Origin of the sequence: Streptomyces sp. NPDC024017 (assembly GCF_040638895.1) — a bacterium.
Lineage (GTDB): Bacteria > Actinomycetota > Actinomycetes > Streptomycetales > Streptomycetaceae > Streptomyces.
The window spans coordinates 57,260-114,930 of sequence record NZ_JBEZYZ010000008.1 but is presented as its reverse complement, the minus strand read 5'-3'; the positions used below and the strand labels follow the sequence as shown (position 1 = coordinate 114,930).

The following is a 57,671-nucleotide window of genomic DNA, read 5'->3' as shown; positions in this document are numbered from 1 at the left end:
CTTCCTCGAGTACGCGTACTCGGTCATCTACTCGCGCGCCCTGCCGGACGCACGCGACGGCCTCAAGCCGGTGCACCGACGCATCGTCTACCAGATGAGCGAGATGGGCCTGCGCCCCGAGCGCGGGTACGTCAAGTGCGCCCGAGTCGTCGGCGAGGTGATGGGCAAGCTGCACCCGCACGGCGACGCGTCGATCTACGACGCCCTCGTGCGCATGGCCCAGCCCTTCTCGATGCGGGTCCCCCTCGTCGACGGCCACGGCAACTTCGGCTCGCTGGGCAACGACGACCCGCCGGCCGCCATGCGGTACACCGAGTGCCGGATGGCCGAGGCGACGAGCCTCATGACCGAGTCGATCGACGAGGACACCGTCGACTTCAACCCCAACTACGACGGCCAGGAGCGGGAACCGGTGGCCCTGCCCGCCGCCTTCCCGAACCTCCTGGTCAACGGCGCCTCGGGCATCGCAGTCGGTATGGCCACGAACATGGCGCCGCACAACCTGCGCGAGGTCATCGCCGCCGCCCGCCACCTGATCAGGTACCCGAACGCGGATCTCGACGCCCTGATGAAGCACGTCCCGGGCCCCGACCTGCCCACGGGCGGCCGCATCGTCGGCCTGTCCGGCATCCGTGACGCCTACGAGTCCGGCCGCGGCACGTTCAAGATCCGGGCGACGGTGTCGGTGGAGCCCGTGACGGCCCGCCGCAAGGGCCTCGTCGTCACGGAGCTGCCCTTCACGGTCGGCCCCGAGAAGGTCATCGCCAAGATCAAGGATCTGGTCGGTTCGAAGAAGCTCCAGGGCATCGCCGACGTCAAGGACCTCACCGACCGCGAGCACGGCCTGCGCCTGGTCATCGAGATCAAGAACGGCTTCGTGCCGGAGGCCGTCCTGGAGCAGCTGTACAAGCTGACGCCGATGGAGGAGTCCTTCGGCATCAACAACGTGGCCCTGGTCGACGGCCAGCCGCTCACGCTGGGCCTGAAGGAGCTCCTGGAGGTCTACCTCGACCACCGCTTCACCGTCGTACGGCGGCGCTCGGAGTTCCGCCGCAGCAAGAAGCGTGACCGGCTGCACCTGGTCGAGGGTCTGCTGACGGCCCTGCTGGACATCGACGAGGTCATCCGCCTGATCCGCTCCAGCGAGAACTCCGCGCAGGCCAAGCAGCGCCTGATGGAGCAGTTCTCGCTGAGCGAGATCCAGACGCAGTACATCCTGGACACACCGCTGCGCCGTCTGACCAAGTACGACCGCATCGAGCTGGAGTCGGAGAAGGACCGGCTCAACGCGGAGATCGAGGAGCTGACCCGGATCCTCGACTCGGACACGGAACTGCGCAAGCTGGTCTCCAACGAACTGGCCACGGTCGCCAAGAAGTTCGGCACCGACCGGCGTACGGTCCTGCTGGAGTCGGGCGGCGCCCCGGTCGCGGCCGTGCCGCTGCAGGTGGCCGACGACCCGTGCCGGGTGCTGCTGTCCTCGACGGGTCTGCTGGCCCGTACGGCGAACGGCGAGCCGTTCGCGGAGGACGCCGGCGCCAAGCGCGTGAAGCACGACGTGATCGTCTCGGCGGTGCCCGCCACCGCCCGCGGCGAGGTGGGCGCGGTCACCTCGGCGGGCAGGCTGCTGCGGCTGAACGTGGTCGACCTGCCCCAGCTCCCGGAGTCGCTGTCGGCGCCGAACCTCGCGGGCGGCGCCCCGCTGGCGGAGTTCGTCACCCTGGAGGACGACGAGACGGTGGTCTGTCTGACCACGCTCGACGAGTCGTCGCCGGGCCTGGCGATCGGCACGGCACAGGGCGTCGTCAAGCGCGTGGTGCCGGACTATCCGGCCAACAAGGAAGAGCTCGAGGTGATCACCCTCAAGGAGGGTGACCGGATCGCCGGCGCGGTCGAGCTGCGCACCGGCGACGAGGATCTGGTCTTCGTCACCGACGACGCGCAGCTGCTGCGCTTCCAGGCGTCCCAGGTCCGCCCGCAGGGCCGCCCCGCCGGCGGTGTGGCCGGCATCAAGCTCGCCGAGGGAGCGAAGGTCATCTCGTTCACGGCGGTGGACCCGGCCGTGGACGCCGTCGTCTTCACCGTCGCGGGCTCGCGGGGCACGCTGGACGACTCCGTCCAGACGACGGCCAAGCTGACCCCGTTCGACCAGTACCCGCGCAAGGGCCGCGCGACCGGCGGCGTCCGGTGCCAGCGGTTCCTGAAGGGCGAGGACTGCCTGTCCCTGGCCTGGGCGGGCCCCGTCCCCGCCCTCGCGGCGCAGAAGAACGGCACCCCGGCCGACCTCCCGGACATCGACCCGCGCCGTGACGGCTCGGGTGTGTCCCTGGCGAAGACGGTGGCGGTGGTGGCCGGGCCGGTCTAGGCCGGGTCCGCGGCATCCTCCTCGGGACCGCGTACGTACCGCAGGACGCCCCACATGCCGTGCTCGTCGGCGTGTGGGGCCTCGCTCCTGCACGCCTCCAGCTCCTTGCCGAGAGCGGCGGCGTCGATCCCCGAGCCGATGAGGACCAGCTGGGTGAGGCGCTCACCACCGGCCGGCCAGGGCTCCGGGTAGAAGCGCAGGAACCGCCCGACGGCATGGACGGCGTAACGGTTGCGGACGTCGTACGGCCCGAAGTCGACGTAGCCCTTGATCCGGTACAGCCCCTCGGGCCTGCTGTCGAGGAAGGTCATCAGCCGGCGCGGGTCGAGGGGTTCCAGGGAGACGAACGACAGGCTGTCGTACGCGGCGTGCAGGTGGCCGGCGTGGTCGTCCACGCCGTGCCGGTGCGGGCCGGCGTGGGGGGCGTTCTGGTGGGGATCGTCTCCATGAAGGTCGTCTTCGCCCAGGTCGCCTTCGCGCAGGTCGTCTTCGTGGAGGTCGTCGAAGGACAGCTGGCCGATGCGTTCCTCGCTCGGCCGGCAGTCGAAGAGGAACTCGGGGTCGATCCGGCCGTAGGAGGCCGGGACGACGGCGGCGCCGTCGACGAGGGACCGGACCAGCCCGAGGACCCGCTCGCCGTCCGCAGCCCGGTCGAGCTTGTTGACCACGACGAGGTCGGCCAGCGCGAGATGCCGGTCGATCTCGGGGTGCCTGGCCCGGGTGTCGTCGAACTCCGCGGCGTCGACGACCTCGACGAGCCCGCCGTACACGACCCCCGGATGCTCGCTGGCCAGCAGCATCCGCACGAGTTCCTGCGGCTCGGCGAGACCGCTGGCCTCGATGACGATGACGTCGATGCCGAGGGAGGGCTCCGCGAGCCGCTCCAGATACTGGTCCAGTTCGCTCGCGTCGACGGCGCAGCACAGACAGCCGTTGCCGAGGGAGACCGTCGAGTCGCCCAGTGCTCCCGCCACGGCCATCGCGTCGATCTCGATCGCCCCGAAGTCGTTGACGATGGCGCCGATACGGCTGCCACCGCTGCGGTGCAGGAGGTGATTGAGCAGGGTGGTCTTCCCCGAGCCGAGGAATCCGGCGAGGACGACGACCGGGATCTGCTGCGGTTTCGGACTCGGCTGGCTCACCGTGCGACCTCTCTCGCGCCGACGCGTGCACCGGCTCGCGTTCCCGGCACACATGGGAAATGGGGATGCCGCCCCAGGATACGAGCCGTGAGATCCACGCCGAAGTGAACGATTGTTAGCAGCACTCGCGGGGCAGACGTTGGGCATGGCGCCGGTTTGTGCGACCCTCGCTTCCCTCCGTGCGCCTCCTCTCCGCCTCCCCGCCGATCAGAGCCGCTCGGCACTCTGGGAGACGGCAAGCGCCGCCCACCGCTCGCCGGTCCCCTCCAGTCGACCCGCACCCCGACGACCGGCGGACGGCCGCCTGAACCGGGGGTTGACATGACCACACAGAAATTTGGGTTTCGAGGACTGAGGGCCACCGCCTCGGCAGGGATGGGCCTGGCGGCGGGTGCCGCCGTCGCCCTGGCCCTGCAGTGGCCCGCGTTCCACGCGTTGCGCGCCCGGATCGAGCACTTGGAGGAGGCCGCGCAGTCGCAGCGCCGAACCAACTTCGCGCACCAGCAGCGCCTGCACTGGGAGTTGCTGAGCAAGGCGATGGACGATCCGGAACTGGCCGAGGTGCTCGACGCCTACGACGGAACCGTCTCCCCGAGGAAGCAGCGCCAGTTCCTCTTCGCCAACGCCCTCTACACCAACGCCCTGTGCTACTACCGCATGGGCAACGTGACCAGAGAGGAGTTCTTCGGCTTCGCCCGGAGCATGTTGCAGAACCCCCTCTTCCGGGAGTACTGGTACGCCACCCGCCCGCACCGGGCGACCCTCGTCGACGCCTCCGACGAGGCCGGGCTGGGCCGCATGGTCGACGATCTGCTCGTGCAGCTGGAGGAGGCGGACATCGACGAGTGGTGGGTGGTCGGGGATCCGCCGGGCGAGTAGTTCCACGCCCCGGCCGTAAGCACCGCACCTCGCGGATCACTCTCCGGAACGGATCACACGGCTGGGCGGTAACGAACCCATAAACCGGCGCGTTTCCCCAGGTGCCAACAAGGTTGACTACTGCGCATCCCGCGAACCGGGTCGACCACCGCCGAACCGCCGCTCCACGCCGCCCGGTTGTCGAGGCCGCGGCCCCACAGGGCCGCATCGCACCGCAGGCGCAGTGCGCACCACGCCTCGAGATCAAAAGGAACGCAAGAACAGTGAGCCACATCATCCGTCGGATTGGCACCCCTCCCAGCGCCCGGGGCAGCACGACTGGTGCCAATTGCCCCGATATCTTCGAGCTGTCCGACGGCAGGTTCGCTGTGATCGGCACGGACCTCACCGAAGAACTGGACGGGAAGCTTCCCGCCGACGCTTCCAGGGCGGACTACGAGCGCATCGTCGTGGTCTCCCGCAGAACTCTCATCGACGCCAAGGTCGACATTCCCGACGTCTGATCCCGTCGGTCACTCATCGGCCGGACACCAGGGGCCCGGCACCTTCCGGTGCCGGGCCCCTTCAGCCCCCGTGGCGCCTTGGCTCAGGCGGGCACAGGCGCCGGCGCCTCCGGCCCCACATACCGCGCCACCGGCCTGATGATCTTCGTGTCCTCCGCCTGCTCCAGGATGTTGGCACTCCAGCCCACCGCCCGCGCGGCGGCGAAGGTCGGGGTGAACATCTCGCGGGGCAGGCCGCAGAGTTCCATGACCACGCCCGCGTAGTACTCGACGTTGGTGTGGAGTTCCCGGCCGGGCTTCAGCTCGGCCAGGATCGCCTCGATGTGACGCTCCACCTCGACGGCGAACTCCACCCGCGACCCGCCGAACCCCTGGGCGACCTCGCGCAGCATCCGGGACCGAGGGTCCTCCGTGCGGTAGATCGCGTGCCCGAACCCCATGATGCGCTCACCGGCGAGCACCCGCTGACGCACCCAGGAGTCGATACGGTCCGGGGTGCCGATCGCGTCCAGGGTGTCCAGTGCACGGCTGGGCGCACCGCCGTGCAACGGGCCCGACAGCGCCGCCACCGCCCCGGCGAGGCACGCCGCCACGTCCGCGCCCGTGGACGCGATGACCCGGGCCGTGAAGGTTGACGCATTGAACCCGTGATCAATGGTTGAGATCAGGTATTGCTCGATCGCCCGCGCGTGGGGCTCTGTGGGCACCGAACCGGTCAACATGTACAGGTAGTTCGCCGCATAGGACAGGTCCTCGCGCGGCTCCACCGGTTCGAGCCCCTCGCCCAGGCGGTGCAGAGCGGTGAGCAGCGTGGGTACGGCCGCGGCCGCCTCGATCGTGTCCTGTCGGCGGCGGTCGGCGTCGATGTCGTACACGGGGCGGAACCCCTTCGCCGCCCCGAGCAGCGAGAGGGCCGTACGCATCCCGGCGAGCGGACCGGAGCGCCCACCGGCGGCCGCGATGGCCGGCAACGCCGCTCGCACCTCGTCCGGCAGGCGCCGCAGCGCGGCGGTCTCGGCCGCGAAGGCCGCGCCCCGAGAGGCGTCCGGCAGTTCGCCGTGCACGAGGAGGTGCCAGACGTCCTCGAAGCCCCGGGTCCGTGCGAGGTCGACGGCCGAGTACTGCCGGTAGTGGTAGAAGCCCTCCAGACCGCGGACGTCACCGACCTGGGTGTCGGTGACGACGACACCGGCGAGCCCCCGGGGCGCTTCGACAAGAGTGGCTGCTGACCTGTTGACCGACATGACTTCCTCCCTGGGATTGATTTGACTGTCCATGATTGACTCAAGGCGTGTCAATATTGATTGAATCAATACATCAGTCAATGGTCAGCTGGACGGATACGGTGACCCCCATGCGCGATCAAGAACCCGCCCCCCTGGACGCGGAACGGCGGCTGAGCACCAAGGAGGCCGCCGAGCTGCTCGGCGTGAAGCCGGAGACCGTGTACGCGTACGTGAGCCGCGGCCAGCTCAGCAGCCGACGGGTGAGCGGTGGCCGCGGCAGCACCTTCGACGCCCGTGAGGTCGAGGCCCTCGCCCGGCGCAACAGGAGGGAGAGCACGGGCGGCTCCGGCTCCGGCGGCGAGCTGTCCGTCCGCACCCGCATCACGCTCATCGAGAGCGACCGCTACTTCTTCCGCGGTGTCGACGCGGTCGACCTGGCCGCACGGCACACCTACGAGGAGGTCGCCGAGTGGCTGTGGACGGGCCGGATGCTCCCGGGCATCATGTTCACCGCGCCCGCCGCCTCCGTCGCGGTCGCCCGCCGTGCCGTCGACGCACTGCCCGAGCATGCCGCCCCCACCGATCTGTTGCGGGTGGCGACGATCGCCGCAGCGACCGCCGACCCCCTGCGGTTCGACCTGTCCGAGGAGGCCGTGCTCGGCACCGCGCGCACCCTCATCCCCACGCTCGTCGCCGCGCTGCCCCCGGCGGGGCACCACCGCCGTGACGAGGGCCCCATGGCCCACCGCCTGTGGACCCGGCTGTCGGTGCGCAAGGACCCCGACGAGGCGTCCCTGCGCGCCCTGGACGCCGCCCTCGCCCTCCTCGTCGACCACGACCTGGCCGCCTCCACCCTCGCGGTGCGCGTCGCCGCGTCCGCCCGTGCCCACCCATACGCGGCGGTCTCCGCCGGGCTGGGCGTGATCGAGGGCCCGCTGCACGGCGCGGCCAGCGGGCACGCCCACCGGCTGCTGCAGGACGTGCTCGACCAGGGCGACGCGGGACCGGTGATCGCGGACGAACTGCGCGCAGGCCGCCGTGTCCCGGGCCTCGGACACCGGCTCTACCCCGGCGAGGACCCACGCGCGCGTGCCCTGTTCGCCCTCCTGGAGCAGATCCCGCGCGCGGAGCCCGCTCTCCTCGCGGCCCGCGACATCGTCGAGACCACCGCCCGTCACGCCCCCCTGCACGCCAACGTGGACCTGGCGCTCGCGGTGCTCACCGCGTCCTGCGGCATGGCCCCCACCGCGGGCGAGACGATCTTCGCCGTGGCCCGGACGGCGGGCTGGATCGCCCACGCACTGGAGGAGTACGGCGAACGCCCGCTGCGGATGCGTCCGAGCGGTCTCTACGCAGGTCCGAAGCCTCCGCAGCCGCTGCCGGAGTAGAGCGGGGCGGGGCCGAAAGTCGCCGCGGCCGAAGTCAGGTTAGGCTCACCTCTGTGAGTACGTGCTCAAGCGTCTCCCGGGACTTCGACGAGCCCGTTTCGGGAACCGCGGCCACAGCGAGGACCTGGCTGTTGCTGGAACAGCCCGGTCCGTGGGGTGCCAAGGCGCTCACTTCGAGCCACCTGGACCCCGTCCTGGGGCGTGCCCTGGAGGCGGCCTCGAAGGACACGGGTGTACGGATCGCGCTCATCCGCCGCCCCGGGCGCCACGCGGACCGCCGCATGCCCGCCACGCGCCGGGTGTACGCCGCGCACGTCGTCCCGGGAAACGTGTGGCTGCACAGCGCCTCCACCTCGGACCCCGGGCAGTTGCTCGGTCTCGACTTCGCCTCGCTCGGCCGGGGCGACCACCACATGTTCGACGCGCTGCTCGGCGGCCGGCCCCATGACGGTGACCCGCTCGCCCTCGTCTGCACCAACGGCAAGCGCGACCGCTGCTGCGCCCTCCTGGGCCGGCCTCTCGCGGCCGAGCTGGCGACGTCCGGGTTCGAGGGCGTGTGGGAGGTCACCCATCTGGGTGGTCACCGCTTCTCCCCCACGGTGCTCGTGCTGCCGTACGGATACGCGTACGGCAGGGCCGAGGCTCATTCCCTCAAGGAGGTCCTGCACGGCGCCCGGGAGGGGCGGATCGTCGTGGAGGGGTGCCGGGGCAGCTCGGCCTGGGAACGGCCCGGTCAGGCTGCCGAGCTCGCCGTGCGCACCAGGACGGGCGAAGACGCCGCCCAGGCGCTGAGCGTCGTCCGGACGGCCGGAGCGGCCCCGCGATGGGAGGTGACCGTCGCCCACACCGACGGGCGCCGCTGGCAGGTCGACGTGGCCCAGGGCGCGGCCCTGCCGCCCCGCCCGGAGAGCTGCGGGGCGTCTGTCCTCGGTTCCCCCGCGCGGATGGACGTGGTGGCGGTGCGCGAGGTGAGGATGGCGACGGCTCTGGCCGGCTGACAGGCTCGCCTCCGAGCTGCGCCGGACCCGTCCAGCATTGATGCCTCGGATCAAGCATGGATGCCGCCCACCGAGCATGGATGCGGCCGCATCATTCATTGATGCCGCCTCTGTACACATTGATCTGGAGATCCACGCCACACCCGCCTGGGGCAGGTAGCCGGCCACACGTACCGTCTTCGGTATGAGCTCCACTCCCTCCGCCCGCCGCCTGCGCCTCGGCCTGCCCCGGCGGGTGTTCTCGCAGGTGCTGCTGATGCAGGTGTCGATCGCCGCGGGAGTCGCGGTGCTCGCGACCGGGCTGTTCCTCGCACCCCTGAGCAACCAGCTGGACGACCAGGCGATGCGCCGCGCGCTCGCGATCGCGCAGACGACCGCGCAGCAGCCTGAGCTCGTGCGGGACCTGCGGGACACGCCGCCCTCGCCCGACGGCCCGGTGCAGCGGGAGGCGGAGCGGATCCGGAAGGCCACCAAGGCCGAGTACATCGTGGTGATGGACTGGCGGGGCGTTCGCTGGTCGCACACGGACCCGAAGCAGATCGGCGGCATCGTCTCCACCGACCCCGGCCAGGCCCTGGCCGGCAAGGAGGTCATGGAGATCGACAGCGGCACTCTGGGCCGTTCCGCCCGGGGCAAGGTGCCGCTGCGCGACAGCGACGGCAGCGTCGTCGGCGCGGTCTCGGTCGGCATCGCCTACGACAGCGTCCGGGCCCGCCTCATCCATGCGATCCCGGGGCTGTTCGCGTACGCCGGCGGCGCCCTGGCCGTCGGCGCGCTGGCCGCGTGGCTCATCTCCCGGCGGGTCCACCGGCAGACCAGGGACCTGGCCTTCTCGGACATCGCGGCGCTCCTGTCCGAACGTGAGGCGATGCTGCACGGCATCCGGGAGGGCGTCGTCGCCCTAGACCGCACCGGCCGCATCCGCCTCGTGAACGACGAGGCACAGCGCCTGCTGGGCATCGGGGAGACGGTCGTGGGCCGTTCCCCCGACGAGGCACTGGGCGCGGGCCGTACGGCCGATGTGCTGGCCGGACGGGTCACCGGCACGGATCTGCTCACCGTGCGCGGCCAGCGTGTGCTGGTCGCCAACCGCATGCCCACCGACGACGGCGGCGCCGTGGCCACCCTGCGCGACCGCACCGAGCTGGAGCAGCTGGGCCGCGAACTGGATTCCACGCGCGGACTGATCGACGCCCTGCGCGCCCAGGACCACGAGCACGCCAACCGCATGCACACGCTTCTGGGCCTGCTCGAACTGGAGATGTACGACGACGCCGTCGAGTTCGTCGGCGAGGTGGTCGGTGACCACCGGGCCACCGCGGAACAGGTCACCGAGCGGATCGAGGACCCGCTGCTCGCCGCCCTGCTGGTCGGCAAGGCGACCGTCGCGGCCGAGCGGGGCGTCGCCCTGTGGGTGTCGGACCGGACCCGGCTGCCCGACCGGCTGGTGGACCCGCAGGGGCTCGTCACCGTCGTGGGGAACCTGGTGGACAACGCCCTCGACGCCGTCGCCGGCGAGCCGCACGCGCGCGTGGAGGTCGAACTGCGCGCCGAGGGGCGTACGGCGATCCTCAGGGTGCGCGACACGGGGCCGGGGATCCCGCCGGAGCACCGGCAGTTGATCTTCACCACGGGATGGTCTACGAAGAAGCCACCGGCTCACCGTGAGCGGGGTATCGGACTCTCCCTGGTGCGCAGGCTGGCGGAGCGGCAGGGTGGCAGCGCGACCGTCGGCGAGGCGCACGGCGGGGGCGCGGAGTTCACCGTCGTCCTGCCCGAGGCGCTGGCGGAGCCGGGCCCGGAACCGGCCGTGCTGACCGTGCCGTCAGCTCCGCACACCGCCGAGGAGGAGTCGGGATGATCGAGGTCCTGGTCGTGGACGACGACATGAGAGTCGCGCGGGTCAACGCCGCCTACGTCGAGAAGGTGCCGGGCTTCCATGTCGCGGGGGTGGCCCACAGCGCCGCGGAAGCGCTGCATCAGCTGGAGACGCTGCCCCTGCTGGACCTGGTGCTCCTGGACCACTACCTGCCGGACGCGACCGGGCTGGCGGTCGTCCAGGAGATGCGGCGGCGCGGCGACCAGACCGACGTGATCATGGTGACGGCGGCCCGGGACGTCTCCACCGTGCAGGCGGCGATGCGGCACGGCGCACTGCAGTACCTGGTCAAGCCGTTCGCCTTCGCCGGCCTGCGCTCCAAGCTGGAGGCCTACGCCGAGCTGCGCCGCACCCTCGACGGCGGTGGAGAGGCGGAACAGGCCGAGGTGGACCGCATCTTCGGGGCCCTGTCGGCGTCGTCGGAGCCCGACCTGCCCAAAGGCCACTCCCCCACCACAGCGGAACTGGTCCGCCAGTCCTTGATGAACGCGGACGGGCCCCTGTCCGCCCAGGAGATCGCCGAGCGGACCGGGGTGAGCCGCCAGACCGCCCAGCGCTATCTGAAGCTTCTGGAACGCACGGGACGGGCCAGACTGACCCTCAAGTACGGCGACGCGGGCCGCCCGGAACACCGTTACGTGTGGGCGACCCGCGGCTAGGGCGACAGCCTGACGGCTCCTTCACGAGCTCGGTGCTGGTCACCGCCCTGGTCGTGGCACCGAGGCGCCGCCCCTACGCCGCTCCCGCACCCGTCAGCGACCGCACCTCGGTCTCCGCGTGTTTGGCCTCGTCCGGGACCTCCGTCGAGGTCACGGTGCCCAGCCAGCCCGCGAGGAAGCCGAGGGGGATCGAGACCAGGCCCGGGTTCTGCAGCGGGAAGTACTGGAGGTCGATGCCCGGGAACAGCGAGTCGGGGCTGCCCGAGACCACCGGGGACAGCACCACGAGCACCACGGCCGGAACCAGACCGCCGTAGACGGCCCACACGGCGCCTCGTGTCGTGAAGCCGCGCCAGAACAGGGAGTAGAGCAGCACCGGAAGGTTCGCCGACGCGGCGACGGCGAAGGCCAGGCCCACCAGGAACGCCACATTCAGATCCCGCGCCAGCAGACCGAGCGCGATCGCCACCACGCCGACGCCGACGGCCGCGACTCGGGCCACCGCCACCTCACTGCGCGGCTTCCCGCCCCGGCGCCGCAGGGACGCGTACAGGTCGTGGGCCACGGACGCCGAGGACGCGAGCGTGATGCCGGCGACCACGGCGAGGATCGTGGCGAAGGCGACCGCGGCGACGATCGCGAAGAGAACCGTCCCCCCGGTGGATCCCGCACCACCGCCCAGATCGAGCGCCAGCAGCGGAACGGCCGTGTTCCCGGACGCGTTCGACCCGCGTACCGCGTCCGGTCCCAGGATGGCGGCCGCGCCGAACCCGAGCACGATCGTCATGAGGTAGAAGCCGCCGATGAGCCCGACGGCCCAGACGACCGAGCGGCGGGCGGCGCGCGCGGTGGGCACGGTGTAGAAGCGGGACAGGATGTGCGGCAGCCCCGCCGTACCCAGCACCAGAGCCAGCCCCAGACTGATGAAGTCGAAGCGGGCCGTCCAGTCCCCGCCGTACTTCAGCCCCGGCGCCAGAAACGCCTCGCCGTGCCCGCTGCGCTCGGCCGCCGTGAGCAGCAGCCGGTCCACGTCACCGTGGAAGCGCAGCAGGACGAGCACCGTCAGCGCGATGGTGCCGCCGAGCAGCAGAACGGCCTTGACGATCTGGATCCACGTGGTCGCCCGCATCCCTCCCAACGACACGTAGATCACCATGAGCGCGCCCACACCGATGACGGTCCAGGCCCGCGCCGCGTCGCTCGTACCCCCGAGCAGCAGTGCCACCAGGCTGCCCGCGCCGACCATCTGCGCCACCAGATACAGAACGGACACCGTGACCGAGGAGGTTCCCGCCGCGATCCGCACCGGCCGCTCCCTCATCCGGGCCGCCACGACGTCGGCGAGCGTGAACCGGCCGCAGTTGCGGACCAGTTCGGCTACCAGGAACAGCACCACCAGCCACGCCACGAGGAACCCGACGACATACAGCAGCCCGTCGTAACCGAACAGCGCGATGAGCCCGGTGACCCCCAGGAAGGAGGCGGCCGACATGTAGTCGCCGGCGATGGCAAAACCATTCTCCATGGGTGAGAAGAGCCGTCCGCCCGCGTAGAACTCCTCCGCCGAGCCACGCCGGTTGCGGCTGACCCACGTGGTGATCCCCAGCGTGACCGCGACGAACGCGCTGAAGAGCAGCAGCGCCAGCGTCTGGTGTTCCCCCGTCACGACAGACCGCCGTTCACGCCCCGCGTCAGTTCCTGTGTGTCCCAGCGCAGTTCGAGCGCGGCCCGGTCCCTGCGCAACCGCGCGTGCCGTGCGTACGCCCAGGTGAGCAGGAACGTGGACAGGAACTGCCCGAGCCCCGCCGCCATCGCCACGTTCACCGCTCCCGCCACGGGCCGCGCCATCAGCTCCGGCGCGGTCGTGGCAGCCACGACGTAGCCCACGTACCAGGCGAAGAAGGCCACGAACGCCGGCACCACGAACCTCCGGTACCGCCGCCGCACCTCTTGAAAGGCCGCACTGCGCTGCACTTCCAGGTACACATCGGCCGCCGCGGCCCCCGTCTCGCCCTCCGTCCGCGCCGAGGGAACTCCCGCATGATGCGCCCCGTCACCGGCCGACTCACCCCAGCCGGAGGCGAGGGCGTCGTACCAGGGATCGTCGTACCTGAGCTGTCCGGCCTCCTCGGCCGGCTCCGGCTCATGACCGTCGAGAGGCTCGACCCAACTCTCCTGACCGGCCTCGCCACCGCGGGGACGGCCCTTGCTTGGCTGCATGCCCAAGGATGGACAGAACGGGAAGATCCCAGACTCTTCTTCGCCTCGCTCTTCACCCCATCAGGTGACTAACCCGCTGGTGGCCGCACGAGTCCCTTCCCGTAGGCGTAACGCACCGCCTGCGCACGATCCTTGAGCCCGGTCTTGGTGAAGAGGCTGTTGATGTGGGTTTTCACGGTTGCGATGGACACATGCAGTCTCCGGGCGATCTCCGGGTTGCTGAGCCCCTCGGCGATGAGAAACAGCACCTCCGTCTCCCGGGCGGTGAGTCCGTCCGGCGGCTCAGGGGGCGCGGGCGGTCCGGGCTCGGTCTCCGCCAGGGGCTCCAGCAGACGCCGCTGAATGCCCGGTGAGAGGCCCGCGTCTCCCGACAGCACGCTGTGCACGGCCCGCACGATCTGGTCGCCGTCCGCGTCCTTGGTGAGATAGCCGCGCGCCCGCAGCCAGCGCCGGGAACAACGGGTGGATCTCCGGCCGAGGCGCCTCTCCACCCGGGGGTGGACAGACGCCTCGGCACGGCCGGAACGGTACCCAGGAGCCTCACGTATGCCGGGCCCTTGCGGGCACCGACCGGGCCGCCGGGTCGGCAAACCACCGGCCGTACCCGGCAACAGCCCGGTGCAGCGGCTACGCGTCGATCCGCGACCGGTCCAGCGTCGCCGCCGAGTTGGAGATGAACTCCTTGCGCGGCGCCACGTCGTTGCCCATGAGGAGGTCGAAGACCTGCTCGGCGGCCTCCAGGTCGGAGAGGTTGATCCGGCGCAGGGTGCGGTGGCGCGGGTCCATCGTCGTCTCCGCCAGCTGATCCGCGTCCATCTCACCGAGACCCTTGTAGCGCTGGATCGAGTCCTTGTAGCGGATGCCCTTGCTCTGGAACTCCATGAGCGTGTCGCGCAGTTCGCGGTCCGAGTACGTGTACACGTACTTGTCCTGGCCCTTCTTCGGCTGGACGATCTCGATGCGGTGCAGAGGCGGCACCGCCGCGAAGACCCGGCCGGCCTCGACCATGGGGCGCATGTAACGGTGGAACAGGGTCAGCAGCAAGGTGCGGATGTGCGAGCCGTCGACGTCGGCGTCGGTCATCATGATGATCTTGCCGTAGCGGGCGGTGTCGATGTCGAAGGTCCGGCCCGAGCCGGCTCCTATGACCTGGATGATCGCGCCGCACTCGGCGTTCTTCAGCATGTCCGTGACGGACGACTTCTGGACGTTGAGGATCTTGCCTCGGATCGGCAGGAGCGCCTGGAACTCGGAGTTCCGGGCGAGCTTCGCCGTGCCGAGCGCGGAGTCGCCCTCGACGATGAACAGCTCACTGCGGTCGACGTCGTCGCTGCGGCAGTCGGCCAGCTTGGCGGGCAGCGAGGAGGATTCCAGGGCCGTCTTGCGGCGCTGCGCGTCCTTGTGCTGCCGGGCGGCGATGCGCGTACGGGCCGCGGCGACGGCCTTCTCCATGACGACACGGGCCTGCTGGGCGGCGTCGCGCTTCGTGGACGTCAGGAACGCCTTGAGTTCCTTCGTGACCACGTTGTTCACGATGCGGCGGGCCGCCGAGGTTCCGAGGACCTCCTTGGTCTGGCCTTCGAACTGCGGCTCGGCCAGGCGCACGGTGACGACCGCGGTCAGGCCCTCCAGGGCGTCGTCCTTGACGATGTCGTCCTCGGCGACGCGCAGGAGCTTCTTGGTGCGCAGCACCTCGTTCATCGTCTTGGCGACGGCCTGCTCGAAGCCCGCGACGTGGGTGCCGCCCTTGGGCGTGGCGATGATGTTGACGAACGACCGAAGCGTCGTGTCGTAGCCCGTCCCCCAGCGCAGTGCGACGTCGACACCGAGCTCGCGGGTGACCTCGGTGGGCGTCATCTGGCCGTGGTCGTCCAGGACGGGGACGGTCTCCTTGAAGCTGCCCTGTCCGGAGAAGCGGAGGACGTCGCAGACCGGCTTGTCGTTCGCCAGGTACTCGCAGAACTCGCTGATTCCGCCGTCGAAGCGGAAGGACTCCTCGCCCTTGCTGCCGCCCTCGCCGAGCCCGTACTCGTCGCGCACGACGATGGTCAGGCCGGGCACCAGGAACGCGGTCTGGCGGGCGCGCTGGTGCAGCGTCTCCAGGTTGAGCTTGGCGTCCTTGAGGAAGATCTGGCGATCGGCCCAGTACCGCACACGCGTGCCGGTACGGCTCTTGGGGATCTTCTTGGCCTTGCGCAGGCCGCTCTTGGCCTCGAACTTGGCCTCGGCGCCGTTCCCCGCGAAGGCGCCGGGGACGCCGCGCCGGAAGCTGATCGCGTGGGTGTGCCCACCGCGGTCCACCTCGACGTCCAGTCGGGCGGACAGGGCGTTCACCACGGAGGCGCCGACGCCGTGCAGACCGCCGGAGGCGGCGTAGGAGCCGCCGCCGAACTTGCCGCCGGCGTGCAGCTTGGTCATGACGACCTCGACACCGGAGAGGCCGGTCTTGGGCTCGACATCGATCGGGATGCCCCGGCCGTTGTCCCGGACCTCGACCGAGCCGTCGTCCTGGAGGATCACTTCGATGTGGTCGCAGTACCCGCCCAGGGCCTCGTCGACGGAGTTGTCGATGATCTCCCAGACGCAGTGCATCAGACCACGGCTGTCGGTCGACCCGATGTACATACCCGGGCGCTTGCGCACGGCCTCGAGCCCCTCGAGGACGAGCAGGTGCCGCGCGGTGTAGTTGGAACCGTCCCGGTCGGCTCCTGCCAGCAGAGCTGTGGACGGCACGGACGTCTCGGCGGTCACGCGGTTCGCTCCTCGCTGAATTTCAGATGGGGCCCTCGTGGGTAAGGGCGCGGCTTCAGTCACCGGTGAGAGGGTACCGAGCCCTGGTAGAGCCGTTGTAACGCCACCCTCGTCGGAAACTCAGCCTAGTCCAGACTCGTATGCATGTTCGATCCCTCGATGGAGTGAAGCACACATCACGTTCCCTTCCAGGCATGAACCATTTAGGCTCCGGGCACGTCCTCATGAACAACCGGCAACCCAGCCGGGAGGACCGACCACCGATACGACGCGAAGCCCCGTAAGACACATAGACACGCAATACGGCACATTCGCCGCCAACCGGCAGCAGACAGCCGCCTCGGAAAGATTCTTTCGAGGAAAAGCCACGAGCGGGAACGTTTTGGGGCTGGTTGGATGTTGACCCTGGTACGACAGCTCGTCGAGCTAGAGAAGAGGCGACGTGACTACTGTTCTGACCCCCGCGAGCCCGCTGACGGCCGCTGATCGCTGCGACCGCTGCGGCGCCCAGGCGTACCTGCGCGTCGTACTGCTCAGCGGCGGCGAACTGCTCTTCTGCGCCCACCATGGCCGCAAGTTCGAGCCGGAACTCAAGAAGATCGCCGCTGAGATACAGGACGAGACGGAGCGGCTCACGTCCGCTCCCGCGAACGTCGCCGAAGAAGAGCGCTGACACCTCGCGTCCGACGACGAGCCAGCCCGGCACAGGCCGGTGGACGGGCGGCTGTCTCTGGTCACCAGAGACAGCCGCCCGTCCTCGTCTCCCGAGCCGGTTCAGGCTCCGCCGGACGCCTCACACACCTTCCGAGGCACGGGTCCAGCCGAGGGTCCGCATGATGTCGGACACTCGCATGTACACCCCGGGGCTGCCGGCCCGGCCACAGCCGATCCCCCAGGACACGAGTCCGATCAAGCGCCCCTGGGCCACCAGCGGCCCCCCGCTGTCGCCCTGGCAGGCGTCCCGGCCCCCCTCGGCCTCCCCGGCGCACAGCATGCTCCTGGCGTCGTAGGTGCCGTCGGCACCTCCCGGATACGCCTCCTCGCAGAGTGCATCGGGGAGCACCCGCACATGCGCCGCCCGCAGACTGTCCGGGTACTCGCCGGCGCCCGACATGTCGCCCCATCCGTACACCGTCGCGGTGCCACCCGCCGCGTACGCGGGGTCACCGTCGGCCGCCATGGTGATGATCGAGGCACCCTGGAGCGGTTCGGCGAGAGTGAGCACGGCGAAGTCCCCGGCATTGCTGACACCGTCGTAGGCCGGATTCACCCATGTACGGCGCACGGCGATCTCCTGGCCATCGCGGCCCGAGAGCAGGTCCGTGCGTCCGGCTATGACCTTGAGGTCCCGTACGCGCTCCGGCGGCCCGCCCAGGACGTCCTCGTCCAGGCAGTGGGCCGCGGTGAGCACGGTCGTGCCGCCGACCACCACGCCCCCGCAGAACTGCCCCGCGCGCATACCTCCGAACCGGTCACGACTGGACAGGGCGACCGTCCACGGGCTCTGAGAGGCCTCGACGGGAAATCCACCTATGACCAGACTGTCGGCGGCCACAGGGGCGCTGGAGCCCATTGACAGGGCAGGTACTGCGGCTGCCAGGGCCAGCGGCAGGACCAGAGCTCGTGCCAGACGGCGACGCATACACACTCCTCACTCCGTGGTGTCCGTGGGAGACCCAGAGTGATCCACGCCGTGGAACCCCGCACCCGCGGCGAGGCGGCACGGCGAAGGCCCGGTCCCCCTCGGGGAACCGGGCCTTCCGCGTCGTACGACCTCGCTCAGTCGAGGTAGTCGCGCAGCACCTGCGAACGGGACGGGTGACGCAGCTTCGACATGGTCTTGGACTCGATCTGGCGGATCCGCTCACGCGTGACGCCGTAGACCTTGCCGATCTCGTCGAGGGTCTTCGGCTGACCGTCGGTGAGGCCGAAGCGCATCGAGACGACGCCCGCCTCGCGCTCGGACAGGGTGTCCAGGACGGAGTGCAGCTGCTCCTGCAGGAGCGTGAAGCTGACCGCGTCGGCCGGGACGACCGCCTCGGAGTCCTCGATGAGGTCACCGAACTCGCTGTCGCCGTCCTCGCCCAGCGGGGTGTGCAGCGAGATGGGCTCGCGGCCGTACTTCTGGACCTCGATGACCTTCTCGGGGGTCATGTCGAGTTCCTTGGCCAGCTCCTCCGGGGTGGGCTCGCGGCCCAGGTCCTGGAGCATCTGACGCTGCACGCGCGCGAGCTTGTTGATGACCTCGACCATGTGCACCGGGATACGGATGGTGCGGGCCTGGTCGGCCATGGCGCGGGTGATCGCCTGGCGGATCCACCAGGTGGCGTACGTGGAGAACTTGTAGCCCTTGGTGTAGTCGAACTTCTCGACCGCGCGGATCAGACCGAGGTTGCCCTCCTGGATGAGGTCCAGGAACAGCATGCCGCGGCCGGTGTAGCGCTTGGCCAGGGAGACCACCAGACGGAGGTTGGCCTCCAGGAGGTGGTTCTTGGCGCGGCGGCCGTCCTCGGCGATGATCTCCAGCTCGCGCTTGAGCTTCGGGGCCAGCTTGTCGGCGTTGGCCAGCTTGTCCTCGGCGAACAGACCCGCCTCGATGCGCTTGGCGAGCTCGACCTCCTGCTCGGCGTTGAGCAGGGGGACCTTGCCGATCTGCTTGAGGTAGTCCTTGACCGGGTCGGCGGTGGCACCGGCAGCGGCGACCTGCTGGGCGGGGGCGTCGTCCTCGTCCTCGTCGGACAGCACGAAGCCCGCGTTCTCGGGGGTGCCCTCGGGTTCCTCGCCGGCCTTGCCGGGAGCTGCTTCCTCGAGCACCTCCTCCTCGAGGATCTCGGCGTCGTCCTTCTTGGCGCCGGTCTTCTTGGCCGCCGTCTTCTTGGCGACAGTCTTCTTCGCGGCCGCCTTCTTGGCGGTCGTCTTCTTGGCAGCCGCCTTCTTGGCGGGCGCCTCCTCCTCCTCGACGGCGGGCTCGGCGGCGGGCGCCGCCGGTGTGGCCGTGGCAGTGGTCTTCCGGGTGGTCACCGCCTTGGCCGCGACCGTCTTGGTGGCGGTGCGCTTGGCGGGACTCTTCGCTGCGACGCTCTTTCGGGTGCGCTTGGGCTCTGCGGCACTGACCATCAGCGTCACACCCTCTTCCTCGAGGATCTGGTTGAGGCTGCGCAGTACGTTCTTCCACTGAGTGGCCGGAATCTGGTCAGCTTCGAAGGCCCGACGCACGTCATCGCCGGCGATCTGCCCCTCAGCCTTTCCCCGCTCAATGAGCGCCATGACAGAGACGGACTCGGCGATCTCCGGCGGGAGCGTACGGGATGTGCTGGCCGACACGAACAACCTCTCGGAACGTTGGAAAACGGCTTCCGGCCCCGTCCACAGTGGACAGGAGCCGACCGCCGGCTTGGGGGTGGGCCGACGGCGCGGGCGGGGCCGGGAAGATTCACAGCGCCGTGAACGGCGTCCGTATTCCCTCCGCGGCTGTCACCTCTTAGGTCATCGCGTTCTTCCCGCGAGCGTTACGCCCAATCCGCGTGGCCCGAGTCACACCCCGTAAGCGAACAAAAACGGTCAGACGCATCCAGAAGGGGTCACATACGGCACCGACCCGGCCGCCCTGCCGGGCCCTGGCCCCTTCGCGCCGTCGGACCCCGCAGGATCACAAGGATCCCACGGGGTCCGACGGGAGGCGGATCACCGATCAGGCACTGCCACAGGAGGGGGGTGGCACACCCGGCCGCGCCGCCCGCGGAACGCGGTCAGTGCTCGCGCGGGGCGGGCACGACCCGTTCCACCTCGGGGTGGACCGTGAGAAGTTGACGCATGGCCGTCTCGGCCGCCGCTCCGTCGCCGGCGGCGAGGGCGTCACAGATGCGGCCGTGGTGCGCCAGGGACGCCTCGTTCGGCCGGTCACAGCCCGCGATCGGGCCACCCGAGACCTGAAGGGCCGCGGACACGATCCCGGAGAGGTGCTCGAGCATGCGGTTGCCCGCGACCTGGATGAGCAGCGAGTGGAACTCCGAGTCGGCACGGGAGAAGGTGAGCGCATCACCCTGGGCCATCGCATGCCCCATGATCTCGACCATGTCCGCAAGGCGCTGCTGGACGTCCTCGCGCCCGTGCCCGGCGGCGAGGCGGGCGGCGAGCGGCTCGATCGTCCACCGCAGCTCGCTCAGCTCGCGGCGCTGGTCGTCGCGCTGCGGCCCGAAGGCCCGCCACTCGATGATGTCCGGGTCGAGGAGGTTCCAGTCGCTGACGGGGCGCACGCGCGTGCCGACGTTCGGACGGGCGCTCACCAGGCCCTTGGCCTCCAGGACGCGGAGCGACTCGCGGACGACGGTGCGGGAGACCTCGAACCGCTGACCGATCTCCTCGGGCACCAGCGGGCGGTCGGCGCCCAGGTCGCCGGAGACGATCATCTGACCCAGCTGCTGAACGAGTTGGCCGTGCAGCCCGCGTCCGCGGTTACCCGCGGCGCGCCGGCCCACACGGCCCAGCTCGGGGTCCCCGCCGTCCCAGGCAGGGATCCCGACGCGGTCGACGGCGGGCGCCTCGGCGTACGGGTAGCGGTCGAGTTCGCCCGGGCTCGCGAGGCCGGAGTCAGCGGAGCGGGCGGCGGTCATCATGGTGTGCGCAAGGGTACTCACGCATCCTTTGTCGGCGCCGTCTCCAACTCCCTTGAGGTCTTTGGTGAAAAGCACACGAAAGGGTGATCGCTCACCCCGTCGCAATTGACGCCTTATCGGAAAGAAATGGGCGTTCTGCGGGGAGTTGTGCGCATGGCCGGACTAAGGGTTACGGACAGTCGTCATCGGAGCCTGCTGCGCAGGGTGGTGAGCAGATACGCGCAGAGCAGCGCGGTCAGCGACAACGTCAGTGCCCCGCCGACGGGTTGGGAGATCACGTTGAAAGCGGCCTCCAGGTAGCGCTCTCCCCCGAAGGGCCACCGCGGCAGGAGGGCCTCTCGCAGCCGCATGGGGAGTCCGGCCGCGGTTCGCACGGACGGTCCGTTCACGAGCTTGTGCACGACGGGTACGACGAGGAGGGGGACGGCGGCCACCGCGGCGAGCCCGGCCGTGGTGGACCGGAAGACGCCCGCGGCGAGGACACCGGCCCAGGCACAGCCGACCACGAGCCCGATCCAACTCGCACTCAGCGGGAACCAGTCGGCGGGAACCTGGGCGAGCTCCCGTCCGTAGACGAGATAGAGCACTTCGGCGTCGCAGCCGATGGTGAGGACGGCCAGCACCAGCGCGGTGACGGAAGAGACGAGGAGTTTGGCGGCCAGCAGCCCCAGCCGGCGGGGCACGGTGCCGCGGTCCGCCGCCAGGGCGGGGTGGCGGAACTCGTCGCCGAAGGCCAGCGCGCCGAGCAGCCCCGCGCCCAGCGCCGCGGGCGGCAGGGGCAGCTCCTGCGGCCACGCGGCCAGCAGGCGCGGCTGCGGGGTGTGCCCGATGCGTGCGAGCACGACGGCGGTCACGGCGGACACGGCGAGCACGACGGCCGCGGTCAGGAACCCGGTGCCGATCCCTGCGGCACGGCGGATCTCGTAGCGGAGGGGACGGAGGGGGCTGGGAGCGGGGCGGACGGAGATGGGGGGCGGCAGAGGGGACAGTGCGTCGAGGGTGCGAGCTGTGCGGGCGCCGGTGAGGCGTGGCCCCCGGGGCGGGGACGGCGCGGTCGCCGCCGGAGGACCGTTGCTCGAGTGGCTGGCTGGGGAGCCGTCCGAGAGCTCCTGCGGCTCGGCGTCGGGCAGCTGCGGTTGCCCGAAGGAGAGCGACGGCTCGTCCGCGACCGGCTCCAGTGCTTCCGGACGGGATCGCGGCTCAGGTGTGGGCAGCGGTTCGGTCGCGACGGCCTCGGCGTCTCCGGAGGAAGGCGACGACTCGTTCGTGACCGGCTCCGGTACGTCCGATGGGGATCGCGGCTCGAGCGTGGGCCGCGGTTCGGACGTGTCGGCCTTCGAGTCTGTTACGAACGGCCTCGACGGGTCGATCGACGGTGCCGGTACTCCGGGCCGGGGCCCAAAGGCCGTCCCGTGCGTGTCGGTGACGCGCCCTGCCTCGACGAGGCTTCGGTCACGCGGCCCGCTTGCCTGAGCGAGGCCCGCACCGGGCCCCATGTCTCCGATCTCGTCCGCGAGTTGGTGAACAACGATGCCGTGACGGAACGCGATCTCGCCGATGTCCGCGCACGTACCGCCGTACACCGAAAGGCGGTTGCCGCCCTCTCGGACGACTTCTACGGAGCGCTGCGCGGTGCGGGCCTGCTTGGCCAGGAGAACCGCCAGGCGGGCCGCGTGCGGGCTTCGCACGGCGACACGGGGGCGGAGGCGGGTGCGCGAGAACTCCGCGGCCTCCTGGTCGGCCACGAGCCTGCCCTGCTCAAGGGTGACGACGCGGTCGGCGGTGCGCGCGGCCCCCTTGGGGTCGGCCGTGGTGAACAGGACCGTGCCGCCCTGAGCGGCATGAGCACGCAACATTCCGTGCAGCCAGGCGCTCTCACGGGCGGAGAGCCCGTCGGCCGGGTCGTCGAGGACGAGGGTGTGCGGGTCGGCCAGGAGGACGCAGGCCAGGCCGAGGCGGCGGTCCATGCCGCGGGAGAGGGTGCCGAGACGTTCGTCGCGCAGGCTCACGAGCCCGACCGCTTCGAGGACTTCGTCGGCACGCCTGACCGGGACACCCGCGGCGGCGCACAGCATGCGCAGATGGCCTCGGACCGTACGGGCGGGATGCCCGGGCACGTCGCCCAGCAGCACACCGACTTCGCGCGAGGGATGGGCGATGCGGTGCAGCGGACGGCCCCGGAAGTGGGTGATGCCACGACCCTGTTGGAGTTCGAGCATGAGTCTGAGAACCGTCGTCTTGCCGGCGCCCGGCGCTCCGAGCAGCGCGGTGATGCGGCCCGCCCGCGCCTCGAAGGAGACGTCGTCGGCTGCGGGCGGGAGCTCTTTGCGGGGGTTGCTGGTCAGTCCGAAGGCCTGGATCACTCACAGCAAGATAGCGCGCTATGTCCGGTTTTTCGGGCACCCAAAGGCCTGCCTCGGGCAGGACCATCACCCATGACCGGGCTGCGGACGGGTCGAGTTCCGGGCCCGGCGAGGCTCGCGCCCGACCCGACGGTCACACCTCCGGGCGCAGCATCGGGGGGTTGAGCAGCGTCGCGCCACCGGCGCGGAAGAGCTGGGCCGGGCGTCCGCCCTGGCGTGTGGTCGTCCCACCGGTGGGAACGAGGAAGCCGGGTGTTCCCGTGACCTTGCGGTGGAAGTTGCGCGGGTCGAGCGCCACGCCCCACACCGCCTCGTAGACACGGCGCAGTTCCCCGACGGTGAACTCGGGCGGGCAGAAGGCGGTGGCCAGCGATGAGTACTCAATCTTGGAGCGGGCTCGCTCCACTCCGTCCGCGAGGATCTGCGCGTGGTCGAAGGCGAGCGGCGCGACCGGCTCGGCGTCCCGCCCGTAACCGCCCTGCTGCAACAGTTCCTCGACGGGGGCCCAGCGCGCGTTGCTGGCGTCGCCGCCTGCTCTGGGCGCGGGCAGGTCGGGGGCGAGAGCGAGATGGGCGACGCTCACGACCCGCATCCTGGGGTCCCGCTTGGGATCTCCGTAGGTGGCGAGCTGCTCCAGATGTGCGCCGTTGTCCTGGGGCGGGACGGAAGGGTCGTGCACGCGCAGTCCGGTCTCCTCCGCCAGCTCGCGTGCCGCCGCCTGCGCCAGGTCTTCGTCGGCCCGTACGAAGCCACCGGGCAGCGCCCAACGTCCCTGGAACGGCGGCTCGCCCCTGCGTACCGCCAGCGCGCACAGGGCATGGCGGCGCACGGTCAGCACGACCAGGTCCACGGTGACGGCGAAGGGCGGAAACGCTGACGGGTCGTAGGGCATGCGGCGATCATAGTCGTCTGCCTGACGATAAACACGCCCTTCGCCGGTCCCTTCGCTTACTGATCCACTTCGGTCCGGTATGGACTCGACTGCCTCTCCCCCGGTCCTGAAATGGCACGTCGCCGCATGTCACACCCCCAGTTGCAGTCCGTCGGCCGCCTCCTCGACCATGGCGAGGCCCAGCCGGCTGACCCGCACCGAGAACGGGGCGCCCGCGACGCGCAGTCCCGTGAAGCCGATCTCTCCGAGGGGCGCGCTGCGCATGGGGCTCAGGGTGACCGTCCCGGCCGGGGCGTCGGGGCGGATGCCGGCGAGGGTGGTCAGCAGCAGGACTCCGGCGGCCGCCGCTGTGGCCGCGGGGCGGCAGGCTGCCGGGTGCGGGAGGGGAGCGCTCCCTTCCGTGCGCTGCTCCCCGGCGTACATCTCGGGCAGCCGGTGGGCGAAGGTCTCGGCGGCCGCCAGTACGCCGCGCAGCAGCGAACTCGACTCCTTCTCGTAGCCGGCGGCGGCCAGCCCCGCGACGGCGAGTGCCGTCTCCTGGACCCGTACGGCTCCTGCGCGGTGGCCGAACGGATTGAATCCCCGTTCTTTCGCGCCCAGTCCACGCAGGCCCCAGCCCGAGTCCATGACCGGGCTGCCGAGCAGCCGGGCAAGGTTCTCGGTTTGGACCTTGTCGAGCAGGCCGGGCGCCAGCTCGCCCCCGCCCAGCAGGCCCGTGTCGAGGAGGTGCACGGTGGCCGCGCCCAGGTGAGGCACCGGGCTGCCGTCCGGCGTACGGGCTGCCGCGGGCCGGCCGCCCCCGCGGTCCTCGACCCAGAAGTCCTTCCGGAATGCGGTCCGTAAGGCCTGAGCCCACTGCCGGAGTGCCGCTCCCCCCGTCCGGCCGCAGGCGTCGAGCAGGTCGGCGCCGAGCAGGGCGGCACGGTGGGCGTGAGCCTGTGTCTCACAGCGGACGGGCCCGCCCGGGTTCGGGTCGCGCAGGTACGTGTCGTCGTCCGCGGTGGCTCGCAGCCAGGCCAGGCAGCGTTCTGCGGCGGGCAGCAGCTCTTCCGTCTCCTGGTCGGGGAGGCCCCAGCGGCGGGCCTCGGCGAGCAGGGCGGGGAAGAGCAGCGTGGCCTCTGTACCGGTGCACTGCGGCGGAAGGTGCGGCCCGGCGTCCCGTCTGGGGCCGGGGATCATTCCGGACTGCGTTCCGGGGCCGGTGAGTTGGGTCCGGGCGAGGATCCGCAGCGTTCCCGCGGCGAGGCCGGTGCCGAGTGGCAGCGCCATCCGGGCGGCGACGAGCGCGTCGGCGGGAGCCAGACCGCAGCGCCAGGGTGCCCCGGCCGCGACGTGGGTGTCGGCGGGATGCGCGGAGTCACGCAGGAGGAGGGCCTGGAGGTCCTCGATACTCGTCCGCAGGAGGGCGGGGACTCTGAGGTCGTCACCCTCGGCACGCGCGGCGGCCAGAGGGCTGGTCGCCGCCCGTCCCACGGCTCGGAGGGGCCCGGCGCCGTCCGGTCGCACCCGCAGTTCCACGGTTCTGCTGCCGCCGGGTGGCAGATCGAGCTCCCACCGCAGCAGCCCGGCCGAGGCCAGGGCGTCCGAGGGAGGCGGTTCGGCCGTGACGGACGCGTTGCCGGTGGCACAGGACCAGCGCAGGCCGGAGCCGTGGACGCTGGCGGGGAGTTCGGGGCCGGCGCTGCCGGAGGCGATCGCCCCGAGGTCGGCCAGGTCCGTGCCCAGGACGATCTCGACCGGCAGCCGCAGCGGGCGGGGAGCCGCACTGTGCAGGGTGATCCGCTCCGTGCCGTCCGCGAAGCGGTTGCGTTCCACGATCACGTCGGGGTCCGGGCCCGCCTGCGGTGACGTGCGGAGTGTGCCCACGAACCTGGCGCGGTCGGCCGAGGCCATCCGGGCCTGGACCGCGAGGGGTACTCGTCCGGCGACGCGGATCTCGCACCGGGAGAGCACGCGTCGGCCGGCACGGTAGAACCCCTCCAGTCCACGGCCGCTCAGCTGTCCCTCCTCGGTCGAGATGGCCAGGCCGGGAAGGGCGACACAGATCATCGCGGTGTGGGCGGGTGGCAGGTCGGCGGACCAGCGCAGTCCGGGGATCGTGGCGCCCCGGGGCGGTGGCGAGGAAGAGTGCCCCATGGGTGACGAAGTCCGTCCCGGGGCGAAGGGCGATGAAGCTGAGCCGTACCCCGATCCCGCGCCAGGGCGACGACTCTGGCCCGCCCATCGGGGCGACGATCGGCCGGGGCCCGGCGAAGACAGCGGGCGCGAGTCGGGGCCGGTGGGGGCAGAGGGGGATGACGTGCTGCCGGGGAACCTCGGCCCGTAACCGTCGACACGTGCCGCTGGTCGCGGAGGGCCAACCTGATCCCCCGCCCGCGGCACCCCGGCCCCGGGCGGGACGACACCCGATCCGAGGGATGGTGAGGACCCGCCCTGGGGGCGGTGGTCGTCGGCGGCGGAGGGCGGAGTCGGCTGTTGCATGGGAAGGCTTCCTCTGCGCTCGGTGCGCCTCGATCGGGGTCGGCGCCGGTGCCAAAGGGCTCCGACGGAGCAGGGGCGGTACGGCGTCACGGCCCGTTCAGCCGTTCCGCCACTCAGGTGAACGGTGGGAGCGTCCTCCGAGTCACGCCCGTGGCCCGGCCCTCCCTGTCCCTCAAGGCCGCCCGGGCGGAGGCTCACTCCTCGCCGTCCGTGCCGCGGCCGGGCTGTGCGCCTTCCTGGCCCGTGTCCCGGCAGGGCATGGCTGCCTTCTTCTGCGTACGCGCACACGTGCCGTTCGTTCGCACGCTGCCGGACCGCGCGGGACCCGAGGTAATCGCACGGCCCAGTCGAGAGCCGGTTTCGGTAGCACCGGCAGGGTGTGTGGTGCCCGCCGGCGTGCGCCGCCGGGGAGTCCGGGCTCCCATGTCACGGTCTTCCGCGCCGGTACGGCCGACGGCTGCGCCGGTGGTGCCGACGGGACGGGAGCGGCGGCGACGGCGTGACGGCACGGCTGCCGGTGAGGGCTTGTCGGATGGCCCGAACTCGGGCGTCGCCCCTGCCGGTGAGGGCTTGCCGACTGGCTCGGAGTCCGACGGCGCCGCTGCCGGTGAGGGCCTGTCGTGTGGCTCGCTCTCGGTCGCCGCGGGTGTCTCGCGTCCAGCAGACTCCTCATCGTCCGCCCGCCTTTCGACGAGGTCGGCCACCGCACTCCCGCGACCTTCGCGCTCCGCTCGCAGGCAGCGGCGGATCGACTCCGGGTCGAGGCCTTCGTTGCAGGCCTGGTGCAGGAGGCGGGCGAAGAGGTAGTCGGGATCGGCACCCAGAGCCATGGCGAGGGCTTCGCGGGCCTCCAGTTCGTCGCCGGTGGACCAGGCGACCCAGCCGGCGAGAGTGAGCGGCGCAGCGGCATGTTCGCCGTAGGGCCCGACGCAGCGGCGAGCCAGCGTCCGCCAGAGGCGAAGGGCGACTGCGGCGGCGTCGCCCTCCATCCACTCGGCCGCCCGGTCGCGGGTCGCTCGATCCTGGAGGCCGAGGATCAGCCGGGCGGCGTCCTCGTGCCCGAGCAGTTCGTCGTCGCGGAGATCTGCCAGGAGCATGCCGGAGACGGGCTGCGCCTCGGCGAAGCGGGCCAGGGTCCTCCCGGCCAGCTCCAGCGTTTCGTCGGCCACGGCGGCACGGTCCGATTCGTCCAGGATCTTCGGCACCAGCGCCATGCTGGCGGCGTCCAGGGCGGCCTCCTGCTCGAGGGCCGCGGCGTTCTCCCAGGGCAGCAGCCGGGCCCGGAGCTCTCGCAACGTGCCGCGCACCTGGAGACCGGCGTAAGTGGCCGCCGCGGCCAGTACGGAGGTGCCGGGCAGGCCCATGGGGGCTCCCTCGGGGGAGCAGCATGCCGCGTTGTCACAGCAGTACGACCAGTAGCGGCCCTCCGAGATGCACAGCGCCTCGACCACCACCACGTCGAGGGAACCGCACTCGACGCGCAGCCTCTGTGCCAGAGGCCTGAGCCGCTCCATCACCTGCCGGCCGGTCTGGCCCTGCTGCGGTTCCTGGCACAGGAAGGCGACCATCGACTCGGGCCGGGCTCCTCGGCGCTCGCTGCCCGTCACGAGGCCATGGGACAGTTGCCGGGCTGCGGACGGCCAGTCGTCCGCGCTCGCGGGGATACCGAGCCGGGCCCGGCCTCCGAACCGCCCGCGTCCGTCCCTGTCGTGCAGGGCGACGAGGACGATGCTGTCCTCGGGGCGGTATCCGAGCAGGTACGGCAGGGCGTCTGCCAGTTCGGCCGGAGTGCGCAGGGTGACCTGGTGTTCGCCGCCGTGACTGTCGTACGCAGGGCCGGGAGCGTGCAGCCCGGACGCGTCGCTCCGCTTCTTCTCCTGTTCACCGTTCTGGTGCCCGCTCTGCGCATCGGGCCCGGTGATGTCACCGTTCTCAGGGGATCCGGTCGTTTCGCCGTGGTTCGTCATGCGAAGACGATCTCGCGGAACGCAAACCTCCGCTTGGCCCTGTGGATAAGTCCGATCAGGGACACGTCACCCACGGCCTGCGCGTCCCCAGCTCTCCGTGCTCGGCTCCGGATGTCGGTGCCGTCCTGTTGTATGGAACGCATGGAGCACACGAGCAACGCGGAACTCCGGGCGGCGGCCGACGCGGTCCTCGCCCGTCTCGTCGGGGACGTCTCGGGAAAGGCCCGGCTGCGCGAGGACCAGTGGCGGGCGATCGAGGCGCTGGTCGCCGACAGACGCCGTGCCCTGGTCGTGCAGCGCACGGGCTGGGGCAAGTCCGCGGTGTACTTCGTGGCGACCTCGCTATTGCGGGCGCAGGGCAGCGGTCCGACCGTGATCGTGTCGCCGCTGCTCGCGCTCATGCGAAACCAGGTCGAGGCGGCGGCTCGGGCCGGTATCCACGCCCGGACCATCAACTCCTCCAACACCGAGGAGTGGGATGCCGTCCAGGACGAGATCACCGCGGGCGAGGTGGACGTCCTGTTGGTGAGTCCTGAACGGCTCAACAACCCGGACTTCCGGGACCAGGTGCTGCCCCGGCTCGCGGCCGCCACCGGACTCCTGGTCGTGGACGAGGCCCACTGCATCTCCGACTGGGGCCATGACTTCCGGCCGGACTACCGCCGGCTGCGCACGATGCTCGCCGATCTCCCGCCCGGTGTGCCGGTGCTCGCGACCACCGCCACGGCCAACGCGCGCGTGACGGCCGACGTCGCGGAACAGCTCGGCACCGGCGGCAGCTCGGACGCCCTCGTGCTGCGGGGTCCGCTGGACCGGGACAGCCTGAGCCTGAGCGTGCTGAGGCTGCCGGACGCCGCGCACCGGATGGCCTGGCTCGCGGAGCACCTCGACGAACTGCCGGGATCCGGAATCATCTACACCCTCACCGTGGCCGCCGCCGAGGAGGTCACCGCCTTCCTCCGGCAGCGCGGGCACACGGTCGCGGCGTACACGGGCAAGACGGAGAACGCCGAGCGTCAGCAGGCCGAGGAGGATCTGCTCGGCAACAAGGTGAAGGCCCTGGTCGCCACCTCAGCGCTCGGCATGGGCTTCGACAAGCCCGACCTGGGTTTCGTGGTGCACCTGGGCTCGCCCTCCTCCCCCATCGCCTACTACCAGCAGGTGGGCCGCGCGGGACGCGGTGTGGAGCATGCCGAGGTGCTCCTGCTCCCGGGCAAGGAGGACGAGGCGATCTGGAAGTACTTCGCGTCGCTCGCCTTCCCTTCGGAAGACCTGGTGCACCGCACACTCGACATCCTGGGGCGTACGGACAAGCCCCTGTCGCTGCCCGCCCTGGAACCCCTGGTGGAGCTGCGCCGCTCCCGACTGGAAACCATGCTCAAGGTCCTCGACGTGGACGGGGCGGTCAAACGGGTCAAGGGCGGCTGGATCGCGACCGGACAGCCGTGGACGTACGACGCCGAGCGGTACGCGTGGGTGGCACGTCAGCGCGAGGCCGAGCAGCAGGCCATGCGCGCGTACGCGTCGACGACCGACTGCCGTATGGAGTTCCTGCAGCGCCAGCTGGACGACGAGGCCGCCAAGCCGTGCGGTCGCTGCGACAACTGCGCCGCTCCCCGCTTCGCCGCCGACACGTCCGAGGAGGCGCTCGACGCCGCTCGCGTGGACCTGGGCCGGGCAGGTGTCGAGGTGGAGCCCCGCCGAATGTGGCCCACCGGGCTGCCGGCGATCGGAGTGGACCTCAAGGGACGTATCCCGGCCGGCGAACAGGCCGCGTCGGGACGCGCGCTGGGACGGCTGTCGGACATCGGGTGGGGCAACCGGCTGCGGCCCATGCTCGCGCCCCAGGCCCCTGACGGTCCCGTGCCCGACGACGTGGCGAAGGCAGTGGTGGGCGTGCTGGCCGACTGGGCCAGGGGTCCTGGCGGCTGGGCCCCTGGTGCGCCGGACGGCAGGCCGCGTCCGGCCGGCGTCGTCACCGTCGCCTCGCGCACGCGACCGCAGCTGATCAACTCCCTGGGGGCGCGCATCGCCGAGATCGGCCGCCTGCCGCTGCTGGGCGCCGTCGAGTACGTCGGCGACGCCCTCCCGGGCTCCCGGAGCAACAGCGCCCAGCGACTGAAGGCACTCGACGGCGCTCTGGCCGTGCCGCCCGCCCTCGCGTCCGCTCTCGCCGAGGCCCAGGGCCCCGTCCTCCTGGTGGACGACTACACAGAGACCGGCTGGACCCTCGCGGTCGCGGCCCGCATCCTCCGACGCTCCGGCGCGCAAGGGGTGTTGCCGCTGGTGCTGGCCGTGCAGGGCTGACGGCGCCCCGGGGGCGGGGGCGGCTGCCCCGGCGCACACCTCTGGACGGCGCACACCCCCATGACGTACGAACGTGTCGTGCTCGAACGCCCCATGGGTGGTCCGGTGACACACACGGTGGGGATATTAGCCGCGTATCATCTGATAACGGTCGGCTGCCTCAATTGCTCGTTGCCGCATTCAAGTTCGACAGGAAGAATTGAGGTCTGCTCCCGCACGGCTCGCCGGCCGCTCCGGTAGGGCTTCGCTGCGGTGCGCGCTCCCAGGAATCCGACCCCGCCCGCAGTGTGGGCGCGTAGCCGAAGGGAGGACCGTGACCTTCGGATTCGCTCCGGCCTCGGCAGCGGCGTCGACGTCCGCTGCTTCCGCCAACCGCTTGCTCGAACCCGCGGAATGGGCCACCGCCGGGATCCCACTCCTGCGCAATCCCCGTGAGATCGTCAGCGGCCTGCACGCCCGTCACCACCCGCAGCCGGCGACCGCCGTCGTCGCCGTGCTCGACCCGGACGAACGGCTGCGGGCGAGCGCCTCGTTCGTGCGCCGTTCAGCCCCGGCCGACGGCTGGATGTTCCGCAACACACTGCTCTCGCAGCTGCGCCGGGTCATCCCGCACGATCTGCGCCGCCGCACGCCGGTACGCACCGCCGTGCTGCTCTACTGCCGTGAGGGCGACGCGCGTTGGACGGAGGAGGACGGCGCGTGGATGTGGGGGCTGCGCGACGCGTGCACCCTCCACGGATTGCGCTGCGGGGCGTACATCACGCTGACCCGTGACGGCTGGCAGGTCCTCGGCGAGGGCCGCGGCGGGCGCCGCCCTCACTCCGCGTCGGCACCGGAGCCGTTCGCCACGTCGGAAGCACCGCCACCCATACCGCGCACCGGCGGCGCCTCCGAAGTGCTGCGCCGCGCAGCGGCTGCACGCTGAGGCCCGGACAGACCGTTCCGAACGGTTCCGGGCCCGCGCCAGGTCGCACGGCACACCACGATTCCTACGACGGGCAGTTGGAACGAGCACCTCGAACCCTGCCCTGGCCGAGCCGCAAGCAGGCGGTCCGTCCCGGCCACAGAGGCATTCACCGGACCGGGCGAGGTCACCACGCAGGCACGGTCCCCCGCGCCCTGCGGGCATGGTGAACCGACCGCCGCGCGACGCCGCCACAGCGGCGCCCGAAGTCACCCCGGCGCACTACCGGGCGCTACGGCACCGCTCAGACACCCGCGCCCAGCACCGAGTTGATCCGCTGCGGGTCGCCGCAGACGATCAGCAGGGCGCCCGCCCGGGAGTGGGCCAGCGACAGGGCGCTCACGGCCGCGGCCTCGGGACCACCGTTGACGGCGACCACGACCACAGGACGCGACGCGGCGCGGGCCGCGATGGCGGTGTCCGTGTAGAAGACGTCGTCGCCGGCGTCGTGCTGGGCCCAGTAGGAGGTTTCACCGAAGGACAGCTCGTGGGCGGCCCACGGGTGCTGCTCCCCGGTCGTGATCACCAGGACGTCGCCGGGGGCACGACCGGAGTCCAGCAGCAGGTCCACGGCCTCCTCGGCGGCGTCGAGCGCCCCCTCCACGGAAGCCGGGATCAGCTGGATCTGCGGGGTGACCGGAGCGGCGGCACCGGCGGCGGGACCCGACGGAGCGGGCTTGGCGGCCACGTCGCGCGGCGCACGTTGCACCGGCGGCGCCGGCCGGAGTGGGCCGGGGCGGCCGGGACGCGACGAAGCCGCGGGACGGGGGCCGGGTACGGGACGGGGGGTCGGCGCGGTGCGGCCGCTGGCCGGAGTGGCGCGGGGACCCTGGGCACTCTCGTGAATCTGAGGCTCCTCGGGAATGAGAGGCATGAGTTGATATCTATCAAACGTTGGTACGGCCCGCGGCGGCGGGTGGCGCATGCGTGCGAACGAAACCGTCAGAAATCGAAGCCGAGCTGACCCTCGATTTCCGGAACACTTCCGTCCGCCCAGCTGCGGACCTTCTTGAGGTGCCGCCACTGGGGCAGCGCATCAAGATACGCCCACGACAACCGGTGGTAGGGGGTGGGGCCCCGCTCCGCCAGTGCGGCCTTGTGCACGGGTGATGGATACCCGGCGTTGTCCGCAAAACCGAAGTCTGCATGGTCGATACCCAGTTCGGCCATCATTTTGTCGCGCTGGACCTTGGCGATCACCGAGGCCGCGGCCACTGCCACGCAGGACTGGTCGCCCTTGATCACTGTGCGGACCCGCCAGGGCGCACCGAGGTAGTCGTGCTTGCCGTCGAGGATGACCGCGTCGGGACGGACCGGCAGTGCGTCCAGCGCACGTCCGGCAGCGATCCTCAGCGCGGCCGTCATCCCCAGAGCGTCTATCTCCTCCGGGGAGGCATGCCCCAGCGCGTACGACGTCACCCAGGTCCGCAGTTCCTCGGCCAGGGCGGTGCGTCGTTTGATGGTGAGCAGCTTCGAGTCCGTGAGCCCGTCGGGCGGACGGCGCAGTCCGGTGATCGCCGCGCAGACGGTGACGGGACCGGCCCACGCGCCGCGCCCCACCTCGTCGACACCTGCAACGATCTTCGCTCCGGTCGTGGCTCGAAGGGAGCGCTCGACGGTGTGAGTAGGCGGTTCGTACGGCATGGCGCCCCTAGATTACGCCGCCCGGAACCGCCCGCGACACCCCGGTCCGCACCGGCGGCGTCGCCGCCCTCACGAGCCCCCGTCGAGCACCGGCCGGCAGCAGCGTCGGGCACCGTTCGGCGGCGGCATCAGCCCCCCTTCGCCGCAGCGTCAGGAACCGTGCGGCCGCAGCAGCGGAACCATCAACTGGTCGATCATCTCCTCGACTTCACGATCCTGCCATTCACAGCCGCACATCTTGGAGCGGTACATCATCATCGCCGGCATGGCGTCGAAGACATAGCCGTTCGCAGCCTCGGGGCGCACCTCGCCTCGCTCGATCCCGCGGTCGACGACCTCCCGCAACATCCTCATGGTGGGCTCCACGACCCCCGCGAAGATCACGCCATGAAAGCGTTCGACCTGAGCCGTGTCGCATTCGTGAATCACCGAGCGAAGCGCGAAACCCGGGCGGGAGAACATCGCGTCACGGGCTCGCAGACACAGCGCCAAGAGGTCTTCGCGCACGCTGCCTTCGTCCGGGGCGGCGTCGAACTGCGGCAGCCCGGCGCGCAGGGCATCGGCGACAAGATCCTCCTTGGACGGCCAGCGCCGGTAGACCGCGGCCTTGCCGGTCTGGGCGCCGGCGGCGACGCCCTCCATGGTCAGGCCGTTCCAGCCGACCGTGCTGAGTTGATCCAGCGCGGCGTCGAGGATCGCGCGTTCGAGTACCGCGCCGCGGCGGCGGGCGGCTGTCTGAGCGGGGGCATCCGCCCAGCTGGGGGTAACCATCGGACTCTCTCCAACGAGCAGAGGAAGCGGGCATTCCGGGGATGGGGGGACGCGCCGGACGGCCACACGGGGGGACGAACCGAACGACGACGTCATAAGTGAACGCTTGCGTTCACTGTCGGGGACTCACTACCGTTGACGCGGCAGTGAACGCAAGCGTTCACTAACGCACTCGTGGGGGACCCATAGTGACAACCTCTCCATTGCTCCAAGATCAGAAGCCAGGTGCGGCACGCCGGGAGGGACGCCCCGGCATCGCGCTCACCGTCATCGCGGCCTGCCAACTCATGGTGGTACTCGACGCGACGATTGTGAACATCGCGCTCCCGCACATTCAAGACGCGCTCGAGTTCAGCACCACCGACCTCACCTGGGTCGTCAGTTCCTACACACTCACCTTCGGCGGCCTGCTGCTCCTCGGCGGTCGCGCCGGTGACATCCTCGGACGGCGCCGGGTCTTCATGACCGGCATTCTGCTGTTCACCTTCGCCTCGCTGCTCGGCGGGCTGGCCCAGGAGCCCTGGCAGTTGCTGGCCGCTCGGGTCCTGCAGGGCGTCGGAGGAGCGATCGCCTCGCCCACCTCGCTGGCGCTCATCACCACCACGTTCCCCGAGGGGCCGGAGCGCAACCGGGCTTTCGGCGTCTTCGCCGCGGTCTCCGCCGGCGGCGGTGCCATCGGTCTGCTCGCGGGCGGCATGCTCACCGAATGGCTCGACTGGCGCTGGGTGCTCTTCGTGAACGTGCCGATCGGCGTGCTGATAGCCGTGCTCACTCCGCTCTACATCAGTGAGTCCGAACGGCACAGCGGCCGCTTCGACATCGCGGGCGCGGTGACCTCGACCGCGGGCATGGCATCCCTCGTCTACGGCTTCATCCGCGCTGCGGACGAGGGATGGCGGGACAGTCTCACCATCGGGTCCTTCGCTGCCGCTGTGGTGCTGCTGCTGGCCTTCGGCATCATCGAGTCCCGGGCCAAGGAGCCGATCACCCCGCTGCGGATGTTCGCCGACCGCAACCGCTCGGGCACGTACGTGATCATGCTGAGCCTGGCCGCGGCGATGTTCGGCATGTTCTTCTACATCGTGCTGTTCGTGCAGAACGTGCTCGGGTACAGCCCGATCCAGGCAGGGCTCGCCTTCCTTCCCGTGACGGTCGTGATCGCGCTCGGCGCGGGTCTGTCGCAGCGGTTCCTGCCGGTGCTGGGCCCCAAGCCCTTCATGCTCGTGGGCTCCGCGCTCGCGATGATCGGACTGGCCTGGCAAGCGCTCATCAGCTCCGACAGTTCGTACGTCGGTGGAGTCCTCGGCCCGATGCTGGTGTTCGGCTTCGGCATGGGGCTGAACTTCGTGACGCTGACGCTCACCGCCGTCTCCGGGGTCGCCCCGCACGAGGCGGGCGCGGCGTCCGGGCTGCTCAACACGACACAGCAGGTGGGCGGATCGCTGGGTCTGTCCATCCTGACGACGGTCTTCGGCACGGCGACCAGGGACGAGGCGGAGAAGCAGCTTCCGCAGTTCATGGCCGACGGGACCGCGGAGCAGAAGGCGGAGTTCGCCAGGACGCATCAGCTGCCCGCGCCGTGGGGGCACGAGGTGCTGGCCCAGGGCATCTCGACGGCCTTCATCCCGGCCGCGGCGATGGCCGTCCTCGCCCTGGCCACGGCCTGGCTGGTGATCCGCGTCCGCAAGAGCGACCTGGAGGCACTCTCCGGCTCGGCCGGACCGGGACTCGGCTGACGCAAGCGCACCGCGAACCGGCGCCGGCGGCTCGCCGGCGGGTACGACACAGGCCCGCCGACGGTTGCCGAGCCGGTTCGCGACCGGCTGCGGATGGCCGGGGCGGGCCTGGGGGACGGACGGCGAGGGCAGCGGCCCGGCCACCACCCGTGCGCGCCCCACGCGGCGCGTGACAGCGCCCCACCAGGGGATCAGAACAGCGAGCAGAACCTCCATGACCACCTCCCTCAGCGCCACCCGCGCGGACGTCCGGAGTGCGCGCGCCCTCGACGACTCGCACAGCGGATGTCAGGACAACGGGCGGCCGGTCACGGAGAGTTCCCAATGCGTACGGAGAGTTCTCGAAGGGCCGAGGGCTCCGGCCGTCAGGCCGACGTGGGCACCCAGTCCGGAAGCGGCTCCGTCCGCTCGACCCACTCGGCGGGCGGCGTCCCCGCCTTCCCAGCGGCGATCACGCCTCCGACGATGGCGCACGTGGTGTCGACGTCCCCGCCCACCTGGGCGGTCGTCCAGAAGGCCTGCTCGTAGTCGCCGAGGCTTCTCGCGGCCGACCAGAGGGCGAAGGGCACGGTGTCGTGGGCAGTCGTACGCCGCCCGCATCCCAGTACGGCCGCGACCGTGGCCGGATCGCCGTAGTCGAGCATGTCCCGGGCCCGACGGAGTCCCGCACCCACGGCACTCTTCGGCACCAGGTCGATAACCCCGTCGAGGAGGGCTTCGGCGCCGGGCGGTCCGTCGGGGGCGGCGGCGAACGCGGCTGCCGCGGCGACGGCCATGGCCCCGACGACGCCCTCGCGGTGCTGATGGGTGGTGTACGCCGAGATCTCCGCCTGGTGGGTCGCCTGCTCCGGATCGTCCGCGTACCAGGCGCCCAGCGGGGCGATCCGCATCGCCGCGCCGTTGCCCCAGGACCCTTGCCCCTTGAAGAGCGCGGCGGCGAGTTCCCGCCAGTCGCCGCCCTCTCGGACGAGGCGCAGCAGGCGGTTGACCGCGGGGCCGTACCCCCGGTCGAAGTCGTGGTGCTCGGCGAAGGAGCGGGCCAGGGCGTCCTGGTCGATGCGGTGGTGGGCGGCCAGGACGGCGACGACCGAGCCGGCCATCTCCGTGTCGTCCGTCCACTGCCACGGCCCCGACGGCACCTCGCGGCGCTTCAGCAGCGGGTAGTTCACCGGCACGAAGTACTGGGAGCCCAGGGCGTCCCCGACGGACAGTCCGCGCAGGCAGGCCAGGGCGCGGTCCAGGCGCACGTCGGAGGAGGAATCAGCGGTCATCGCCCTGCCACTCTATCCGGTGATCCCGTAGGGCTCGGGATCTCGCCAGCGGTCGAACGGCCGGTCAAGCGTGTACTTGCCGTCGTCCCCCAGAACGAGCATCCGCACCTCGCCGTTCCCCGGGTTCGACAGCGACTCGAACTCCGCGACCGTCCAGTGGAACCACCGCATGCAGAACAGCCGCATGGCCAGGCCATGGGTGACGATGAGCACGTTCGGCGGGTGGTCGGGGTCCTCGAAGCTGCGGAACAGGCTCTCCAGGAAGCCGCCGACCCGGTCATAGACGTCGGCACCGGACTCGCCCTGGACGAAACGGTAGAAGAAGTGGCCGTACGCGTCCCGGTAGGCCTTCTGGAGGCGGACCTCGTCCCGGTCCTGCCAGTTGCCCCAGTCCTGCTCGCGCAGCCGGGGTTCCTCGCGCACCCGTATGAGTCCGGAGTCGAGGTGGAACGCGCGCAAAGTCTCGTGCGTTCGGCGGTACGGGGAGACGTACACGCTGACGCGCTCGTCGCCGAAGAGCTCGCGCAGCTGCTCGCCCGTCGCCTCCGCCTGCCGGCGACCGCGCTCGGTCAGTGCCAGGGCATGGTCGGGTTCACGCTCGTAGACGGAGTCATCAACATTGCCCGTTGACTCGCCGTGCCGGACAAGGACGATGCGCCGTGGTCGTGCCATGCCAAGACCCTAGATCGGGTGAGGGCTCCTGGAGCACCCACACCGCACCCATACGGCGTAGGTCACACGATTCCTGCACCACAGGTCACTTCGGTCGCACGCTTGTCCGGCACCGGAACCGCTCCGTCCGGTCCCACCGGAAGTCAAATCAGCCCGCGCGCAGCATCCGGAGCACCCATCGACGCCACGCGGAATCAGACAGTCCAGCTCGACTCCATGTCCACGACGTCCCCGGTGAGTGCCGCCACGTCCGCCTCTGTCTGGGCCCTCAGGGCGAGCCGCTCCACGCGTTCGGTGCGGTACTTGCCGTGCTCGGCGGCCGAGCGCCACATCGACAGCACCAGGAACTCGCTCCCGGGTGCCTCGCCGAACAACCCGCGCACCATGCCGGGCGAGCCCGCCATCGCCGGGTTCCAGACCTTCTCCTGCATCAGCACGAAGTGCTCGGCCCGCTCCTCGTGGATGCGGCAGAGCGCCACCCGGAGCAGGTCGGCGTCCGTGAAGCGCGGCTCGAAGCCGGTCTTCACGTCGAAGCGGTAGTCGAAGAGTCTGACCTGGGCGTCCTTGAACGTGCCGGCCTGGGCCGACGCGAGCCGGTCGTGGGACCGTGCCATGAAGGAGTCGTAGAAGGCGCGGCTCTCCCAGAACGCGAAGATGTGCGCCACGCCCGGCCGCCCCCGGCTCCAGCCACCCCCCTGCCCGCGAAACCCCGGCTCCCCCAGAAGCCCCGCCCACTTCCGCTGCCCCCGCTCGAAACCGCGGCGGTCCACCACGGTGCAGCGAATCCACTTGACCAGCACCGCGCCATGGTAAGGCCACGGAGCGTGGCGTCGGTCACTCTCGGCTGGACCGCTCCCCCACGCACGCACCCGCGCGCGTGGCAGGATGGACAAACAGTCATGAGCGCCCGGCAGTTGGGGCCAGCGGACGGGTCGGCACGGGGAAGGGGACTCTGGTGGACGGGCTCAACAAGGGGCTTCGCAAGGTCGAGATCGCGGTGCGGTGGGATCCCAGTCCGGCGGGGCAGCCGACCACGGATCTGGACCTGGTCGCGGCGACCTATCTGGCGGACGATCCGCACGGCGACCCCGCGTACGTCGTGCACTTCGACAGCCGCTCCCCCGACGGCACGATCACTCTCAACCGGGACAGCAAGGACGGCCAGGGCTTCGGCTACGACGAAGTCATGACGCTGGAACTCGACCGGCTCGACGTCCGGTACGCGCGCGTGGTGGTCGGTGTCGTCATCCAGCAGCGCCCGGCGGAGCGCACCTTCGTCAGTGTCGGCAACCCCGGACTGCGTATCCGCGAGGGGTACACCGTCCTGACGGAGGACGACTTCGGCGGTGTCCTGGGTGCGACGGCGGCGACGGTTGCGGAGTTCGCCCGGGACGGCTCCGGCCCGTGGGGCTTCCGCTCCGGACTCCGTGGTTTCGAGGGCGACCCCGTCGACTTCACCAGGACGATGGGTGCGGCCCACCGGCCATGAACCTCATCCACAGGCCGCCGGCCGCGGCCTGTGACGACAGGAGGGGCACCGCCCGCGGGCGGTGCCCCTCCGTCATCGGCTCAGGCGTTCGTCGTACTGGCGCAGAGCACTTGTTCCTGGTGTGCGCTATTCCTCGGCCCTGGCCGGTCGATCCCGACCGGCCAGGTACCTGCGCCGTCGCTCCCGCCGTGCCAGCCCTCTTGCAAGAAAGGTCACCCGCGACGGCACTCCGGCCTATTGAATGGCAGGCCAGACCTTCATGAGGTGACGGAGGATCCATGAGCGAGACCGAGAACATGCGACTGATGCAGCGCATCTTCGCCGGGCTGGCGGAAGGGGACGGTCGGCCTCTCGCCGAGAGTCTCGCCGACGACTTCCGCTGGACGATCATCGGTACGACGAGCTGGTCTGGGACCTACGAGGGTAAACAGACCGTCCTCAGCGAGCTGTTTCGGCCGCTGCTCGCCCAGTTCGCGGACACATACACGAACACCCCACAGCGTTTCATCGCCGCCGGCGATTGCGTCGTCGTGGAGTGCAGAGGTCGCGCCACAACCACGGACGGGAAGCCCTATCACAACACTTACTGCTGGGTTTGCCAGATCGAAGACGGAAAACTGCAAGCACTGACCGAGTACTGCGATACCGACCTCATAGCAAGAACACTTGGGGCACCGGGCGACACGAAGCGTTGATAGCCACGACAGCCGAGTGGGAAGCCGACATTTCGCCGACTCCCCATCTCTGGCCGTCACTTCACGCCTGAAAGGCGCTCACATTCAGCTGCAGCCGCTGGTCGAGCCGCAGCCCTCGCAGATGTAGCAGGAACCGGCACGCTGCATCTTCGTACCGCAGGAGAAGCACAGCGGGGCGTCGGCCTGGATGCCCAACTGCATCTCCACCAGTTCGGCACTGGTGTGGGCCTGCTGCGGGGCGGGCTTGGCCGCCTCCTCGGCCTGCGGAGCGGAAATGGCCTTCAGCTCCTGGGCGCGCGGCGCCGACTGGGCCAGGCCCTCGACGTCGACCTCGTCCTCGTTCGGCTCGTACGAACCGGTCTCGAGGTGACGCTGACGCTCCTCGGCGGAGTGGATGCCGAGCGCGGAGCGCGTCTCGAAGGGCAGGAAGTCCAGCGCCAGGCGGCGGAAGATGTAGTCGACGATCGACTGCGCCATCCGCACGTCCGGGTCGTCCGTCATACCGGCCGGCTCGAAGCGCATGTTCGTGAACTTCGAGACGTACGTCTCCAGCGGCACTCCGTACTGGAGGCCGACGGACACGGCGATCGAGAAGGCGTCCATCATGCCCGCGAGGGTCGAGCCCTGCTTGGACATCTTCAGGAAGACCTCACCGAGACCGTCGTCCGGGTAGGAGTTGGCCGTCATGTAGCCCTCGGCGCCGCCGACGGTGAAGGACGTGGTGATGCCGGGACGTCCCTTCGGCAGGCGCTTGCGGACCGGGCGGTACTCGACGACCTTCTCGACCGCGGTACGGATGGTCTCTTCGACCTTCTCGGTGATCTCCGCCTTCTCCTTCTCCTTGGTCTTGGCGGAGAGCGGCTGGCCGACCTTGCAGTTGTCGCGGTAGATCGCGAGGGCCTTGACGCCGAGCTTCCAGGCCTCGAAGTAGATCTCCTCGACCTCCTCGACGGTCGCCGTCTCCGGCATGTTGACCGTCTTGGAGATGGCGCCGGAGATCCACGGCTGGATCGCGGCCATCATGCGGACGTGGCCCATCGGGGAGATGGCCCGCTCGCCCATGGCGCAGTCGAACACCTCGTAGTGCTCGGGCTTGAGGCCGGGGGCGTCGATCACATTGCCGTTCTCGGCGATGTGGGCGACGATCGCCTCGATCTGCTCTTCCAGGTAGCCGAGGCGACGCAGGGCCTGCGGGACGGTGCCGTTGACGATCTGCATCGAGCCGCCGCCGACCAGCTTCTTGAACTTCACCAGCGCGAGGTCGGGCTCGACACCGGTGGTGTCGCAGGACATCGCCAGGCCGATGGTGCCGGTCGGGGCGAGCACGGACGCCTGGGAGTTACGGAAACCGTTCTTCTCACCGAGGCGCAGCACGTCCTGCCACGACTCGCTGGCGGCGGCCCACACCGGGGTGTCCAGGTCGTCCATCCGGACGGCCCTGTCGTTGGCGTCGGAGTGCTGCTTCATGACGCGCTTGTGGGCGTCGGCGTTGCGGGCGTAGCCGTCGTACGGGCCGACCACCGAGGCGAGTTCGGCGGAGCGGCGGTAGGCCGTGCCGGTCATCAGGGAGGTGATGGCGCCGGCGAGGGAGCGGCCGCCGTCCGAGTCGTAGGCGTGGCCGGTGGCCATCAGCAGGGCGCCGAGGTTGGCGTAGCCGATGCCGAGCTGGCGGAACGCGCGCGTGTTCTCGCCGATCTTCTGGGTCGGGAAGTCCGCGAAGCAGATCGAGATGTCCATCGCGGTGATGACCAGCTCGACGACCTTCTGGAAGCGCTCGGCCTCGAAGGACTGGTTGCCCTTGCCGTCGTCCTTCAGGAACTTCATCAGGTTCAGCGAGGCCAGGTTGCAGGACGTGTTGTCCAGGTGCATGTACTCGCTGCACGGGTTCGACGCGGTGATCCGGCCGGACTCGGGGCAGGTGTGCCAGGTGTTGATGGTGTCGTCGTACTGGATGCCGGGGTCGGCGCAGGCCCAGGCGGCCTCGGCGATCTTGCGGAAGAGTGCCTTGGCGTCGACCTCCTCGATGACCTCGCCGGTCATCCGGCCGCGCAGCCCGAACTGGCCGCCCTGGTCGACCGCCTTCATGAACTCGTCGTTGACACGGACCGAGTTGTTGGCGTTCTGGTACTGGACGGACGTGATGTCGTCGCCGCCCAGGTCCATGTCGTAGCCCGCGTCGCGCAGGACGCGGATCTTCTCTTCTTCCTTGACCTTGGTCTCGATGAAGTCCTCGATGTCCGGGTGGTCCACATCGAGGACGACCATCTTGGCGGCGCGGCGGGTGGCGCCACCGGACTTGATCGTTCCTGCGGAGGCGTCGGCGCCACGCATGAAGGAGACCGGGCCGGAGGCGTTGCCGCCGGAGGACAGCAGCTCCTTGGAGGAGCGGATCCGGGAGAGGTTCAGGCCGGCGCCGGAGCCGCCCTTGAAGATCATGCCCTCTTCCTTGTACCAGTCGAGGATCGACTCCATGGAGTCGTCGACGGACAGGATGAAGCAGGCGGAGACCTGCTGGGGCTGCTTGGTGCCGACGTTGAACCAGACAGGGCTGTTGAAGCTGAAGATCTGGTGCAGGAGGGCGTACGCCAGCTCGTGCTCGAAGATCTCGGCGTCGGCGGGCGAGGCGAAGTACTTGTGGTCCTCCCCGGCCTGCCGGTACGTCTTCACGATGCGGTCGATCAGCTGCTTGAGGCTGGTCTCGCGCTGCGGAGTGCCCACGGCACCGCGGAAGTACTTGCTGGTGACGATGTTGACCGCGTTCACCGACCAGAAGTCGGGGAACTCCACGCCGCGCTGCTCGAAGTTGACCGAGCCGTCGCGCCAGTTGGTCATGACGACGTCACGGCGCTCCCAGGCCACCTCGTCATAGGGGTGGACCCCAGGGGTGGTGTGGATGCGCTCGATACGCAGGCCCTTGCTCGCCTTGGCGCTCTTAGCGCGGGAACTCCGTGCCGGACCGCTCGCCGTCTCTGTCATGCCGCCTCCCTGTACGGGCGAAAACGCCCTGAAGTGCCCCGTTGTTCCCGTGGCACAGTGTTCTGTCTGGTGTTGCGGGCACCCACTCACATCGCCCGCAACAGGTCTTCTTCGCCGCCGCCCGGCCGGGCCCGGACCTGCCTTCCGGGTCCGGCCCGCCGGTCAGTCGGCGGCGCCTGCGGGCTCGGGGACGTGTTGTTCCGTCCCTCCGGGCCCGCGGTGGTCTTCCTGGCTCCCCGCAGCCGCGTCCTCGCGGTCTCCGTCGTCCGCGTCGGGGTGTCCCGTCTGCGCCCTGAGCTCCTCGATGGCCGCCTCGAAGTCGTCGAGCGAGTCGAACGCCCGGTAGACGGAGGCGAATCGCAGGTAGGCGACGAGGTCGAGTTCCTGCAACGGGCCGAGTATGGCCAGCCCCACGTCGTGGGTGGTCAGCTCGGCGCTTCCGGTGGCCCGCACCGCCTCCTCGACCCGCTGGCCGAGCTGGGCGAGCGCGTCCTCGGTGACGGGCCGTCCCTGGCACGCCTTGCGCACTCCATTGATGATCTTCGTACGGCTGAAGGGCTCGGTGACTCCGGACCGCTTCACCACCATGAGCGAGCACGTCTCCACGGTCGTGAAACGACGGGAGCAGTCAGGGCACTGGCGGCGCCTGCGGATCGATGTGCCGTCGTCGGTCGTACGACTGTCGACGACACGACTGTCGGGGTGCCTGCAGAAGGGGCAGTGCATGAACTCCCAACCCTCCTCACAGCAGACTCAATAGCCTCGCCGGGCCTCTTGCGCCCCACGAAGCAGCCCCAAGCATAGGCGATGACCATGGGCCTCGAGACCCGGGGGACCACAACTTCTGGGCTGCTGCCGCAATCCAACCACTAGATGTGGGGATTGGCTCATACATCGACACCGTTACCGCGTGTCGCGCGCGGAGGCGCAGGTGACGTGCGACAGGCCGAACCACACCAGCCCCGCACACCCCCGGAGGCACCCCGTCCGACGGCTTCGCCCGGACACGGCCGCATCCGTTCCTGCACAGCCGTATCGCCGCGGCACATGCGGAGATACCGTGGGCGCCGCGAGGAGGGGACGTGGGACTCCCGCACAGATGAGGGCTGGTCCCGGGGCAGGGGAATGCCGGATGGCAGACTGGGGCACCAGTCCACGAGGTGATCACCCCGGCGGTGAAGAGTACAGCAATGGACCCTTTTGCCCGCCAGGTGGCGCGGCCGCCAATACACCCGGACACATGATCGCGTCCGGTGATTCGCGATTTTTCACTCGAACGTGTGTTTGGCGCAACCTTTCGAAAGCAACTACCGTTGTCCAGCAGGGAGACCATCGAGAGGGGCCGACGTGACCACCACCGCAGACAGTGCCGCCATCGCTGCCCAGGACCACTCCCAGGGCCGACTGGAGCCGGTGCATGCGATGAACGAAGCCACGAACCCTGAGGGGCACAAGCGCTCCCTGCCGGGCCGACCTCCCGGCATCCGGGCGGACAGCTCCGGACTCACCGATCGCCAGCGCCGCGTGATCGAGGTCATCAGGGACTCCGTGCAGCGGCGGGGCTACCCACCGTCGATGCGGGAGATCGGTCAGGCCGTCGGCCTCTCCAGCACCTCTTCCGTGGCACACCAGCTGATGGCACTGGAGCGCAAGGGCTTCCTGCGCCGCGACCCGCACCGCCCGCGCGCCTACGAGGTACGCGGTTCCGACCAGGCCGCCTCGGTGCAGCCCACGGACACCGCGGGCAAGCCGGCCGCGTCGTACGTGCCACTGGTCGGCCGGATCGCCGCCGGTGGCCCGATCCTCGCCGAGGAGTCCGTCGAGGACGTCTTTCCTCTTCCCCGCCAGCTCGTCGGCGACGGTGAGCTGTTCGTCCTGAAGGTCGTCGGTGACTCGATGATCGAGGCCGCGATCTGCGACGGCGACTGGGTGACGGTGCGCCGTCAGCCGGTCGCGGAGAACGGCGACATCGTGGCCGCGATGCTCGACGGCGAAGCCACCGTCAAGCGCTTCAAGCGCGAGGACGGCCATGTCTGGCTGCTGCCTCACAACGCCGCCTACGAGCCGATCCCCGGCGACGACGCGACCATCCTCGGCAAGGTGGTGGCCGTACTGCGGCGCGTCTGACAGCGCGCACCGCGTCAGGTGGGCCCAGCGGGCCCGCCCTCTGACCGGGCCCCGGGACCCCTGCGCCGGTTCCGGGGCCCTGCGCTGTCCGGGGGCGATGGTCGGGCCTGTCGGGGGCTCAACAGCTCGTGCGGGTGGGGTTGGCCTGCGGTGGCTCAGCCGCCGCAGGCCAACCCCCCGCAGCTCATCCGTCTTCCGTCTGCTGGGCCAACGCGTCGATCGCCGCGAGCGACTTCCGCACCTGGTTACGGTCCGTCGTGAACCAGAAATCGGGCAGTGACGCCTTCAGGTAGCCCCCGTACCGGGCCGTCGCCAGCCGCTGGTCGAGGACGGCGACCACACCGCGGTCACCCGATGCCCGTACGAGACGGCCCGCGCCCTGGGCCATGAGGAGCGCGGCGTGAGTGGCGGCGACCGCCATGAAGCCGTTGCCGCCCGCATCCTCGACGGCCTTCTGGCGAGCGCTCATCAGCGGGTCGTCCGGGCGCGGGAACGGGATCTTGTCCATGACGACCAGCTGACAGCTCGGTCCCGGGACGTCCACGCCCTGCCAGAGCGACAGAGTGCCGAAGAGGCAGGTCTTCGGGTCGGCCGCGAAGTTCTTGATGAGCTCGCCGAGCGTCTCCTCGCCCTGGAGGAGGATCGGGAACTCGGGGATCCGGGACCGCAGCTCCTCGGCGGCCAGCTGGGCCCCGCGCATCGAGGAGAACAGGCCCAGGGTGCGGCCGCCCGCCGCCTGGATCAGCTCCGTGAGCTCGTCGAGCATGTCCGCGCGGTCACCGTCCCGGGCGGGGCGTGCCAGGTGCTTGGCGACGTACAGGATGCCCTGCTTGCGGTAGTCGAAGGGCGAGCCGACGTCGATGCCCTTCCACTTCGGGACGTCGTCGCCCTCGGTGCCCTCGGGGGCTAGGCCCAGGGAGGCGCCCACGCCGTTGAAGTCGCCGCCCAGCTTCAGCGTCGCGGACGTCAGGACCACGGAGCGGTCCGCGAAGAGCTTTTCGCGCAGCAGTCCGGAGACGGACATGGGGGCGACACGCAGGGAAGCACCGAAGCGGTCGTGGCGCTCGTACCAGACCACGTCCCACTCGGAGCCGTTCGTGATGCGCTCCGCCACGTCGTGCACGTTCTCCACGGAGGCGAGGGCCTGCTTGCGGACGGCGTCCTCGTCCTGGACGGACTTGTCGCGGGTCGTGCCGATCGCGGAGATGACCGTGCGGCACGCGTCGCGCAGCGCCATGAGGGCATACCCGAGGTCTTCGGGAATCTCCTCGAGACGACCCGGAAGCGCCAGCTCCATCAGCCGTTCGAAACCCTCGGCGGCGGTCTGCAGCTGGTCCGCGGCCTTCTCGTTGACGAGCTTCGCGGCGCGGCGCACCGCGCGGTTGACCTGTCCGGGGGTGAGCTCGCCTGTCGCGACTCCGGTGACCCGGGAGACCAGTTCGTGCGCCTCGTCGACGATCAGCACCTCGTGCTGCGGGAGAACCGGAGCACCTTCGATGGCGTCGATCGCGAGCAGCGCGTGGTTGGTGACGACGACCTCGGCGAGCTTGGCCCGCTCGCGGGCCATCTCGGCGAAGCACTCGGCCCCGTACGCGCACTTCGAGGCGCCCAGGCACTCCCTCGACGACACCGACACCTGGGCCCAGGCACGGTCCGAGATACCGGGCGTGAGGTCGTCACGGTCGCCGGTCTCGGTCTCGTCGGACCAGTCGCGCACCCGCAGCAGGTCCTGGCCCAGCTTGCTCGTGGGTGCGGCGGCCTCGAACTGGTCGAAGAGGCCCTCTTCCTCGTCCTGCGGGACCCCCTCGTGCAGTCGGTGCAGGCACAGGTAGTTCGACCGGCCCTTGAGCATCGCGAACTCCGGGCGGCGGCGCAGCAGGGGGTGCAGCGACTCGACCGTTCTCGGCAGGTCGCGCTCCACCAGCTGGCGCTGGAGGGCCAGGGTGGCGGTCGCGACGACCACCCGTTCCCCGTGCGCGAGCGCGGGCACCAGGTAGCCCAGCGACTTGCCGGTGCCGGTGCCGGCCTGGACCAGCAGGTGGGAGCCGTCGTCGATCGCTTCCTCGACGGCTTCGGCCATGGCCACCTGACCGGGGCGCTCCGTACCGCCGACGGCAGTGACGGCAGCATGCAGGAGTTCGGGGAGTGAGGGCTTCGTCATAGCGCGACCACCCTACGACCCTGCACTGACAAACGGGTGATCAAGGCGGGGGCGGGGGGTGGGATCAAGACCGTGGGCTCCTCGGGGGTGGGGCGGTGGGTGGGCCGGCCGGCTGCCTGAGTGAGGTCGTGGCGGAACTGCTCGAAACTCGCGCGGCAGGCGGGAACTGCTGCGGCACGGGCCGCGTTCAATGAGTGACGGCGCGGTGACACAGTGCTACGCCAGGTGCCGGACGGCCCGGTCTCGGACCATGAGGGCGGCCCGCTTGGCGGGCAGGTCGACCTCGGCGGAGAACCGGAAGCCGGCGGTCAGGAATGCGGCGATGGAGGGGGTGTTGCGAATGTCGGGTTCCGCGATGACGCGTGCGCAGGAGGGCCGCTGCGCGAGAACGAGATCGGCCACGGCCCGGAGCAGCAGACCCCCGAGGCCATGCCCCCGGTCGGCGACTCCACCTACCAGGAGGTGGATCCCCGTGTCATGAGGCCGGGCGGGGTAGTGACGGGCCAGCGGGTCCAGATCCGCCCGGTAGATCTCCCAGTAGCTCATCGGCGCTCCGTCCAGCACGCCGATGCACGGCACGCTGCGCCCGTCACCGGCGAGCTGAGCGCGCAGGTGGCCCTCCGTCACGTCCTGCGGTCCGGAAAGCTCCCAGAAGGCCGCGGCGGCGGGGTCGTTCATCCAGCGGCTGATGAGCGGCAGGTCGCGTTCGAGGCGTACGGGGACAAGGCGGAAGACGCCTGCGGGCGTGTCGGCCGGGCCCCATTCGGCGACGCGGTCGAGGAGGTCGTCATGGCGGGGGACGACGAAGGGTCGGGACGGCTCTACTGTCGCGGCGACGGAGACGGAGGACTGCGTAGTGTCCTCGTCCCGCCTCCGGGCTCCGTGACCGTCGAGTGCGTCAGCCGTGGCGAGGGCGATGAGCCCGTCCGGGAGCCGCAGGTCCAGGGTGTCCTCGCTGTGCCCGCCCGCTCGGGGGCGCTCGCCGGACATCGCGCCGGGATGCGCCTCTGTTCCGGGTAGGGAGCCGACGCCGCCGAAGGTGTCGGCTCCGGTGCGGTCGCCGGTGTGGGCATCGGTCTCACCGCCGGCGAAGCCTCCCCCGCAGAAGCCCGAATCGGCACCGGCGAAGGGGCCCGACTCACTACCGACGAAGTCACCGGCGCAGACGCCCGGCTCGGCACCGGGGCGGGCACCGGACCCCTCGTCGGAGTCGACACCCGGCCGGGCACCGGAGTCGGCTCGGGACCCGGCGCCAATGGCCACGTCGGCCATGACAGGGAGGGCGATGCCGGTCTCGGCGATCGGGTCGGCGGGAGGCACCGAACGCTCCTCTCAGAAAAGGGGATGGGGCATGTCCTCAGGGATGAAGGAGGTAGGCCAGCGGTGGACGGGGTCGATTCGGGGTGGTCAGGAATGGAGGGGGTTGGCGATGGTGACGTAGACGGACTGCGTGTCGACCGGGCCGACGAGTTCGTCGAGGCCGTGCAGCCGGGTCAGCAGGTTGGCCTTGCAGCGCAGGACGGGTGAGTCGAGCAGCCGCGCGGGCAGCGAGGTGCGCAGCCGGGCCGGACCGGAGGCGACGTCCTTGAGGAAGCGGCGGAAGGCGGCGAGCAGCAGCCGCTCGTCGGCCAGCCCCTGGGAGCCGAACGCGCCGACGAGGCCGAGCACGTTGTTGATCACCAGGTAGTAGAGGAGCCGCTCGTCGGTGACCTCGTCGCAGACGAACGTGTCGCTCCCTTCTCCGATGCCGGGCAACCGGGCGTCGAGGTCCGGGCGCCGGGACTCGCGGAAGTAGTAGCCCTGGTTGTCGCGGTAGCGGCCGCCCGTGGGCCAGCCGTCGGAGTCCAGTAGCAGCAGGGTGTTCTGCTGGTGCGCTTCCAGGGCGATACCGGCCTCACCGTCCAGCCAGAGGACGGGACGCACCACGTGCGCGAGGTAGCGCAGGAACCACTCGGCGGCTACCGCTCCGCGGGGTCGGCCGGTGCGGCGGGCGAGACGGGTGACGAGCTCGGCCAGCCGGGACCGCAGGGCCGGGCCGTGCTTCTCCGCGCACCCGGGAACGCCTTCCAGCGGGGTCGGGAAGCACGGGCGCGGCGAGAGGAGGCCGGCGACACAGGAGACATCGTCCGAGGGGCTGAACGGATTGTGGCGGATCACCACGTCCAGTCCGGGCAACGGGGCACCGTCGGAGGTGTCGACGGCGAGCCAGGCGGGGTCCCGGACGATGTCGAAGCTTGGATGCGCAGCCTGCCACTGCTGTGCGAGGCCGCTGCGGAGCAGTCGGTGGACCTCGACGCCACGGTGGAGTTCCTTGCGGAGGTTCTCGCGGCGGGAGTTGGTGATGCGCAGGCCCAGCGAGAGCTTGAGCATCGCCGGGGCATGGGTGCGGTAGACGGTTCGCAGGGAGGAGGTGGGGTGCCAAGGAGGGCCGTGGGTGCCGAGGTCACGGAGCAGTCCGGTGTCCAGCAGGGCGGCGGTCTCCGGACGGTGACGGACCTGGTGTGCCTGCCAGGGGTGCAGGGGCAGGAGGGCGTACCCGTCCGGCATCGCCGGTGCGCTCCCGGCCAGGCGGGCCGTGAGCCGGGGTGCGGCGACAGGGCGGCCGCGTTCGGTCCAGGAGGAGTCGGTGGCGAGGACGGAGGGGGCGACTGCCATCCAGTGCAGAGGGAAGGAGCCGCGCAACTCGGGCGAGTACAGCAGCGCTTCGGTCTCGGAAAGACTCTCGCGGCTCTTCGGGGTGGGGTGCAGGGGGTGTCCGAGGACGAGTGCCTGTTCCGCGGACAGGAAGAGGTCGGAGTCGTCGGCCGGGCGTTCCCTGCGGGCGGTGAGGAATCCGGCGACGCGTCGGAGGGAGTCGGCAACTCCCGCGACGAGCGCGACGCCGTCGCTGAAACCAGCGCCGACGGTGCTGGGGATGCCGGTGGGGAAGGAGTCGTGGGCCCTGCTGATGCCGGAGCCGTTTGCGGAGGTCTCCCGGGTGAGCAGGGCGGCGATCGTGACGGCGTCGGCCGGTGCGGCGTATTCGGGTGCACCTGCGAGACGAGGAGGGCCGAAGCGGTGCCAGCCCGTCGGGGACCAGTAGCGGACCGGGGCGAGGAGGGCCGTGCCGCTGGCGGGCAGGGGGATGCGCAGGACGCCGTCGGCCGGGGCGGGCTGGTTGGTCTCGCGCGCCCAGCAGCGGAGCAGGTTCTCCACCGCGGCGGCCTGGGCGACGGCGTGCGGGTCGGGATGCTCCAGAGGATCAGTGCCATGGCTCTCGCTGAGGCCCTGGGCGGGGTTCGCGGCCGGCCGCTGATGCGGGACCCGCGGGTTCGGCGACGTCCCCGGCGGCCGGGCGCCGGCGGAGCCTTGTCCCGGCGTCGGTGCGTGGTCGTCGGGGTGGGGGGTGGCGTTCACGGCAGATACCTCATGGGGTGGTTCCGGATCATGCGGGTGGGGGCTGCGGGTCGAGAAGCTTCACTCGGCCCGGCTGTGGGGCGCGAAGTCCGCGGCGTGCGGGTGTGGCGGCGTGCGGGCCCATGGCGGCCGGACACCTGGCGGCCGGGCACCTGGCAGGCAGCGGCCTGGCCGGCAGCCCGGCAGGCAGGCGGCCTGGAGCGGGGGCACGGCGCGGGCTCCCGCGCCGTAGAGGCTCACCACGTTCAGGGTGCGGCTGCCGTGCCACCCCCACGGCACCGAGCCGCTGCCCGGACCGCGTCGGCCAAGCGGTCGAGTACGGCGGCCGCTTGTTCATCGGTGATGGTCAGGGGCGGAAGCAGTTGCACGACGCTTCCGTGACGGCCGCCGAGTCCGACGATGAGGCCGCGCCGCAGGCACTCCCGCTGGACGGCGGCAGCCAGTTCGGGGGCGGCGGGGAGGGGTCGGCGTCCGCTGCCCGGCATCACCGACGCTTCCACGCCGCCCTCCGCAGCCCCGGAAGTACCCGAGCAACCGGGCTCGCCCTCCCCCGCCGGATCCACCAGCTCGACCCCGATCATCAGCCCCCTCCCGCGCACATCTCCCACGCAGGCGAATTCAGAGGCCAGCGGCTGGAGCCGGCCCATCAGGCGTGCCCCCAGGGTCGCCGCGCGCTCGGCGAGGGCGTTCTCGCGAACGTGGGCGAGGGTCGCCGTGCCGGCGGCCATGGCGAGCTGGTTGCCGGGGAAGGTGTCGGTGGGGGTGCCGGGTTCCCAGGTGTCGAGGTCGTCGCGGTAGACCACGACGGCCAGCGGCAGGCTGCCGCCGATGGCCTTGGAGAGGACCATCACGTCGGGGGTCACGCCACTGTGCTCCACTGCCCAGAAGGCGCCGGTCCGGCCCACGCCCGTCTCGATCTCGTCGGCGATCAGCGGAATGGACCGGTCGGCGGTGAGTTGTCGCATGCGCCGCAGCCAGGTGTCCGGTGCCGGCATCACCTCGCCCTCGCCCTGGACGGGCTCGACGATCACCCCGGCGGGCAGGGGCACCCCGGAGCCGGGGTCGTCGAGGAGCGACTCGGTCCAGCGGGCGGCGAGGACGGCACCGTGCTCGCCCCCGATACCGAAGGGGAAGCGGTGGTCCTGCGGGTAGGGCGGGCGGGCGACCCGCGTGTCATGGGCTTCCGCGGACGTGTCGTAGAGGGCCCTGTCGGCACTTCCGTGACCCGTGCCGGTGAACGGACCGCCGCCGGTGAACGCCAGGAGACCGCTCCGTCCGGTCGCCGCGCGTACCAGCGCGTGGGCGGTCTCGACGGCTTCGCTGGCGGCCGGGCCGCAGAAGCGCACCCGCGCCCGCTCGGCGAGGCCCGGCGGCAGGGTGCGGAACAGCTCGGTGAGGAAGGCGTCCTTGACCGGTGTCGCCAGGTCGAGGGCGTTCAGTGGTGCCCCGGAGTCCAGGACCTTGCGGATGGCCTCCAGGACGACGGGGTGGTTGTGGCCGAGGGCGAGTGTGCCGGCGCCGGAGAGGCAGTCCAGGTAGCGGCGGCCGTCCGCGCCCTCGATGGTCAGTCCCCGGGCCCGCACCGGCACGATCGGCAGGGCACGGGCGTAGGTCCGGGCGGCGGATTCGCGTGCGGCTTGGCGGCGCAGGATTCCCTCGTGCGCCGAGCGCGGGGCGGGGGCGGTGTCGTCGACGGCCCCGCCGGGGAGGGATGTCACCTGCGTACGCCCCACAGCGGCCTCCTCCGACGCACAACCCCCATGGGTGGATTCCGCCACGGCTTCCCTGACCTCCCACTGGGCACGGGCACAGAGGACCGCGCACAGACAGCAGGCCCCCCACCGCTACCAACCCCGGACCACTCACCGGGTTACGGGTTGCCTCAAGATCCTTTCCGTGACGGAACTGTTGCGGACCCGTCGGATCGCCCCCACAGCCACCGCATAGTGTGTGGTGCCGTTCCCGGACACCGTGAGGTCGCCCCGAACTCCCCGCGAGGCAGCGGGAATCGGGCCGAATCGCCGGTTCGTCCACGTTCGTTCCGCATCAGGGGGATTCAGATCATGCGATCCACACGCCCGTCGTCCCGTTCCGGCCGAGGAGGGAGGGCGCGCCGCAGGAACTCCCCCGTGCTGGCCGCCATGGCCCTCGCCTCGGCGCTCGCGCTGACCGCCACCGCCTGCGAGTCGGGCGACGCCACGGCGGACGGTGAGGCCTCCGCGTCGGCCACCGCCTCCGACGACGGCAAGCTCAGGATCCCGGACGACATCAGGGACCGCCTCCGCGAGCACGGGATCGACATCGACAAGTGGAAGAACGGCGCCTGGAAGAACTGGGACCGGGACGACTGGCTGCGCGAGGCCAACGAGTACGTCAACCCGATCATCGAGGGGCTCTGGAACCCGGACCGCATGAGGGAGGCCGAGGAGCCCGACCAGGGCGTCGACGACAGCGACCTCTCCGGTGACCAGGGTGTGACGGACCCGACGCCCGAGCCGGTCCAGGCACAGGCCGTGCCGCCGTCGTACCACGCCAACGCCCCGACGGCCGGGAAGGTGTTCTTCGACTCCCCCGAGGGGTCGGCCGTCTGCTCGGCGACCGTGGTGAAGGACCCGGCGCACCCGGGCAAGTCCAACCTGGTGTGGACGGCGGGCCACTGCGTGCACGCGGGCAAGAACGGCGGCTGGTACCGCAACATCGCGTTCGTGCCGTCGTACAACGACGACGGCAAGCCGGTGGCGGAGTTGGAGAACGCCACCCGCGAGGATGTCGCTCCCTACGGTGTCTGGTGGGGCGACTGGGCGCAGACCTCGGACCAGTGGATCGAGCAGGGCGGTTCGACGGGTGGCGACGGCGCGCCGTACGACTTCGCTGTCATCCATGTGACGCCGGAGAAGGGCAGCGGCGGCAAGTCGCTGGAGGAGATGGTCGGTTCGGCGCTGCCGGTCGACTTCAAGGCGCCCGCGGTGCCGCAGGTGAAGAGCGTCACGGCGATCGGCTACCCGGCCGCACCGCCCTACGACGGGCAGAAGCTGTACCGGTGCCAGGACCGGCCCGGGCGGCTGTCGGTCACCGCGTCGGATCCCACGATGTACCGCATCGGCTGCACCATGACCGGCGGTTCGTCCGGCGGCGGCTGGGTGGCCACCAGTGCGGACGGCAAGCCGGCGCTGGTGTCCAACACCTCGATCGGCCCGGTGACGTCGGGCTGGCTGGCCGGACCGCGCCTGGGTGATGTGGCCAAGGGCGTGTACGACTCGGTCAGCAAGAAGTTCGCCGGTCGGTGACGGCCGGCTGAACCGCGCCGTCGGCGGGGCGGCGCACCCGGGGCACTCCGGGCACCCGGGGTGCCCGGAGAACCCCGAGCGCCCTGCGCACAAGAGCCCCCGGGACTCATGAGATCCGGCCTGGGGGCTCTCGGAAACCTTCACCGCCCCACCCCGGTACGCCCCCAACTCCCCGGGCATAGTGGGGTGTCGCGCGGGGACAACACCGCGCCCATGACATGCGCACGCAACACCAGCACCACATTCATGAGCACCAACGGGGGTCATCGCACCATGCGTTCCACACGTACGCCCGCACCCAGGCGCGGGCGGCACACCGTCCTCGCCGCAGCCGGGCTCGTCGCCGCCCTGGCGCTCACCGCGACCGCCTGTGACGGTTCGGCGGACTCGGCGAGCGACAAGCCCGACGCCACCAGCTCCCAGGCCGCCGCGAACGGTGACGGCAAGGTCAAGATCCCGGCCGATCTCGCGGGCAAGCTCAAGGAGCACGGGATCGACGTCGACCGCTGGAAGGACGGCGGCTGGAAGGACTGGGACAAGGACAAGTGGCTCAGTGACGCCAAGGACTTCGTCAACCCGGTGATCGAGGGCCTCTGGAAGCCGGAGCGGATGCAGTCCGCCGAGGAGGCCGACAAGACGGTCACGACGAAGGACGCGTCGGCCGGCCAGGGCGTCAGCGACCCGGATCCGGCACCCGTCCGGGCCCAGGCCGAGAAGACGCCGTACCACCGCAACGCGGCGCCGGTCGGCAAGGTCTTCTTCGACTCCCCCGACGGCCCGGCCGTCTGCTCGGGCACGGTCGTCAAGGACGTCAACCACCCGGGCAAGTCCAACCTGGTGTGGACGGCGGGCCACTGCGTGCACGCCGGCGGCAACGGCGGCTGGTACCGCAACATCGTCTTCGTCCCCGCCTACAACGACCTCGGCAAGTCCGAGGCGGAGCTCGGCAACGCGAACCCGAGCGAGACCGCCCCGTACGGCAACTGGTGGGCGAACTGGGCCTCGACCTCGAACCAGTGGATCCAGGGCGGTTCGGAGACCGGCGGTGACGGAGCCGCGTACGACTACGCCGTGCTGCACGTGAAGCCGGAGCAGGGCGCCAAGTCCCTGGAGGAGACGGTCGGCGCCGCGCTGGACGTGGACTTCTCCGCCCCGTCCGCAGCCGAGGCCGCCAAGATGGGCGCCTGGGGCTACCCGGCCGCGCCGCCCTACAACGGCCTGAAGATGTTCAAGTGCGTCGACATCCCCGGCCGGTTCTCCCTCGCCCCGACCCTGCCGACGATGTACCGCATCGGCTGCTCCATGACCGGCGGTTCCTCCGGTGGCGGCTGGTTCCGGGTCCTGAACGGCAAGTCGGTGCTGGTCTCCAACACCTCGATCGGCCCGGCCGACAACACCTGGCTGGCCGGTCCGCAGCTGGGCCGCGACGCCGAGGCGCTCTACCAGAACATGAGCAAGACGTACGGCGGCCGGTGACCCGCACATGCTGAAGGCCCGCTCCCTGTGACAGGGGACGGGCCTTCTCGCGTTCGGACGAGCCGCGCGCTCAGGCCGGGCTCAGAGCGCCGGCGCCGGAACGTACGGCGTGAGTTCCGCCGCCAGTTCCTCGTGCACCCGCACCTTGAGCAGGGTGCCCTCCGGGGTGTGTTCCTCGGAGATCACCTCGCCCTCGTCGTGGGCGCGGGCGACCAGCTTGCCGTGCGTGTACGGCACGAGCGCCTCGATCTCGACCGACGGGCGCGGCAGCTCGTTGTCGATGAGCGCGAGCAGCTCCTCGATGCCGAGGCCGGTGCGGGCCGAGACGGCGATGGACCGCTTCTCGACGCGCAGCAGCCGCTGGAGCGTCAGCGGGTCGGCCGCGTCGGCCTTGTTGATCACGACGATCTCGGGTACGTCGGTGGCGCCGACGTCCCGGACCACCTCGCGCACGGCGGCCAGCTGCTCCTCCGGGAACGGGTGCGAACCGTCCACCACGTGCAGGATCAGGTCGGACTCGCCGACCTCCTCCATCGTGGAGCGGAACGCCTCGACCAGGTGGTGGGGCAGGTGGCGCACGAAGCCGACCGTGTCGGCCAGCGTGTACAGCCGTCCGCTCGGGGTCTCGGCCCGGCGCACGGTCGGGTCGAGGGTCGCGAACAGGGCGTTCTCGACCAGCACGCCCGCGCCCGTGAGGCGGTTGAGCAGCGAGGACTTGCCGGCGTTGGTGTAGCCCGCGATGGCCACGGACGGCACCTTGTGACGCTTGCGCTCCTGGCGCTTGATCTCGCGGCCGGTCTTCATCTCCGCGATCTCCCGGCGCATCTTCGCCATCTTCTCGCGGATCCGGCGCCGGTCCGTCTCGATCTTGGTCTCACCGGGACCACGGGTGGCAAGGCCGCCGCCCTTGCCGCCGCCCATCTGCCGGGACAGCGACTGACCCCAGCCGCGCAGTCGCGGCAGCATGTACTGCATCTGCGCGAGCGCGACCTGTGCCTTGCCCTCTCGGGACTTGGCGTGCTGGGCGAAGATGTCCAGGATGAGCGCCGTCCGGTCGATGACCTTGACCTTGACGACGTCCTCGAGGTGGATCAGCTGGCCCGGGCTGAGCTCACCGTCGCAGATGACGGTGTCCGCGCCCGTCTCGACGACGATGTCGCGCAGCTCCTGGGCCTTGCCGGAGCCGATGTACGTGGCCGCGTCGGGCTTGTCGCGGCGCTGCGTGACACCGTCGAGCACCATCGCGCCGGCCGTCTCGGCGAGGGCGGCGAGCTCCGCGAGGGAGTTCTCCGCGTCCTGCACGGTTCCCGACGTCCAGACGCCGACGAGGACGACCCGCTCCAGGCGGAGCTGGCGGTACTCGACCTCGGTGACGTCCTCGAGCTCGGTGGAGAGGCCCACCACACGGCGCAGGGCCGCGCGGTCGGAGCGGTCGAACTGGTCGCCGTCCCGCTCTCCGTCGATCTCGTGGCTCCAGGCGACGTCCTCTTCCATCAGGGCATCGGCCCGAAGACCCTCGGGGTGGCTGTGCGCGAAGCGCTGGGTGTCCTGGGAAAAGGAAGAAGAGGAGGTCATTGGATCCTTACGTAGGTGGGAAGCCGTTCACTGTCTGCAACGCACGGGCGGCCCGGGAGATTCCCGGCGCTCCGTGCCGCGCCGACCTGAAGATGGTCGCACGGCACGGGGCGTCTCGTCATCGTGTTATCGGGCGGGCGTCCTCGCCGGCCGGACCTGCTTCGCCGGGGCCTGCGGCTTCGCCGGCGCCTCCGGCTTCCAGTCCGGGTGCCCCGGCATCGGCGGGGTCTTCTCGCCGTAGAGCCAGCCCCGGAAGAAGCCGTCCAGGTCGCGCCCGGAGATCTCGGCGGCGAGCCGGACGAAGTCCTCCGTCGTGGCCGTGTCGTCCTGGTGGCGGACGACCCAGGCGCGTTCCAGGCGTTCGAACGCCGGGCGGCCGATCTCCTGGCGCAGGGCGTACAGGACGAGCGCGGAGCCGTCGTACACGTTGGGCCGGAAGATGCCGGTCTTGCGGCCGGCGTCGGGCGCCTTGGGGGCGGCGGGTGGTCCGCCGGCGGCGCGCCAGCGGTCCGAGGCGCCGTAGGCGGCCTTCATCCGGTCACGCATCGGCTTGTCGGCCTGTTCCTCGGCGTACAGCGCCTCGTACCAGGTGGCGTGCCCCTCGTTGAGCCACAGGTCGGACCAGGTGCGGGGGCTGACGCTGTCGCCGAACCACTGGTGGGCCAGCTCGTGGACCATGATCGACTCGACGTACCACTCGGGGTGGACGGGCTCGGTGAAGAGCTCCCGCTCGAAGAGGGAGAGGGTCTGGGTCTCCAGTTCGAAGCCGGTGGAGGCGTCGGCCATGAGCAGGCC

42 protein-coding genes and 1 pseudogene (2 of these 43 running past the window's edge) are annotated in these 57,671 nt (G+C 70.7%); 16 read left to right on the top strand and 27 right to left on the bottom strand.

The window, feature by feature from the left end:
- Positions 1-2,365: the 3' portion of a DNA topoisomerase IV subunit A gene (locus tag AB0G20_RS22580; RefSeq protein WP_361305235.1), read on the top strand. The gene continues 92 nt to the left of window position 1, outside the view; the window shows 2,365 of its 2,457 coding nt (coding positions 93-2,457); the start codon falls outside the window, past its left edge; it ends in the stop codon at positions 2,363-2,365.
- Here AB0G20_RS22580 and AB0G20_RS22575 read toward each other — a convergent pair.
- A complete protein-coding gene (locus AB0G20_RS22575; RefSeq protein WP_361305233.1) occupies positions 2,362-3,507 on the bottom strand; it encodes a GTP-binding protein in 1,146 nt (381 codons plus the stop codon). The two genes, AB0G20_RS22580 and AB0G20_RS22575, sit on opposite strands and share 4 nt — an antisense overlap.
- A gap of 321 nt (positions 3,508-3,828) precedes the next feature.
- Between AB0G20_RS22575 and AB0G20_RS22570 the strand changes: the two genes are divergently transcribed.
- Complete coding sequence (locus tag AB0G20_RS22570; RefSeq protein WP_361305231.1) at positions 3,829-4,386, top strand: DUF6082 family protein; 558 nt, start codon at positions 3,829-3,831, stop codon at positions 4,384-4,386.
- Positions 4,387-4,649: 263 nt separating this feature from the next.
- Positions 4,650-4,889 (top strand): hypothetical protein, encoded by a 240-nt coding sequence (locus AB0G20_RS22565; protein WP_361305229.1) that lies wholly within the window; start codon positions 4,650-4,652, stop codon positions 4,887-4,889.
- An 83-nt stretch (positions 4,890-4,972) separates the two neighbouring features.
- Here the strand turns inward: AB0G20_RS22565 and AB0G20_RS22560 are convergent, their stop codons facing one another.
- Positions 4,973-6,133 carry a citrate synthase gene (locus AB0G20_RS22560; RefSeq protein WP_361305227.1) on the bottom strand — a complete coding sequence of 387 codons (1,161 nt, stop codon included), beginning with the start codon at positions 6,131-6,133 and terminating at the stop codon, positions 4,973-4,975.
- A 110-nt stretch (positions 6,134-6,243) separates the two neighbouring features.
- On the opposite strand from AB0G20_RS22560, the gene AB0G20_RS22555 reads away from it, so the two are divergent.
- The 4 genes from AB0G20_RS22555 to AB0G20_RS22540 all read left to right on the top strand — a co-directional run bounded on the left by AB0G20_RS22555 (position 6,244) and on the right by AB0G20_RS22540 (position 11,039).
- Positions 6,244-7,503, top strand: coding sequence for a citrate synthase (locus AB0G20_RS22555; protein WP_361305225.1), 1,260 nt, complete (start codon positions 6,244-6,246; stop codon positions 7,501-7,503).
- Between the two features lie 53 nt (positions 7,504-7,556).
- Positions 7,557-8,501 carry a sucrase ferredoxin gene (locus tag AB0G20_RS22550; RefSeq protein ID WP_361305223.1) on the top strand — a complete coding sequence of 315 codons (945 nt, stop codon included), beginning with the start codon at positions 7,557-7,559 and terminating at the stop codon, positions 8,499-8,501.
- A gap of 184 nt (positions 8,502-8,685) precedes the next feature.
- Positions 8,686-10,362 (top strand): sensor histidine kinase, encoded by a 1,677-nt coding sequence (locus AB0G20_RS22545; RefSeq protein WP_361305221.1) that lies wholly within the window; start codon positions 8,686-8,688, stop codon positions 10,360-10,362.
- Complete coding sequence (locus AB0G20_RS22540; protein ID WP_361305219.1) at positions 10,359-11,039, top strand: response regulator; 681 nt, start codon at positions 10,359-10,361, stop codon at positions 11,037-11,039. The genes AB0G20_RS22545 and AB0G20_RS22540 overlap by 4 nt, the downstream gene beginning before the upstream one ends.
- 73 nt (positions 11,040-11,112) lie before the next feature.
- Here the strand turns inward: AB0G20_RS22540 and AB0G20_RS22535 are convergent, their stop codons facing one another.
- The 4 genes and pseudogenes from AB0G20_RS22535 to AB0G20_RS22520 all read right to left on the bottom strand — a co-directional run bounded on the left by AB0G20_RS22535 (position 11,113) and on the right by AB0G20_RS22520 (position 16,010).
- A complete protein-coding gene (locus AB0G20_RS22535) occupies positions 11,113-12,705 on the bottom strand; it encodes a cation acetate symporter (RefSeq protein WP_361305217.1) in 1,593 nt (530 codons plus the stop codon).
- Entirely contained in the window at positions 12,702-13,259 is a 558-nt protein-coding gene (locus AB0G20_RS22530) for a DUF485 domain-containing protein (RefSeq protein WP_361305215.1), read from the bottom strand. The genes AB0G20_RS22535 and AB0G20_RS22530 overlap by 4 nt, the downstream gene beginning before the upstream one ends.
- Before the next feature lie 68 nt (positions 13,260-13,327).
- Positions 13,328-13,696, bottom strand: a pseudogene (locus AB0G20_RS22525) (response regulator transcription factor); the annotation flags it as partial.
- Between the two features lie 190 nt (positions 13,697-13,886).
- The gene (locus tag AB0G20_RS22520; RefSeq protein WP_361305213.1) at positions 13,887-16,010 is read right to left on the bottom strand and encodes a DNA topoisomerase IV subunit B; all 2,124 of its coding nucleotides are present in this window, start codon (positions 16,008-16,010) and stop codon (positions 13,887-13,889) included.
- Positions 16,011-16,452: 442 nt separating this feature from the next.
- Here AB0G20_RS22520 and AB0G20_RS22515 point away from each other — a divergent pair, with 442 nt between their 5' ends.
- On the top strand, positions 16,453-16,683 hold the full coding sequence (locus AB0G20_RS22515) for a hypothetical protein (protein WP_361305210.1): 231 nt from the start codon (positions 16,453-16,455) through the stop codon (positions 16,681-16,683).
- Between the two features lie 120 nt (positions 16,684-16,803).
- On the opposite strand, the gene AB0G20_RS22510 is transcribed toward AB0G20_RS22515, so the two are convergent.
- The 7 genes from AB0G20_RS22510 to AB0G20_RS22480 all read right to left on the bottom strand — a co-directional run bounded on the left by AB0G20_RS22510 (position 16,804) and on the right by AB0G20_RS22480 (position 28,329).
- Complete coding sequence (locus tag AB0G20_RS22510) at positions 16,804-17,652, bottom strand: serine protease (protein WP_361305208.1); 849 nt, start codon at positions 17,650-17,652, stop codon at positions 16,804-16,806.
- A 137-nt stretch (positions 17,653-17,789) separates the two neighbouring features.
- Positions 17,790-19,334, bottom strand: a complete 1,545-nt coding sequence (locus AB0G20_RS22505) for an RNA polymerase sigma factor (RefSeq protein ID WP_361305206.1) — start codon at positions 19,332-19,334, stop codon at positions 17,790-17,792.
- 425 nt (positions 19,335-19,759) lie between these two features.
- A complete protein-coding gene (locus AB0G20_RS22500; protein ID WP_361305204.1) occupies positions 19,760-20,647 on the bottom strand; it encodes an FCD domain-containing protein in 888 nt (295 codons plus the stop codon).
- Between the two features lie 161 nt (positions 20,648-20,808).
- Positions 20,809-22,989 (bottom strand): ATP-binding cassette domain-containing protein, encoded by a 2,181-nt coding sequence (locus tag AB0G20_RS22495; protein ID WP_361305202.1) that lies wholly within the window; start codon positions 22,987-22,989, stop codon positions 20,809-20,811.
- A gap of 133 nt (positions 22,990-23,122) precedes the next feature.
- Positions 23,123-23,881 carry an NUDIX hydrolase gene (locus tag AB0G20_RS22490; RefSeq protein WP_361305200.1) on the bottom strand — a complete coding sequence of 253 codons (759 nt, stop codon included), beginning with the start codon at positions 23,879-23,881 and terminating at the stop codon, positions 23,123-23,125.
- A 129-nt stretch (positions 23,882-24,010) separates the two neighbouring features.
- Complete coding sequence (locus AB0G20_RS22485; protein WP_361305832.1) at positions 24,011-25,930, bottom strand: glycogen debranching N-terminal domain-containing protein; 1,920 nt, start codon at positions 25,928-25,930, stop codon at positions 24,011-24,013.
- A gap of 626 nt (positions 25,931-26,556) precedes the next feature.
- Positions 26,557-28,329, bottom strand: a complete 1,773-nt coding sequence (locus tag AB0G20_RS22480) for a DUF4192 domain-containing protein (protein ID WP_361305198.1) — start codon at positions 28,327-28,329, stop codon at positions 26,557-26,559.
- Between the two features lie 141 nt (positions 28,330-28,470).
- Between AB0G20_RS22480 and AB0G20_RS22475 the strand changes: the two genes are divergently transcribed.
- Positions 28,471-30,636: a RecQ family ATP-dependent DNA helicase gene (locus tag AB0G20_RS22475; protein ID WP_361305196.1), complete on the top strand. Its 2,166-nt coding sequence runs from the start codon at positions 28,471-28,473 to the stop codon at positions 30,634-30,636.
- Between the two features lie 313 nt (positions 30,637-30,949).
- Entirely contained in the window at positions 30,950-31,561 is a 612-nt protein-coding gene (locus AB0G20_RS22470; RefSeq protein ID WP_361305194.1) for a hypothetical protein, read from the top strand.
- A 283-nt stretch (positions 31,562-31,844) separates the two neighbouring features.
- Here the strand turns inward: AB0G20_RS22470 and AB0G20_RS22465 are convergent, their stop codons facing one another.
- From AB0G20_RS22465 to AB0G20_RS22455, 3 genes are all read right to left on the bottom strand, one after another.
- A complete protein-coding gene (locus AB0G20_RS22465; protein WP_361305192.1) occupies positions 31,845-32,474 on the bottom strand; it encodes a hypothetical protein in 630 nt (209 codons plus the stop codon).
- Between the two features lie 68 nt (positions 32,475-32,542).
- Entirely contained in the window at positions 32,543-33,244 is a 702-nt protein-coding gene (locus AB0G20_RS22460; protein ID WP_361305190.1) for a ribonuclease HII, read from the bottom strand.
- A gap of 150 nt (positions 33,245-33,394) precedes the next feature.
- Positions 33,395-34,015, bottom strand: coding sequence for a TetR/AcrR family transcriptional regulator (locus AB0G20_RS22455; protein WP_361305188.1), 621 nt, complete (start codon positions 34,013-34,015; stop codon positions 33,395-33,397).
- 188 nt (positions 34,016-34,203) lie between these two features.
- On the opposite strand from AB0G20_RS22455, the gene AB0G20_RS22450 reads away from it, so the two are divergent.
- Positions 34,204-35,751, top strand: a complete 1,548-nt coding sequence (locus tag AB0G20_RS22450) for an MFS transporter (RefSeq protein WP_361305186.1) — start codon at positions 34,204-34,206, stop codon at positions 35,749-35,751.
- Positions 35,752-36,116: 365 nt separating this feature from the next.
- Here the strand turns inward: AB0G20_RS22450 and AB0G20_RS22445 are convergent, their stop codons facing one another.
- The 3 genes from AB0G20_RS22445 to AB0G20_RS22435 all read right to left on the bottom strand — a co-directional run bounded on the left by AB0G20_RS22445 (position 36,117) and on the right by AB0G20_RS22435 (position 38,494).
- Positions 36,117-37,022 carry an ADP-ribosylglycohydrolase family protein gene (locus AB0G20_RS22445; protein WP_361305184.1) on the bottom strand — a complete coding sequence of 302 codons (906 nt, stop codon included), beginning with the start codon at positions 37,020-37,022 and terminating at the stop codon, positions 36,117-36,119.
- 12 nt (positions 37,023-37,034) lie between these two features.
- A complete protein-coding gene (locus tag AB0G20_RS22440; protein ID WP_361305182.1) occupies positions 37,035-37,694 on the bottom strand; it encodes a histidine phosphatase family protein in 660 nt (219 codons plus the stop codon).
- Positions 37,695-37,888: 194 nt separating this feature from the next.
- Complete coding sequence (locus AB0G20_RS22435; protein ID WP_361305180.1) at positions 37,889-38,494, bottom strand: YdbC family protein; 606 nt, start codon at positions 38,492-38,494, stop codon at positions 37,889-37,891.
- 155 nt (positions 38,495-38,649) lie between these two features.
- Here AB0G20_RS22435 and AB0G20_RS22430 point away from each other — a divergent pair, with 155 nt between their 5' ends.
- A complete protein-coding gene (locus AB0G20_RS22430; protein ID WP_361305178.1) occupies positions 38,650-39,183 on the top strand; it encodes a TerD family protein in 534 nt (177 codons plus the stop codon).
- Positions 39,184-39,461: 278 nt separating this feature from the next.
- Positions 39,462-39,878 (top strand): nuclear transport factor 2 family protein, encoded by a 417-nt coding sequence (locus AB0G20_RS22425; RefSeq protein WP_361305176.1) that lies wholly within the window; start codon positions 39,462-39,464, stop codon positions 39,876-39,878.
- An 84-nt stretch (positions 39,879-39,962) separates the two neighbouring features.
- On the opposite strand, the gene AB0G20_RS22420 is transcribed toward AB0G20_RS22425, so the two are convergent.
- Both AB0G20_RS22420 and nrdR read right to left on the bottom strand, forming a co-directional pair.
- Complete coding sequence (locus tag AB0G20_RS22420) at positions 39,963-42,854, bottom strand: vitamin B12-dependent ribonucleotide reductase (RefSeq protein ID WP_361305174.1); 2,892 nt, start codon at positions 42,852-42,854, stop codon at positions 39,963-39,965.
- A gap of 162 nt (positions 42,855-43,016) precedes the next feature.
- Positions 43,017-43,580 carry a transcriptional regulator NrdR gene (gene nrdR, locus AB0G20_RS22415; RefSeq protein ID WP_361305172.1) on the bottom strand — a complete coding sequence of 188 codons (564 nt, stop codon included), beginning with the start codon at positions 43,578-43,580 and terminating at the stop codon, positions 43,017-43,019.
- A gap of 621 nt (positions 43,581-44,201) precedes the next feature.
- Here nrdR and lexA point away from each other — a divergent pair.
- Positions 44,202-44,981: a transcriptional repressor LexA gene (lexA, locus tag AB0G20_RS22410; protein WP_062929459.1), complete on the top strand. Its 780-nt coding sequence runs from the start codon at positions 44,202-44,204 to the stop codon at positions 44,979-44,981.
- A 184-nt stretch (positions 44,982-45,165) separates the two neighbouring features.
- On the opposite strand, the gene AB0G20_RS22405 is transcribed toward lexA, so the two are convergent.
- The 4 genes from AB0G20_RS22405 to AB0G20_RS22390 all read right to left on the bottom strand — a co-directional run bounded on the left by AB0G20_RS22405 (position 45,166) and on the right by AB0G20_RS22390 (position 52,256).
- Positions 45,166-47,142 (bottom strand): ATP-dependent DNA helicase, encoded by a 1,977-nt coding sequence (locus tag AB0G20_RS22405; RefSeq protein ID WP_361305169.1) that lies wholly within the window; start codon positions 47,140-47,142, stop codon positions 45,166-45,168.
- Positions 47,143-47,358: 216 nt separating this feature from the next.
- Positions 47,359-48,132 (bottom strand): GNAT family N-acetyltransferase, encoded by a 774-nt coding sequence (locus tag AB0G20_RS22400; RefSeq protein WP_361305830.1) that lies wholly within the window; start codon positions 48,130-48,132, stop codon positions 47,359-47,361.
- Between the two features lie 417 nt (positions 48,133-48,549).
- Positions 48,550-50,379, bottom strand: coding sequence for an IucA/IucC family protein (locus tag AB0G20_RS22395; RefSeq protein WP_361305828.1), 1,830 nt, complete (start codon positions 50,377-50,379; stop codon positions 48,550-48,552).
- Between the two features lie 404 nt (positions 50,380-50,783).
- Positions 50,784-52,256: an aminotransferase class III-fold pyridoxal phosphate-dependent enzyme gene (locus AB0G20_RS22390; RefSeq protein ID WP_361305826.1), complete on the bottom strand. Its 1,473-nt coding sequence runs from the start codon at positions 52,254-52,256 to the stop codon at positions 50,784-50,786.
- 345 nt (positions 52,257-52,601) lie between these two features.
- On the opposite strand from AB0G20_RS22390, the gene AB0G20_RS22385 reads away from it, so the two are divergent.
- Positions 52,602-53,825, top strand: a complete 1,224-nt coding sequence (locus tag AB0G20_RS22385) for a hypothetical protein (protein WP_361305167.1) — start codon at positions 52,602-52,604, stop codon at positions 53,823-53,825.
- Positions 53,826-54,098: 273 nt separating this feature from the next.
- Positions 54,099-55,301: a hypothetical protein gene (locus AB0G20_RS22380; protein WP_361305165.1), complete on the top strand. Its 1,203-nt coding sequence runs from the start codon at positions 54,099-54,101 to the stop codon at positions 55,299-55,301.
- Positions 55,302-55,382: 81 nt separating this feature from the next.
- Here the strand turns inward: AB0G20_RS22380 and hflX are convergent, their stop codons facing one another.
- Both hflX and AB0G20_RS22370 read right to left on the bottom strand, forming a co-directional pair.
- Entirely contained in the window at positions 55,383-56,876 is a 1,494-nt protein-coding gene (hflX, locus tag AB0G20_RS22375; protein ID WP_361305163.1) for a GTPase HflX, read from the bottom strand.
- Between the two features lie 126 nt (positions 56,877-57,002).
- Positions 57,003-57,671 carry the final stretch of a M1 family metallopeptidase gene (locus AB0G20_RS22370; RefSeq protein ID WP_361305161.1) on the bottom strand. Its footprint extends 861 nt past the window's final position, so the window shows 669 of its 1,530 coding nt (coding positions 862-1,530); its start codon lies beyond the right edge, outside the window; it ends in the stop codon at positions 57,003-57,005.

Coding starts and splice junctions, on each gene's coding strand:
- AB0G20_RS22475 (WP_361305196.1), top strand. CDS start 28,471: ATGGAGCACACGAGCAACGCGGAACTCCGGGCGGCGGCCGACGCGGTC.
- AB0G20_RS22440 (WP_361305182.1), bottom strand. CDS start 37,694: ATGGCACGACCACGGCGCATCGTCCTTGTCCGGCACGGCGAGTCAACG.
- AB0G20_RS22530 (WP_361305215.1), bottom strand. CDS start 13,259: ATGCAGCCAAGCAAGGGCCGTCCCCGCGGTGGCGAGGCCGGTCAGGAG.
- AB0G20_RS22380 (WP_361305165.1), top strand. CDS start 54,099: ATGCGTTCCACACGTACGCCCGCACCCAGGCGCGGGCGGCACACCGTC.
- AB0G20_RS22555 (WP_361305225.1), top strand. CDS start 6,244: ATGCGCGATCAAGAACCCGCCCCCCTGGACGCGGAACGGCGGCTGAGC.
- AB0G20_RS22425 (WP_361305176.1), top strand. CDS start 39,462: ATGAGCGAGACCGAGAACATGCGACTGATGCAGCGCATCTTCGCCGGG.
- AB0G20_RS22540 (WP_361305219.1), top strand. CDS start 10,359: ATGATCGAGGTCCTGGTCGTGGACGACGACATGAGAGTCGCGCGGGTC.
- AB0G20_RS22465 (WP_361305192.1), bottom strand. CDS start 32,474: ATGCCTCTCATTCCCGAGGAGCCTCAGATTCACGAGAGTGCCCAGGGT.
- AB0G20_RS22445 (WP_361305184.1), bottom strand. CDS start 37,022: ATGACCGCTGATTCCTCCTCCGACGTGCGCCTGGACCGCGCCCTGGCC.
- AB0G20_RS22455 (WP_361305188.1), bottom strand. CDS start 34,015: ATGGTTACCCCCAGCTGGGCGGATGCCCCCGCTCAGACAGCCGCCCGC.
- AB0G20_RS22460 (WP_361305190.1), bottom strand. CDS start 33,244: ATGCCGTACGAACCGCCTACTCACACCGTCGAGCGCTCCCTTCGAGCC.
- AB0G20_RS22405 (WP_361305169.1), bottom strand. CDS start 47,142: ATGACGAAGCCCTCACTCCCCGAACTCCTGCATGCTGCCGTCACTGCC.
- AB0G20_RS22570 (WP_361305231.1), top strand. CDS start 3,829: ATGACCACACAGAAATTTGGGTTTCGAGGACTGAGGGCCACCGCCTCG.
- AB0G20_RS22490 (WP_361305200.1), bottom strand. CDS start 23,881: ATGCCCTACGACCCGTCAGCGTTTCCGCCCTTCGCCGTCACCGTGGAC.
- hflX (WP_361305163.1), bottom strand. CDS start 56,876: ATGACCTCCTCTTCTTCCTTTTCCCAGGACACCCAGCGCTTCGCGCAC.
- AB0G20_RS22545 (WP_361305221.1), top strand. CDS start 8,686: ATGAGCTCCACTCCCTCCGCCCGCCGCCTGCGCCTCGGCCTGCCCCGG.
- nrdR (WP_361305172.1), bottom strand. CDS start 43,580: ATGCACTGCCCCTTCTGCAGGCACCCCGACAGTCGTGTCGTCGACAGT.
- AB0G20_RS22480 (WP_361305198.1), bottom strand. CDS start 28,329: ATGACGAACCACGGCGAAACGACCGGATCCCCTGAGAACGGTGACATC.
- AB0G20_RS22400 (WP_361305830.1), bottom strand. CDS start 48,132: ATGTCCGGCGAGCGCCCCCGAGCGGGCGGGCACAGCGAGGACACCCTG.
- AB0G20_RS22485 (WP_361305832.1), bottom strand. CDS start 25,930: ATGATCTGTGTCGCCCTTCCCGGCCTGGCCATCTCGACCGAGGAGGGA.
- AB0G20_RS22385 (WP_361305167.1), top strand. CDS start 52,602: ATGCGATCCACACGCCCGTCGTCCCGTTCCGGCCGAGGAGGGAGGGCG.
- AB0G20_RS22510 (WP_361305208.1), bottom strand. CDS start 17,652: ATGCGTCGCCGTCTGGCACGAGCTCTGGTCCTGCCGCTGGCCCTGGCA.
- AB0G20_RS22420 (WP_361305174.1), bottom strand. CDS start 42,854: ATGACAGAGACGGCGAGCGGTCCGGCACGGAGTTCCCGCGCTAAGAGC.
- AB0G20_RS22560 (WP_361305227.1), bottom strand. CDS start 6,133: ATGTCGGTCAACAGGTCAGCAGCCACTCTTGTCGAAGCGCCCCGGGGG.